Below are 57,155 nucleotides of genomic sequence, written 5' to 3'. Positions count from 1 at the left end.
GAAGTTTTTCTCTGTTTGGATCATTTGTATTCCAACAGGAAAACTGGGCATGAGCCTGACATACCCCGGCGATATCATGCCCCCACCAGCCCGGATGTGTCGCCCTGTTGCCGATGACGTTCAGAACCGCCTGCATGCCACGCTTTCCCTCCCCCCGCGCCTCGCCCCAGGCCGTGCGAGCCGCTGCCTGCGCGAAGTCAGTGATTGGTAATGTCGATGTCATGATTTTTCCCAATTTCGGGGAGCCAGCGCATACACAGTGTCTTGCTGTTGGGGTTGCGGCGCAGGAACTGGAAGGGGGTGGCGGTGCAGGAACCCGACATTGCCAAACAGGTAGTTATCCCACGTTTGGCTGGAAAGAACGGTGCCACCTGCTGCCGCAGCAATGGTGCAAATAATCCCAATGATTACTGATCGTGTTCGCCAACGGCGCAGGTTTTCTTCAGAAAGCCGGTTCTGGTTTTCTTGCGCACCTGTAAGTTTTGCGAGTTGGGTAACGAGATCAAACACCCGCACTTCCAGACGGCTTATTCCGGCTGTGGTCGCCACAGTGCGCGCATTCTCTTCTGCCCGCATCGTCGCAAGGTCCTTGCTGATACCGTCCAGCTTTCCATCCGTCGCGTCCTGCCGACGCTCAACGGCAGCGAGACGAATTTCATGACCGCCAATAATTTCGCGCAGATCACCATCAGTCGCGACACTTATGCCGCTCTGTTCTTCAGTCATAGGTTTTCCGGATACAAAAAAACCGCCCACACGGCGGTATGTTTTATGCGTATGGGCAGTCAGTTTGTTAGCTGCTATAGCCCCACTGCGCATCAATCCATGCGATGCGCGTTGCCGCGTATTGCATGATATACGCAACTGACCATTTCCCTCCCGCCTGCATTGCGGCAGGAGCGCCAGTCGCAATATCGAGCGGCCAGTTTACAATATCCTGCACCATTGACGCCGGGTCGATCAGATCAACCTGACGCTTGATCGCTGCATTGATATTCTGTGAGGAAATAATGCTTGCATCCCGCAATTCACGCCAACGTGCCCGTAGTTCCGGCAGGAACACGGTATGCGCCAGATTAAAAAAGCCCGGATCCTGATCTGCTTTACCACCCTTTTTAGTAACCCATCCAATTTGATCCGCATCGGATTGGATGCCAGTCAGGAAGAAAACCAGCCCCCACGTTTCGTCTTCATCATAGGGCCAGAAATACCAGAGACCGCTAGATGCGGTAGCATCCCAGCTGCCGAGTTCAAAGTTATTCTGCATGCTGTCAAACGACCCTGACAGCTCGCAAACCAGCACATAATCCAAGAACGAGATCAGATCCAAATACTGCCTATACGTGGCTCTCGCGTCAGTCGTGCCGTTGTTACATGCCCCCATCCAACCGATAATCCGCTGGCAAGCTGCATTGATATCAGGGGAGGATGTCGAAATATCGTCCTGATCATCGTAGCCGCTGATCGCAGGAGACTGTACGGACCATTCTGTGGAATGGAACGTACCGTCCCATAACCCGTTGGCATGCTGGGGTTGGATCAGGATATGCTGATTATTGCTAGCATCCATCAGGTAGTCATTAACGTCAGCAGGGCTGCGCAGCACGTAAAGGCCCAGAAAATCGCCATTCTGCCAGACTTCAACAGGGAAACCTGCCGTGCAGAAGAGGGCAGACGTATGCGTGCCTAAATCTGTAGCATCCCAATAGCGATAGGCTGACTGAGGGGCCAGAAGACCGGCAGGATAGCTATGCACCTGACGCCAGATATCCGTTGTCAGGCTGTCGCGCACGAGCGTCCTGTCTGTCCCGTAAGCCTTCAGCGTGACGCTGCTCATCGGGAACCAGTCACCAATTTTAACAGACAGCTTATTGCCGGTCACTGCATTGCGCAGCTTCAGCTTCCAGTTATGTTTATCTGCGTTTGCGCTGCTCTGCCCCTGCACCTGCCACGTTCCCGATGCCGAGAACAAAGGAAGGTTCCCGTTGAAAACAGACACCGAAACGGACGGCGTGGTTGCCGGCGTGGGCAGATCGCCCTCAATCAGAATACGCCAAGGCTGTGACGGCGCGGGAACCGTAACGTAATCCCACTGCTCCGCAATATTGTTAACGCCACGCTGTACCAGTCCACCATTATCGGTGTAGCCGGTGGTCGGCGTTGGATAGGATTTAGCCAAAGATCCGTCTCCCGTAATAGCGACTGTCACCATCGAACATAATTTCGGCACAGGTCACTTTGCCGGACCGACTGTCCACAAACGGCATGCCGTCGGGCCAGATAACATTCGCTGGCCATGTGACCACACAGTTGCCATCAGGAGGCTGAATGAGCAGCACACGCATGATCTGAATTTGCCCTTGCTCTCCACCAGAGAGAAACAGAGAGCATGCGACATCCAGCATGATACGATAACCGTTATCGCCAGACCTCGCATAAGACAGGACGCAGGTAGCACCGGGGCTGATAATGGCTGTCATGGGCGTGCCGCTGGTAACGGCGTCTACCAGTTGCGCTCCGGAGAGCGTGTCTCCACGCGCTCCGGTTGCGACCCCCAACGAGAAATCCAGCAGGGTGGACATCAGGAAGCGCTCCCTGATGTCGTTGCGTTAGCCTTAGCTTCCAGAGCAACGATCCGCGATTCTAATGCGCTCTGCTGTTGCGCCTGATACCAGATCAGCAGCGCGTAAATCTGGTCGTAACGTAGCATCAGGCGGTAAACAGCATCACCTTTTTCGTCCGTTTCTTGGGTGCCCGTCCTGGTAGTGACTGCCGTCCCGTCGGCCAGCTTCTCACCTGTGGGGACATCCTTCACCGTGTAAACCGGGCTTTTTGTGATAAGCGCATATTTTGACGGGTCTAACCCCGCCTTAACGATAGCCGCCCACACGTCTTGGGCTGAATAGCCAAAATGTATCCGTGCTTCAGCAGCTCCCTTGGCTGCAATAGCATCGTTCAGTTTGTAACCAATCGTGGCAACACTGGAGATCGCTTTGGCCAGCGTTGCAGCCTCAGCGAAGTTGTCCGCCCCGACCTGCCCCATAAGGGTCTTTTGCGTCATGTCGGATGTAACCTGCACGGCAGTTTTAGAATAAATGTTTGCCCATGCATGATCAGCAGAACCAAGGCTTGCTCCACCGTCTGTGTCAGGGTGGAGAGTGTCAGCATTATAAGCTATCCAAGCCTTACCGTTGTTCGCCCATGTATTAATTGTTACGCCAATAGGAGAACCACCAGATGGAGTTACTGACTGCTGAATACGAATCACCTGACAGGCTGTATCTACTGCTGTAGACCCGTCAGAGTTTAAGACATACCCTCCAAGGTTGATCCAACTATTTCCGCCCACGTTTGGGGGGGTGCAAAACTGGCCATTTTTGTCTAGTTTAGGAACCCCATTCGCCGCCATGAAAGATGTCTGCGGAATGTATGTTGTTCCTAAGTTTGACACGGCAGTTTGGGCGGCTTCTGCGTCATAAGATGCCTTTTCGGCATCTTCTTTTACACCAGAAACGTCAGTCTGCACTGTGATCAGAGCTGATGCAGTGCTCGCAACAGACGTTCCCAATGCTGCAAGTGTCTGGCTAGTTTTTCCTCCATCCGTGGACAGGATGCAAGCAGACAGGTCAAGATTAGCTGGTGCGCCATAAGTCATGAAGAATCACTCCGAAGCGGCGCAAAGAACGCCGACATTATTGATAGTATTGGGGTAGTAGGTGGTGCCGTCCGTCAGGATCACACCTGTCGTGGGATCAACTGACAGACCGGCAGGCAGCGTGGCCGAACCGGCCATATAGACGCCTCCGTTAAGAGTGACGTCTGCAGGAAGCGTGCCGACTGTATCGGCCATCAGCACAGCGCCGCTCTGGTCGATGAAATACGTTCCTGTCGGCAACTGATCCTCAGTGGCCAGCAAGCCCGACGACGTGTTGCCGCTTGTAGATTGTGCGTCTTGCATTGGTTTGTCCGGAAAAAAGAAAAGCCACCCGGAAGGGTGGCTTTGTAAAAACGGACCAAAAGAGAAATTCTCTTTATCCCCGATGTTATCCAGACTTAAGCATGACCACGCGGGCAGGCAATTACAGATCCGTGGTGAAGGAGAACTTGAAAGTTCTGGGCAGGCCTTGCAGCAAATAACCATTAAACGCTGAGGCCCAGTAACGGGTGTTGGCAATATTATCGACGCCAAACCGTAAAGTCAGAGGTTTGTGCGCCACCGCAAACGTATAGCGCGCGCCCAGATCAAACCGGGTCCAGACTGGCAGATGCGCCGTATTAGCCGTGTTCACCCACTGTTTGCCAGTATTTTCGACCCGGCCAACCAGTGTCGCGCCACGCAGGAACGGCAGGTCATATTCCAGATTTCCGTTGATGGTATAATTCGGAATCCCAATAGCCGTATGGCCATTATCCAGCCCCTGTGCCGTACGGCGCAAATCAGCATCAATCAGCGTGGCACCACCGTTAAACCGCAGGCCGGGTAAAATCTGACCATTTACACTTAATTCTGCCCCCCGGTTCCGCTGCAATCCATTTTCCCGGAAAATGAAAGAGCCGTTGTTGCCATACGGTTCGGTGTAAGAATTGGGCTGGGAGATCTGATAAAATGCCAGTGTCGTTGTGAAGCGTCCGGTATCGTATTTAGCACCGACTTCATACTGCACACTTTTGAAAGGTGGGAAAATCTGCCCGAGATTAACCAGATTGGTGCCACTCGCCGTCGGCCCCTGCGATAGCCCTTCAATTCGATTGAAGTAAATAGACGTGCGTCGGGTTGGATGCACCACAAGACCGACAACCGGCGTGATGGCATCCTCACTATAATGCGACGTACGGGAGCCATCCGTATAGGCATTATATCCGTTGATCAGCATATTCTGGTAACGGAAACCAGCTGTGAGCGCGACGCGCCCCTGCCAGAAAGACATCGTATCTGAAAAGAACAAACTATAGAGCTGCGTACGGCTGGTTGGCAGCGGGTTATCCAGATTGCCGCCAGTCCAGTTTTCTGTCGGGGCCGGAACTGCCGCAGTATTATAAAGGTTTGTATCGAAGGAGCTAAGGGCCATGGAATAAGCCGTCCGGCTTTCTTCCCACAAGGCAGACCCACCGGCATTTATTTCATGTTTAACGGGCCCGGTATCAAAATGGGCACGCACGCCGCCGCGTGTGCTTTCATTTGTCTGTGCATAGGGCACATACATAGCCCCGGCTGTGGCGGCTCCGGTCTGGGAATTATTGACCGTCAGAGTGGAGTAATTGCCTTTCTCGTCACTCCCAAGGCCACCAAAAGCACCATAAAGTGTGACATGTTTTGATAAATCATGCTCGATATTAAGCATGCCAAAAATGTAATTCAGATCATTATACGTCCAGCGCTGGCCGTAATTATGAGAAGCATTGGGCACACGCGGCACACCTGTTGCATCTGCACCGAGGAACACCCCCGGACGTCCGCCATTTACGCCCTGATTCTGGTAGTTCATGTCCAGAGAAATGCGTGTTTTGTCATCATGCCAGTCAAAATCTGCGCCCAGCGCGACAGAGTGGCGGCGTTCATGATCAATAGACGTCTGACCAGACAGGCCCGCAACATTCAACCGCAGACCATATGCTTTGTCCTGCCCAAAACGCCGCCCCACATCCAGACTACCGCCGCCAACACCCTGACTGGCGTAATCCCCCGTCACACGGGTAATCGGCGTATTCTGGGCGTGTTTGAACATCAGGTTAATGTTCCCCCCAATAGCCGTCCCACTGGGCGCTGCACCATTCAGGAACGCACTGGCACCATTAAGCACCTGAACCTGATCATACAGCTGGGGAGACAAAAGCTGCCGGGGCGTGATGCCATAAAGACCGTTAATGGCAACGTCATCCCCATACACAGGAAAACCCCGGATAACGAAAATTTCCGAGAAATTGCCATAGCCATAAGTGGTGCGTACGGATGGGTCATTTTCCAGAACCTCGCCCAGCGTCTGGGATTGCTGGTTAAGGATCAGGCTGGAGGTATAACTCCGAATATTGAAGGGTACATCCAGCCCCTTTTTGGTCCCTAATGCGCCAAGCTGCCCACCGCTGATGACCTCCATCTGGTTGCGACGTCGGGCCGTGACCAGCAGACTTTCATCTTTCTGGGACTGTGTCGCGGGCGTCTCCGTTTTTGGAGTCTTTTTAACTGGCGCGACCTTACCCGTTAGCGTTGCCGTTTTCTGTGGCGCAGTTGCCTCCTGTTGTGCAGCAAAGGCACCCCCATTGAAGACCGCAACAGTTGCCAGCAAGAACGCAGTCCGCCCGACACAGTGCAGTGAATGAAGGACCGGCAGGCGATCACGCATCATCATGATTAATCCAAAATTAGAGACTGACCGCGCCTCCATAAGCGCAATTAAGAGACATTCGCAATATTATTTTACGAGTTCCTCTTATGTCCGGGGTTTACAGCCGTCGCGTGACTACTTAGCAACATGAGAATGAGTCGCACAAAAAACCTTGGTATGACGGCACCGTCTGCCCTGTCTGCCTCAAAGAAAAATCAGAAGCGACAGGCTGTTCTTCGGCGGCTTGGTTTGCTGGCTGTTGTCTGTGCGCTCTCTTTTCTGACAGCCCATCTGATCATGCTGGATGCGCAGCGGCTCCCGTTTGAGGACATGCGACTGAAAACCGATCTGGGCGGCATGGTGATTGCGGCTCTTTTCCCTATTCTTGTGCTGGTGGGGTTTGCCGGACGTCGCCACGGGTGGGGACTTATCCTTGGTCTCGTGGCCTGCGGTTCAGCAGTCCTCGCTGGTATTTTTCCGTTCTGATGAGAAAGACGACCCATGCGTGAAACACTTCGGGTGCATATGGGGTGGCTCCATAGCTGGGTAGGCTTTCTGGCCGGATTGCTGCTGGCCTGTATTTTCGCATCCGGCACACTGGCCGTGTTTGATACGGAAATCACCCAATGGATGCAGCCCGAAGTCCCGCTGAGGCAAGGAACGTCCCTCACGCCCACAGCCTTGCAGGCCGCCGCGCAGGCCGTTCAGGCTGAAGAGGAGAACGGGCTTTCCGCGTTCCTCACACTCCCCTCGCAGCGTGACCCCGTTTTGCGTGTTCTGCATTATGATGGGTATGAGTTTGTCGGCACCGCGCTGCATTCGGAAACAGGGGCCGTCTTCCCCGCCCGCGAGACGGCAGCTGGCCAGTTTTTCTATAATTTCCATTTCTCGCTACGGGGTGGAAATCAGCCCGGTGTGCAGATTGTCACTTTTCTGGGGCTTTGCCTGCTGGTGGCTGTCGGCTCCGGGCTTGTCATTCACATCAGGGCACTTTGGCCTGACCTCATTCTGTTCCGCCCTTTTGGAGCACGACCGCGCGCCTGGGTAGACGCCCATCTGATTGCAGGCGTGCTGTTCCTGCCGTTCATTCTGTTCATGGGCTATACTGGCACCGCAATCCATGCGCGGGCGCTACTTCCCGTCGAGCCGTTTTTCCCCTTTCACACAGCAGCCAAGCCCAAGAAGGAAAAGACCGCCCCTAAAGGGCACGTTTTGCAGGCTGGCCCCTTACCTCCGCCGCTTCTCCCCTTGATTGCACAGGCCCGGGATATTTTGGGAAGCCCTGAGGGCAATCTCGTTCTGTTTACGCCGAATGAAGTGCGCATTTTCAAAAGTGATGCGTTCGGCCCGTTTTTGACCAGAGATCATGTCGATTTCAGCCGGAAGGATGGACACGCCCTTCGCTCTGTCACGCAAAGCCCTCCGGCTGTTGCGACCATGCAGCTTGTACGGGGGCTGCACTATGCCAGATATGCCCCCCTCCCTTTGCGCTGGCTGTATTTTCTCTCCGGGCTGGCAGCGACCAGCTTAGCCGCAAGCGGGCTGATTGTGTTTCTCATGAAACGTCGCCGCTCATCGGGTGAACAGTTTTTCTTCCGGCTGGCTGAAGCGCTGACCATGACAACGGTTGTGGGCTTTCCCGCTGCAACCCTCGGGATTTTCTGGGCCAATCGTTGTCTGCCCGTCGCGCTCTCCGGGCGCGCGATGATCGAAATTGATCTCTTCTTTGCTGTATGGGGTCTGTGCGCTGCGCATGCACTGCTTCTCACTTTGACGCGCCATGCTGCCCTGGGCTGGCGTCAGCAACTTGGCCTGTTGGCTGGAGCCGGATGTGGGCTTCCACTGTTAGATCTGATCTCGCGGTCGCATGCGTGGGGACAAGGCGCCAGCATCTTCATGGCGTCGGATACGCTGGCATTTCTCGCAGGCCTGATCGCACTCTGTGCATTACTCAAGTTACGGGAACCTGCTGCATGACCTTCCTGCTTGTACTGGCTTTGTGGAGTGCTGCCTTCTGGTGCCACGAATGTTTGCAGCCCAGAACACGCAATATTTTCCCCCGGCAGACCGGTGCCGTGTCTGTTAACCAGATTATTCGCGCGTTGGCACCCTGCCTTGCGCTGCCCCTCTGCCTGTTTCAGGACCCGGCTTTGGGCATTTTTTACTGGCTCGGTCTCGGCTCGGCTGCGGGACTTGGCACTAGCGTGCTGATGGCTGTGCTAAAACAGAAACGGGGACTTGCCCAAATGAGCAAGCCCCCGTTTTAAAACCTGAGCCGGACACGGGAAACTTCTCGCACCCGACCCCGAATTTTCTCGTTATTTTGTCGCCGGAGCAGGAGCGCCGTGCGTCTGTGTAATGAACTTTGCGACGTTATCATGCAGCTGCGTCAGAGATTTCTCGTTCGCATAGACCATATGGCCGGATTCATACTGCACAATCTGAATATTGTTGCTCAGTTCTCGGGAAATGGGCAGATGCTTCATTTCATAAATCCCCTCGAAATACGGGGTTCCGAGGTCATAATAGCCCTGATTAAGCATCACTTTCAGAGCAGGGTTATGCTTCATGGCGGAGGCCAGATCCGGCAGCACATTGACCGCACCGTGGATCGGGAAATCCGTATTAGGCTGCTTGTGTGAGAAATCCCATTTCATGATAGCATCAGAGAAGAATTTGTATTCCTGATACCCATCGCCAAAGGCGGGGGAATTACCATAATGCAGCGTATTGCGGGCGTAATCGTTAAAAGCCGCAATATAAGCAGAGGACATGGCGGAAGACTGAGGGTCGTAATAGGAGAACTGGGACAGCTTATCCATGGTTGGGCCAGAAAAGCGGCTATCAAGACGACCTGTATCCAGATCTTTATCGCCCAGCAGGGTTTTTTCAAATTCCCCACCATTGATCCGCAGGTCGGCCTTTTTAATGTAGTCTACCGGCAGGCCTGTATAGTCATGCAGCTTCTGGGCTGTGGCATCACGCTGCGCGTCAGAAATGGCGTTACCTTCCTGCAGAGCCGCGGTGTAGTCGGTCAGCGCAAAATGCTCGACTTCTTTCAGAAATGTTTTGAGGTCCTGATGCTCGGCAGGCAGACGTTTGTGATACCACGCGGTGGCGGCATAGCTCGGCAGAGCCAGCACATAGGGCTGATCCATTGACGGGTTCATCGCGACCCCATCAATGTCATTGTCATAATTCATGATCTGCGAAAGCAGAATCACGCCGTTCAGATCGATACCTTTATCGTCAGCCAGCTTGTTCGCCACAATCGCGGAACGCGTTGTGCCGTAGCTTTCCCCAAACAGATATTTGGGAGAGTTGTAACGGCCGAAGCGGGAGAGGAACTGGGCAATGAAGTCGGTAAAGGCACCCGCATCCGGGTCTGTGCCCCAGAACGCCTTTTCCTTATCCTTGCCGATCAGACGGCCATAGCCGGTGCCGGGGGCATCAATAAAGACCAGATCGGACACGTCCAGCAGGCTGTCATTGTTATTCACAATAGCGTAGGGCGCGGCGGGAGTATGGGTATCGTCCGCCGTCACAACGCGTTTCGGGCCAAACGCGCCCATATGCAGCCATACGCTGGAGGAGCCGGGGCCACCATTATAGACAAACGTGATGGGCCTATTTTCCGGGCGCACACCCTTCTTGAAATAAGCAACGTAATAAATGGACGCTGCAGCGTCTGGCTGTTTCTTCTCTTTATCCTTGTCCGCATCGGGCAGTTCGGAATCATCCCAGTCGCCCTTATGGACAATCAGGGTGCCGGACACAGCTTCGTAATCAATATGTGCCCCATGCACGGTGACAGACCCGCTGGAGGTCACGCTCTGCGGTTTACCCAGAAAATCTTCCACGCTGACTTTCTGTTTTGCTGCATCAGCCGCCTGATGGGTGTCTTCCGCCAAAGCACTCGGCTGGACAACCGCATTGGCACCTGCTGCCAGCACAGAAACCGTGGCCAGCAATCCGAACAGTTTCAAACCTGTCTGTTTTTTCCGCACGAGAAATCATCCTGTCAGACTATGTTATAATATAGCCTGAATATCAGGAAGCGTTGCATTCGACCAGTCTGTTTACACTTAGTAACAAACAACCCAACCAAAGTGCCTGACTTACCCGGCCAGCCCGACCCCTGCGGAGGCGAAATAGCGATTAACGGCGGTACACATAGCCCCGGCCACCATGGCCCGGTGCCCGGCCTGCCTCAGCGCAGCTTCATCCATGCGGTTGGACATAAAACCCATTTCAACCAAAACGGACGGGATCTGCGCCGATTTCAGCACCGCAAACGCGGCGTGCCGGTGAGGATGCGACAACAAATTAATGCGAGACTGAAAAGACGCCACAACAGCGCTGGCCATATGAGCAGACCCGCGCCGCGCCTCTTCTGTCACCAGACTGGCCAGAATCTGCTGTACTTCAGGCGATGTGCCTTGCACCAGAGGACCGCCATACCGGTCTGCGCTGTTTTCTGTTTTTGCGAGATCCGCTGTCTGACTGTCTGACGCCCCGTGGGAGTGGGTATACACACTGGCTCCGCGCACACCGGCATTATGCAGGGCATCAGCATGCATAGAGATAAAGAGAGACGCGCCATGCTGCTGGGCCAGTTCCACACGCCCATCCAACGGCACGAAATGATCGCTGGTGCGTGTCATGGCGACACGATAACGGCCTGTAGCCAGAAGCTGCTGACGCAATTCTGTCGCTGCGGCTTCCGCCACATGTTTCTCGTAGGTACCGGTATAGCCAATGGCGCCGGGATCTTTCCCCCCATGACCGGGGTCCAGCATCACCAGCGGCAAAGCAGGCCGGGCTTTCCCCACAATAGCGGGTGCGTGCAGGGTCTGCCCGACAGGATGGCGCGCCGTGCCTGCCGCCTGCGCCTGTGTGCTGAACAAGCCGGTGGTCAGGAGTCCGGCGCCGGTTATCAGAACGCTACGCCGGTTAAGGGAATTCTGTGCGGAAGGGAGAGCATATAATCCGGCTGTGCGGGCGGACCGCTCGGCCATCAGAAAAAAACCGGGTGTTTTTTCGGATTCTGACGTCATGACGAGGCTCACACTTCTCTAATTGGGGCGATCCTGCACACAGATAATGTCGAAACCGTGTCAAGGCCAGAGAGATACAAAACAGTTATACCGAATGGCTTGCGGTTTGTTGCTGTTTGGGTCATGGTCGGCAAGCATGGCTCAAGGCAGGATTGCCCGTCATGCATCCTGTTTCCGCTCCTTTAGGGTTTAAAGGCGCGGCTGGCGTTTAACCGCCGCCCAGCGCAGATGGGAGCAGGAAACATTGGTTGAAGGATACATGACTATCGTCAGGGCCACGATCTTGGAGTGCATGACCAGACCGGAGACAGCATCCTGTTTCCGCGCCTCTGCTGTCACCTCAGCGCCTGGCCTGACATCCGCCTCTCATTTTCTCACACGTACAGACCTATGCCTGTCGGAAGCGTCCCCCTCCCGTGTCCAGCCGTTCAGACGGCTCCACCGGATAGGCCGGCCACCGGCACGCCGGAGTTTTTCTTTTTATGTCAAAGCGTATGCTGATCGATGCGACGCACGCGGAAGAAACGCGCGTTGTCGTTATGGATGGAAACAGACTTGAAGATTACGATGTTGAAGCTGCCTCCAAAAAGCAGCTCAAAGGGAACATCTATCTTGCCCGCGTTGTTCGCGTAGAGCCCAGCCTTCAGGCTGCTTTTGTCGAGTATGGTGGCAACCGCCACGGGTTTCTGGCGTTCAGCGAAATCCACCCTGACTACTATCAGATTCCGGTTGCCGACCGGGAAAAGCTTCTCGCTCTGCAGGCTGAAGAAGAAAACCTGATTGACGCAGGCGAATCCGAGTCCGACGAGGACGAAACCGACGCGCAGGCTTCCGCCGCTGACGATGAGGACACCAGCTCTGACGCTGACGAGTCCGCCAGCGACGACGAAGGCCGCCGTCCCTCCCGCCGGAATGATACGCCTGACTATGTTGGCGGTGAAACCGACACGGGCGAAGAAGCGCTGATCCAGAAGCGCATTGCCCGTTTCCTGCGTAACTACCGCATTCAGGAAGTTATTCGCCGCCGGCAGGTTCTGCTGGTGCAGGTCGTTAAGGAAGAACGTGGCAACAAGGGCGCAGCCCTGACCACGTATGTCTCCCTTGCCGGACGCTACTGTGTGCTGATGCCCAACGCCCTGCGTGGTGGTGGTGTCTCCCGCAAGATTACATCCGTGCCTGACCGCCGCCGCCTGCGCGACATCATCTCCGGCCTCAATCTGCCGCGTGGCATGGCCATGATTGTCCGCACGGCAGGCGCGCAGCGTCCGGGCCCGGAAATTACCCGCGATTGCGAATATCTGCTCCATCTGTGGGACGATATCCGTGACCTGACGATGCAGTCCGTCGCACCGGCTCTGATTTACGAGGAAGCAAGTCTCGTCAAACGTGCCATCCGCGATGTGTACACGCGCGAAGTCAGCGAAATTCTGGTGGATGGCGAGCATGGCTGGAAAGCCGCGCGCGACTTCATGCGCATGCTCATGCCGCAGCACGCGGAAAAAGTCCGGTTGTGGAACAAGGAAAGCCAGCCGCTCTTCACACACTATCATGTGGAAGGGCATCTGGACGCGATGCTCTCCCCGGTCGTGTCTCTGCGCTCCGGTGGTTATCTGGTGATCAACCAGACGGAAGCTCTGGTCGCCATTGACGTGAACTCCGGCAAAGCGACCAGCCAGCGCAATATTGAAGAAACTGCCTTCCGCACCAATCAGGAAGCAGCAGATGAAGTAGCCCGCCAGCTCCGGCTGCGCGATCTGGCCGGGTTAATTGTCATTGACTTTATTGACATGGAATCCCGCCGCCACAACAGCGCGATTGAACGCCGCCTGAAAGATGCGCTGCGCCATGACCGGGCGCGGATCCAGATGGGATCAATCTCCCACTTTGGTCTGCTGGAAATGTCGCGCCAGCGGCTGCGGCCTTCCGTGGCAGAAGCTGCGTTTACGCCCTGCCCACACTGTCAGGGCACCGGTATGGTGCGTGGCATTGAAAGCTCTGCGCTGCATGTGCTGCGTGCGGTGGAAGAAGAAGGCGCACGCCGTCGTGCTTCTGCCATTACCGTGCATGTTGCCGCAGAAATTGCGTTCTATGTGCTGAACAACAAGCGCGACTGGCTGGCTGAAATCGAGCAGCGGCATCAGATGGAAATTCTGTTTGAAGCCGACGCTACGCTGCCTGTGCCGGAAATTCGCATTGAACGCCGCCAGCCGCCCAAGGCGAACCGCAACCATGCGCCTCTGCCACCGGTTGAAAATGCCGTAGTGGACGTCACTCCGGAAGATGCAACGCCGGTTGTGGCACAGGACACGACGCCACGCGCTGAAGTTCCGGCTGCTGCTGCCGAAACCAACACCGGGGAAGAAGAACCCCGTCGTCGCCGTCGTCGTCGTCGCCGTCGTGGCAACGGGAACCGTGAAGAGAACGGGTCAACACAGGACCAGACAGCTGCAACAGCTCAGACGCCAGCGACCGAAGAGCGTGCTCCTGCCGCAACGCCTGCCGAGGCCGAAGGTAATCTGATCCCCGGTCGTCGTCGCACCCGCCATTCCCGCGTGCGTCCGACAGAAACGGAAACACCGGAAATCCGGGTTGCTATTGCGGAAGGTCCGGCTCCGCAGCCGCGCCGCCCGACATGGCAGGGCCCCACCCCGGCGAACCCGTTTGGTGGCAGCCTGGATATTTTCGATCTGATCGAAAACTCCACCATGGAAGCAGCTGAAGCAGAAAAGGCGAAGGCCTCCAAAGCTGCGGCAAAACCGGAACCTGCCAAGGCAGAGCCGGTGGCAGCACCTGCTGTGGCAGAAACGCCGAAAGAGGTGGAAGTTCCAGCAGAAGACACGCCGGCGGCTGAGGCCAAACCAGCCCGCAAGCGCCCGGGTCGTCGTCGCAAAGCGGCTCCTGTAGCGGAAGAAACTCCGGTTGTGGCCGACGCTGAGCAGGCCGCTCCTGCTCAGGCAGACGTCGTGACGGAAGCTGCTCCTGCTGCTGAAGCCGCTGTTGCGGAGGAAGGGGCTCCCAAACCGCGCCGCCGCCGCACTACGCGGAAAAAGGCTGAGGCAACGGCGGACGTTGAAGCGCCTGCTCAGGACGCCGATGCTCCTGCCACCACGGCAGCCGACGCTGCACCGGAAGAAGAACCCAAGCCCCGCACACGCCGCCGCGCAACCACGCGTCGGAAAACTGCGGCAGCAACGGAAGACGCTTCGACCGCAGCACCGCAGGAAGAAACGGCAGAACCGGCTGCGGAAAAACCTGCGCCGCGACGCCGTCGGGCTGCAGCCAAAAGCACGACGGCAACGAGCAAGAGTGCCCCGGCTGAAGCTCAGGGCACCAGCGCTGAAAAGGAACCTGCCAAAGAGGACGCACCGGATGCGTCCATCGTGCAGCCGATCGTCATTGATGACGAAAAGCCTGCCCCAAAGCGCCGCACGGGGTGGTGGCGCCGCTAAAAAAGCAGGACTGCTAATAATGGGGCGGGTGTTTACACCTGCCCCCTAACTGCTTCCTGCCTCTTTTGGCCTTTGGCCACGTATGGTAGGTAAGGCCTTCGTAAGACAGACCTGCCCGCCCCACCGGAGTTTTCATGACCGTGCCCCAGCCAGATCTTCAGCCCGAGCGTTCTTCCGGAGCGCAGGAGCGGGGCCCTCTGGTTCTGGCTCTGCCTAAAGGGCGGATCCTGAAAGCCGTTACACCGCTTCTTGATAAAGCGGGTATGGCTCCCTCCCCCGATTGTCTGGGCGATGACAGCCGCAAGCTGCGCTTCCCAACTCAGAACCCTAATCTGGATGTTGTGCGCGTCCGCTCGTTTGATGTGGCCACCTTTGTGGCCTCCGGTGGCGCGCATGTCGGCATTTGCGGCGCAGATGTGCTGATGGAATTCGACTACCCGGAAATTTATGCCCCGCTGGATCTGGGCATTGGTGGCTGCCGCGTGTCCGTGGCTCAGCCTGCCAGCCTGCCGCATGACCCGCAGGAATGGGCGCGGTGGTCTGAGGTCCGCGTTGCAACCAAATACCCCGCCATAACCCGTCGCTTTTTTGCTGCACGCGGCATTAACGCCAATATCGTGCATTTGCATGGCGCAATGGAGCTGGCCCCGATGCTGGGCCTTTCCCGCCTGATTGTAGATCTGGTGGATACTGGTTCTACCCTGCGCGCCAACGGCCTGCGGGAAGTGGAAACGATTACCCCCATTACCAGTCGGCTGATTGTAAACCGTACGGCCCTGAAAACCCGTCCGGAAGAAATCGGTGCGATCATCAACGGCTTTCGTAGCGCGATGGAAGCCGCTCCTTCCGCCGCACAAAAGATCAAGGCAGAGCAGTCTTCATGAAACGGTTAGACACACGCGACCCCGGTTTTGAGGCCAGCTTTGCCTCGCTTCTGACAGCCCGTGAAGAGCAGGGGCAGGAAGTTCACAAACCGGTTGCGGAGATTCTGGCCTCTGTGCGCCGGGATGGGGATGCCACCCTGTGCGCACTGACCGAGAAGTTTGATCGCCTGCCGCTTACCCCGGCTCAGCTCGCCTTTACGGCGGATGAAATTGCCAAAGCCTGTACACAGGTCAGCCCGGAGTTGATGGCGGCTCTGGATGTTGCCGCCACACGCATTGAATCCTTCCACAAAGCCCAGATGCCGTCGAACGTCCGTTATACGGATGATGTTGGCATGACGCTGGGCATGCGCTGGATAGCGCTGGATGCCGTTGGGCTGTATGTACCCGGCGGGAAAGCGGCCTACCCCTCCTCCGTGCTGATGAACGCCATCCCCGCCCGTGTGGCTGGCGTGCAGCGGCTGGCCATGTGCGTGCCCACCCCGGATGGCGTGATTAACCCGCTGGTGCTGGCAGCAGCGCATCGGGCCGGTGTGACGGAAATCTACCGGATTGGTGGCGCGCAGGCTGTGGGGGCCATGGCATTTGGCACTCAGACCATCCGCCCGGTGGACCGCATTGTTGGCCCCGGCAACGCCTTTGTGGCGGAAGCCAAACGGCAGGTATTTGGCCATGTGGGCATCGACAGCATTGCCGGTCCGTCCGACGTGGTGGTGATTGCCGATTCGGCCACAGACCCACGCCTGATTGCGCTGGATCTGCTGGCACAGGCCGAGCATGATGAACTGGCTCAGGCGACACTCATCACGCCGGATGCAGCTTTTGCCGACAAAGTGACGGAAGCCGTCGCAACCGAGCTGAAAACCCTGACCCGCACCGCCATTGCCGGCGCAAGCTGGGAGCGGAACGGCGCGGTTCTGGTCGTCAAAGATCTGGAAGAAGCGGTGGCTCTGGCTAACCGTCTGGCCCCGGAACATCTGGAGCTGATGGTGGATGATCCGGAAGCTCTGTTTGCCCATGTACGGCACGCGGGCGCGGTTTTCCTTGGCCGCTTCTGCCCGGAAGCCGTGGGGGATTACGTGGGTGGCCCGAACCATGTTCTGCCGACCTCCCGCACAGCCCGCTTTGCATCCGGCCTGTCTGTTTTTGACTTTATGAAACGGACAACCTTCCTGGCCGGTGGCCCGGATACCCTGCGCCGTATTGGCCCTGCCGGGGTGGCTCTGGCACAGGCCGAAGGGCTGGAAGCCCATGCGCTGAGCATCTCTGCCCGGCTTGATGCGTTAGACCAAACCACGCCTAACGCTTGACCGAACCGGCTCCCTCACCCATATCTGCACATCCAACCATAACGAGGCTTAAAAATGAACGAAGGACGCCATGTCTAAAGAAGACATGATTGAATTCAGCGGCACGGTTACAGAACTGCTGCCCAACGCGATGTTCCGGGTGAAACTCGACAACGAACATATGATTCTGGCCCATACCAGCGGCAAAATGCGCAAGAACCGTATTCGTGTTCTGGCTGGTGACCGGGTGAATGTCGAAATGACACCGTATGACCTGTCCAAAGGTCGTATTACCTTCCGCTTCAAGTAAGACGATGGCAGAATCCGGGCCGGATGGCACGGAGAACGGAGGCCGCCCTCACTTTGTGCTGGCGTCCGCGTCGCCCCGCAGGCTTGACCTTTTGCGTCAGGTCGGGCTGGTGCCAGACCGCGTTCTCCCTGCTGATATTGATGAAACCCCAGCCCGGACAGAACTGCCGCGCCCCTACGTGCGCCGCATGGCCATGGAAAAAGCGAATGTGGTTGCGGCCAGCCTGAGCGAACCCGCTCTGGTGCTGGGAGCAGACACGGTTGTTGCCCTTGGGCGACGTATTCTGCCTAAAGCAGAAAACCGTGAGACCGCGCGCGCCTGTCTGGAACAGCTTTCCGGCCGCCGTCATACGGTGCTGACTGCTCTTTCCGTAGTCCCCTCTGCTGGCTGGCCGGACGGCCATCGGGCCGAACGGGTTGTGGAAACGGCTGTCACGTTCTCCCGCATGACATCTCATCAGATCGAAAGTCTGCTGGACCAGGGTGACTGGCAAGGCAAGGCGGGCGGTTACGCGCTGCAAGGCCATGCTGCGGCCTTTATCCGTTTTGTCTCCGGCAGCGCCTCCGCCGTTATTGGCCTGCCCTTGTTTGAAACGGCCCAGCTTTTGCGTGGCCAGCCGGGCCACTGGCTGGCGTGAGCGTGTATCTGCGCCTCGCCACCTATCCCGGCGAACTGCGCATTGCCGTAACACAAGACGACACCCTGCTTGATTACGCACTCTGGCGTCCGGCAGCGCCTGATGGCGTGGATGATATCTATCTTGGCCGCATCAGTGCGCATGCGCCCGGTATGGGCGGTGCCTTTGTGGATCTCGGAGGGGGCGCAAGCGGCTTCCTGCCCGACCAGAAAGGCTCAGACACCCTCACGGAAGGGCAAACCCTCACCGTGCGCGTGGTGCGCGCTGCGCAGGGTGGCAAAGGGGTTCGGCTGAAGCCGGAAAAAGCCCCTGCGACTCTGCCCGCCAAACCGGGGCTGATCAGCCGAGGCCCCACACCACTGGACCGTCTGGCGGCCCGCTGGTCGGATGCCACGCTTGTTGTCGATTCTCCGGCTGCGGCAGCCTGTATCCCTGTTGCTTTGCGCGCGCGCCGGCAGCAGGAACTTCAGCCGTTCCCGGAAGAGATTGCACACGCCTGCGCTGCGCTGGAAGAACCGCTTGTCAGCCTGCCCGGCGGCATGCAGGCCAGTATTACGCCAACGCCTGCTCTGGTGGCCATTGATATGGATGCGCCGCCAGCTAAAACGGGCTGGCCAAAACAAACAGCACAATTTGCTGCGAACCGGGATGCCCTTCCGGCTCTGATGCGCCAGATTCGCCTGCGCAACCTCTCGGGTGCGATTCTGATTGATCCTGCCGGACTGGCCACACGCAAGCGGCAGGCGCTTCTGGAGCCTGTCAAAGCGGCTCTACAGGATGACCCCCTTCGTCCCCGTTGTCTTGGGATTACCGCACTGGGATTGGTTGAGATGGTGCGCGCGCGGATTCATCCGTCCCTGCCAGAACTGCTCTCCTCCCCGCATGGGCAGGCGCTGGCTGTACTGCGCCACCTTGTCACACAGGAAACGGAGGCAACCGTCCTGCATGGTGGGCTGGGGCTTATTACAGCACTGGAACAGGACCCACAGGCTCTGGCAGACTGCATCTCTCAACGCGGCAAGCCCCTGAGCCTCCGGCTTGACCCTGCCCTGCCTGATTTTTTCTGGACGACACACGCATGAGCAAAAACAGCACCTGCCCCGTCTGTGGCGCACCAACCCAGACCGCCACCCGCCCCTTCTGCTCCCAACGCTGTGCCGATATTGACCTCGGACGCTGGTTTTCCGGGCAGTATCGCATCCCCGGCCCACCGGCTGATGAAGAGAATCTTGAAAAACCTGAGATAAATGACGAAAGGTGACTTGATCTCCCTTTCCTCCTGAGATACATCCTCTCTCACGCCGCAAGGCTGCGGTGCCCAAGTAGCTCAGTTGGTAGAGCATGCGACTGAAAATCGCAGTGTCACTGGTTCGATCCCGGTCTTGGGCACCATTTTTTCCCTAAAAATTTAAAGCTGCTTCTGTGTCGGTTTAGGCCGTTTCAGATTGCGTATGCTGTATTACTCTGACGCACGTGCGGCGCTCAGGCCCTTTTTGCATGCCTCCGTATTGCGTGCACTATCAGCCTGAAAACACACCCTTTTTCCATTTCCCCTCTCCCTGTTTTTCAGGCTTTTGCACTTATCCCCAGATTCTGCGGATGGCTGCGGGGGTAAGCTTGTGGATAAGCAGTACAGGCTGTGTCGATAACCTTTAGACGACCTTCCCTTTGCAGAACCGTCTGAAAAATAAGACTAATGAACTGCCTTTAGCTTTTAGCCCGTGACGTGCGCTCTTTGATGGCGACTGGAGCTGACAGCTGTAAGCGGTGGTAGGCTTTTGGGTGCCCCTTCAGCGCCTTGTTGAAGCTGTTAAAGCCAACAAGGCCGCTGCCTGATCTTTTTTAAGGTCTCTCAGCGATAAATCAGGGTTCTAAACAGACTGACCAGCACCGGCTGCACCACGTACTGGATGCCCAGCAGCACAACCATAGGGCTGAAATCCACGCCCCCCAATGACGGCAGAATCCGGCGCACCGGCTCCAGCACCGGTTCTGTCATCCGGTTAAGGAAAAGCCCCACTTTCCAGACAAGCGGTTTCCGGCTGTCCAGAATGCCAAACAGGCAGAGATTGATGAAAATGCAGGACAGGATCAGGATCCAGCAATAAATCTCTAGCAGGCGCATCAACACTGAAAACAGAACAAACAGCAAGAACACTTCTCCACAACACAGGGGGTAAGAACTGGCTTTACCAGACCTCAGGCCGATACAATACAGCTTGACAGCGTCTTGATAAGCCCTTTAGATCCCAGACTTATACAGGCGGGGCTATAGCTCAGATGGGAGAGCGCCTCGTTCGCAATGAGGAGGTCAGGGGTTCGATTCCCCTTAGCTCCACCACCCGCCTTTATACTTCTCTGATTTCATTCATTAAATCTCTTAGGCATGTAAGCTTGTTCCAAAAGTTTACAGACCTCGTGTTTTGCGTCCGGCAGGAGCACCTGCCATTCACACGCAACACCTCCCCTCCATGAGGTCAGACGCCTATAGTCTAACGAGACAGAAACCTGAGGAGGATTATCTGATGAAAATTAGTGCACGTAACCAGATTGCCGGTAAGATTGTTGCCATTCAGCCGGGGGCCACAACCTCTCATATCAGTCTGGAGCTGCCGGGCGGGACTGTGATGATGGCCTCCATCACCAATGAAGCCGTGGCAGATCTGGGGCTGAAAATTGGCCAGCAGGCCACAGCACTAATCAAGGCCTCTGATGTGATGATTGGCGTTGAATAACGTATGAGCATTTTCCGGCATCTACCGGCGGCATGCTTTTTCAAGGCATGCCGCTTTTTTTGCCCTGTTAGTGCTCTTTTAAAATCCTGTTCTCAAAATTTCCTGAAAGACCATCCCGGATTGCGCCCACAAGTATACACCAGCGATGCGTCATTTTGACGGGATGCAGCGCGTGATACAGAACACTGCGCGGGGTGCGACACAGGACTTTTACCAATAGAAACAAGATCATATTGAGATTATAAATCGATTTACAGTTTATGCTGTTTTGCTCAATAAAAACGCGGTTTCGCAGAGCAAAATAGGGACGCAGCATACCCTGCTGACCTTGTAACCATGGATGAAGGCAGGAAGGCGTCTGTGTCCACGATTGTTCAAGGTCGCTCAGAACACTGTTACGACACATCCACAGTGCTCCTCCGTGACGGGTGACGCGTAACGTATAGTCATAGTCATCAAAATAGAGAAAAAATCGCGCATCAGGCAGGCCGATACGTTGCACCCATTCTTTATGAAACCATAACCCGCCATATGCTCCCATTTCCATGTCGCGGCATTCCAGTCCGCCCTCCCTCCAGAGTGCGACTCTTTTTTTCTGAAACGGGGCCTGAACAGAAAAACCGAAAAAGGAATTGGGCTGAATGGCGTTGGGTTTGTTGTTTTCAACAAGCTTAACGTACGTTCGCTTATCCTGACGAAAGCTGGCCAGACAGCAGGAAGGCTTCTCCCCCATCAGCCGCCATGTACGGGCAAGAGCTTTGAGGGCTTCAGGATCAGGCACTGTATCATCATCCAGAGTCCAGATATGCCGGGTCTGCATTCTTTGAGCAGCCGCGGCGATACCTGCGGCAAACCCTTCCGCCGATCCTCCATTGCACTCCAGCCGAACAGTCGTCACACGCTCTGCACCCCACGAGGCGGCAATGGTTTTCAGGTTTTCTGCAACAGCGGGCTCTGTTCCGTTATCCACCAGAACCACATGCCCGACGCCCGTCTGAAACGCCGCCCGCAGAACCTGGTCAACAAAGGCAAGACGATTGCCATATGTCACAACCACAGCACAGGTGCCGTCGAGAATCTCCTGTTCTGGGATGGTCTCTGAATATGTCACACTTTTTCCATCGGGGCTGATAGGGCACGCATTAAGCTAATGCTTTTGTTAGACGAGGCATCTCATACCTAAAAGGCACTGAATTCTTGATGAACTTTCAGACATCTCCTGACAGAAGTCCGGGAAGTGCCAGAATACGACGTCGGCATCGCATCAGATCTGTATCGGCCTGACGCACCACGGGCTTCCAGCGCAAATCCTGCTCTGTCAGATCCGGGTTGGCACGGCGGATCGCCCCCGAGCGGAACAGCGTGTGGTGCCAGTGCATGAAGTCGGCCCCACTTCCCAAAATCCCGCGCCTGATAAGCCAGTAGCGAAGAGAACGAAGCCCCACAGCATCTACTCCCTGCTGCAATCGGGACATGAGCGTCTGGCGTGGCGGTAACGGAAACAGCCAGACCGGCGCACAGCTGCGCCAGACCTCTGCCAGCATAGACGCACTATCGGCAGTCACCACAAATCGATTCCCGGTTTTCAGAAAGCTGTGGAACACATCTCTATCCGGCCTGAAGAGATGCAGAACCGCCCCGCATGTTTCCGCCTGTTCCTGCATCCATACCACAGCGTCTGTCGGGGTGCGGGGACTTGTTATGATGTGCAGAGGTTCTTGATTGGCTTTTGCCAGTGTGCGAGCAAACGTGAACAACTGGCGCGTTTCCGCAAGCCCCATGCGGAACTGACGGGTCGGCCCCCCATACACCACAATGGTGCCCGCATGCCTCTGACACTGTGTGTTCGCGGGTTCTGGCGTGAGCGCTGCCCCGTTAAACGGCCACGCGACTCTCAGAACATTCGGAGCCGGCGGATAATCATCCTGCGGGAGTGGAATAATCAGATCCAGATCCTTGACGGGAACATGGCTTGGTCGGCCAATATGCACCACCAACGGCCTTACGCGGCAGGATGCCCGTAAGGCACACGCCGCCTGCACTGCATTCCCGAAAGACAGGATAAGGCGCAGCCCCGTCGTCTCTGGCCACCGGGCTGGTGGCGAAAAAGCCGGACCAAGCGGCACGGTCCGGAAGGGCAGCCCTAACGCCTGCGCCAGCGTCTGACACTGCGCCTGTTCTCCAAGCCGCCCTGTATCCAGTATCCAGACGGGTTCGGATAAAACTGATCGGCTCAGGTCACACCTCCCGCTTTTGCGCTCTGCCCCCCGAACAGATCTCAGGCTTCGGGTTTGCCCTCAAAGGATTTATTGCGGTTCATAATAAGGTAAGGGCCGAGACGTGTCAGCAGAATGGCCAGTTCGCTTAAGAGGGTTGCAAATCCCGCACCTGTCATCCCCCACGCGCTGGCCAGCACATAGAGTAACGGGAGGGAGAAACACATTGTCACCATGCGGCCGATCAGAATCTGGTGCGCCTTGTTCAGAGACACCAGAAGCGGCTCAAGCGGTACGTCCCACAGGTCCAGAATAGCGGTCACCGTCATCAGCAACAACAGTGTGCGGGTGCCTGTCCACGGGACTGTCAGCAACAGATGCAGCAGCCACGGCCCGACAAACGTCGCCACCCCCAGCACCAGAGCGGAAAAAATAGCCAGTGCCTGCAAAATGCGATTGGTAACCTGACGGATTGAAGCCCAATCCCGTTTGTCCCGCAATGCCACCAGTTCTGGATACAGAGCCGGGGTGAGCATTTGCGCGGGGCGCGCCATGCCATCCGAAATCTGCCAGGTCACATTATAAATGGCGGCGTTTTCCGGCCCTAAAACCGCGCCAACAATCAGCACCGTCAGGCGGGAACCCAGACGACCAAGTGCCTGATCCAGACTGGTGGAGAAGGTAAAGCGCCAGATTCCCTTAATGGGGCTAAGCCATGGCACATTGACCAGCCGGAATCCTTTCAGCTTGTCCGAGCGAGCCATAACCCAGAGAGCCAGTCCATAATCCAGCACAAATGCGACGGCCGTGGAGCAGTACCAAAGCAGCAAAAAGTCCGGTAGAGTCCAGTGCAGGAAAAACCCTGTCACGCACCCAATGAATTTGACCACCGAGCTTGCTGTATCCGCCAGAACCGCCAGCTCGTACCGGTTAGCCAGCCGCAGGACGCCCATGGCGCAGCCCGTGTTCATAAACAGAATGACCGTCATGTACCACAGGGGGATATGCCCATAGGCGGCCGCCCAGCCGGAAAGATGCGCCAGCCAGATGCTGGAAAAAAGCGCTACAGCCAGCCCCATGAGCGCGCCGAGCGCATCCAGCATGGTGCAATGACGGAAAAGGGTCTGGAACGGTTTTTTCTCGGCGGCTTTGTAAAGAGAGGTGCCGTATTGCAGCAAAGGCTGCCAGGCCTGAAAGCGTGTCGCCACAGCGCAGGACATGACGAAGGAGCTCATCAGCAGCAGGACGCCGTAATCTTCCAGCCCCAGCGTGCGGACAGCCAGAGCGGTACTGGCCAGCGCAAGCACAGCCATCGCGCCTCTGCCCGTCAGCAAATAACCCGTGTTCCGAAACACCCGTCTGAATAACGCCTTGATCTGACTATTCATCAGCCTTCACGCTTCCTTCTCCCGCCTGAAATAGCCTGCGCACGGCACGTCATGCCGGGCCGTGTTTAGAAGCCATGCGACGGAAATAGCAAATCGTCGGCTTTTGGCGTGCGGGGCATTCTGGAAGGATAGCTGTTCACACTCCCGTGAAAAGAATGAAAAAGACCTCATATTTCTGTGTGCAGGGTTGCACCCATCGGGCTTTTGCTCACACTCGTTTCTGCGCGGCCAGCCTCCCTCTGGACCTTTCCAGAACAGGAGGCCGCCTGATACATGACCCATTAACGGAGAGTTCTCATGGCCTGGACCACACCGAAAATCACCGAAATCCCGCTCGGCGCTGAAATCAACAGCTACGTTTGCGGCCAGAAGAAATAAGCCTTTCTGCCGCCAGCGCGACCTGCACCAGGTTCGCACTGGCGGCATTTTTGTTTTAAAAGCCGCGTATGCTTGATCTTCTTGTTCTAGGCGCTGCCGCAGGTGGCGGCTTTCCTCAGTGGAACTCCAACGCGCCCGGTTGCCAGCGCGCCCGCGCCGGAGACCCAAACGCCCCGGCCCGCACACAGGCGTCCCTCGCCGTCAGCGGGGATGGTGAGCACTGGTTTATCCTCAATGCCTCGCCCGATCTCCGCACGCAGATCAACCAGACCCCTGCCCTGCACCCCAAAAACGGCCTGCGCTCCACACCTATTGCCGGCGTAGTGCTGACCAGCGGTGAGATTGACGCCATTACCGGCCTGCTGACAATGCGGGAACGGCAGGCTTACGGGCTCTATGCCACCGCCTCTGTTCTTGCTCAGTTGGACGCCAACCCAATTTTTGATGCGCTGGACCGGACATTGGTGCCGCGCCAGACCATGGTGCTTGACGAGCCCCTTTCTCTGATGCCGGGCAATCTGCGCATCACGCCGTTTTCTGTCCCCGGCAAAGTGCCACTTTATGCCGAGCGCGGGGAAAACCCGGCTGAGATCATGAATAACGGGGAAACCATCGGTCTGGACATGACAGATGGCCAGCATCGTGCCCTCTTCATCCCCGGCTGTGCCATGATGACGGACGACCTGCGTGACCGCCTGAACGGGGCCGATGTCGTGTTTTTTGACGGCACACTCTGGACGGATGATGAGATGGTCCGGGCCGGACTTGGCGCCAAGACAGGCCGCCGTATGGGCCATATGTCCATTGCAGATGAACCAGATGGTACGATTGCCGCCTTCCGCCCGCTGAATGTGGGCCGCAAAGTGCTGATCCACATCAACAATTCCAATCCCATTCTGTTAGCCGACACGCCTGAACGCAGGCAGGTTGAAGAGGCAGGCTGGGATGTCGCCTATGATGGCATGAGGATAACATTATGACAGACCGGCTGCTTTCCCCCGACGAACTGGAAGCTGCCTTACGGGCTATTGGTGCGGAGCGGTACCACAACCTGCACCCCTTCCACCGTGCCTTGCATGATGGAAAACTGAACAAGGGGCAGGTGCAGGCCTGGGCTCTGAACCGCTATTATTATCAGGCCAGCATTCCCGCCAAGGACGCCACCCTCCTTGCTCGCCTGCCTACGGCAGAGCTGCGGCGGGAATGGCGGCGGCGGCTGATTGACCATGACGGCACGGAACCCGGCACAGGCGGTGTTGCCCGCTGGCTGAAGCTGACCGATGGTCTGGGGCTGGACCGCGCCTATGTGGAGTCTCTGGACGGCCTGCTGCCCGGCACGCGCTTTGCGGTGGAAGCCTATGTGCATTTTGTGCGGGACCGCTCCATTCTGGAGGCCATTGCGTCCTCTCTGACTGAGCTGTTCTCTCCCACCATCATCAGTGAACGTGTGTCCGGCATGCTGCGGAACTATGCGTTTATCACAGAAGAAACGCTGGCCTATTTCGCCCCGCGCCTGACACAGGCTCCGCAGGACTCCGCCTTTGCTCTGGCTTATGTGAAAGAACATGCCCGCACGGTGGCCGAACAACAGGCGGTGCTTGGTGCGCTCAAGTTCAAATGTGGCGTGCTGTGGTCCATGCTGGATGCGCTGGATTATGCGTATGTCACCCCCGCCCGTATTCCGCCGGGGGCCTTCCGCCCGGCTGAGGATGCAGCATGACAACTGCCACTCTTCTGGCGGAAACCTGTGTGCCACGCTTTGCTCGCGGCACCCGGCTGCAATATGACCGCGTGCGGGAGCAGTGGTTTGTGCAGGCCCCGGAACGCGCCTTTCTGGCCGATGCCGTGGCAGCAGAAATTTTGCAACTGGTGAACGGAAAGCGTTCTGTGGCAAAAATTATTGACCAGCTTGCAGAAAAATTTTCTGCCCCGCGGGATGTCATTGCACAGGATGTTTTGAACATGACTCAGGAACTGGCCGACAAGCAGGTTCTGCTGCTGGCATGACCAGTTCTGCCATAACCAAAGCTCCGCCCCCTATGAGTTTGCTGGCCGAACTTACGCATCGCTGCCCGCTGCAATGCCCGTATTGCTCCAACCCGCTCCGGCTAGACCCGCGTGCGGGCGAACTGGATACGGCAACATGGATGCGTGTGCTGGATGAAGCAGCCGCCATGGGCGTGTTGCAGGTGCATTTTTCCGGGGGTGAACCCATGGCCCGGCCTGATCTGGCTGATCTGGTCCGGCATGCGGTGTCTCTGGGACTTTATACCAATCTGATTACCTCCGGCGTGCTGCTGAACCGTGACAGCCTGAAGATGCTTTCTGACGCCGGGCTGGACCATATCCAGCTCTCTTTTCAGGATGCTGACGCGCAGGAAGGCGAGCGGATTGGCGGCATGGCGGGGGCTCAGGCCAAAAAGCTGGAAGCGGCGCGCCTGATTGTGGAAGACGGTCTGCCGTTAACACTGAATTTTGTGATCCATCGGCAAAATGCGGAACGGGTTCCCGCCATGCTGGATCTGGCCGAGCAGCTGGGTGCCCGCCGGGTGGAAATTGCGCATACGCAGTATTATGGCTGGGGCCTGCTCAATCGGGATGCTCTGCTGCCGGACCGCGCGCAATTAGAAGCGACGGAACAGGCTGTGGCCGCCGCTCGCACGCGGTTTGGTAATAGGCTTGCGATTGATTTTGTCACACCCGATTATTACGCCGAACGCCCCAAACCCTGCATGGGCGGCTGGGGGCAGCGTTTCCTCAATATTTCGCCCTCCGGCAAGGTGCTGCCGTGCCATGCTGCAGAAAGTATTCCGGGGCTGACTTTCCCGTCCGTTGCAGAAGAGTCGCTGGAGGCTATATGGCAGGACTCGCCGCTGTTCAACCTATATCGCGGCACGGACTGGATGCCCCAACCGTGCCAGAGTTGCGCTTTTAAAGAGGATGACTGGGGCGGCTGCCGCTGTCAGGCTCTGGCACTGGCAGGACAGGCCGACGCGACAGACCCGGTCTGCCACCGCGCCCCGGCGCATGACCGGATTGAGCAGGCCATCGCAGAGCGCCCCGAAACGCCGCCTGCATTCCGTTACCGCCGCTACAGTAATACGATTTAACGGGCGTTTTTCTCCGTAGTCTGGCGACAGCCTCACTCATGTAACCAGCCCGCGCATATTGGCTGTCGCATTCTCCCAAGGCATGGATTTTCTATGTAATAGGCAGAAGCAGACTGTATAGTTTGAGGTGTTTTTTACACCGCGAGGCGGCTTTTTATGCATAAACCCGGCTTTTTCTGGCTTTTGGCGACCTGTTGTCTGGTTCCTCTGGCACCCGCAAACGCCCAGACGCCCCAGCCTGAAGATATAGAAGTGCATGCCGCCCGCCCCGTGACCGTCCAGAGCTATCAGGCCGTCGCACGGGTCTTCCGGCGCTTTAACGCACTCCCTGAACAGGACCGGGCCAATCTGTCTTTGCATGTGCTGGGCAGGCTCCAGCCAGACGACGCACCGCTGAAAGCCTCCGGGCTGCATCTGCAAACCAAAAACGGCCCTATTCCGCTATTCAATGCGGACAATGATGAACTGACTGTGCCGCTGACAAAGGCCTTGTGGGAAGAAAACCCGCCTTTGATGGCCAATCTGACATCCGGTGCCTTTATCGGCTTCACCTTCCAGATTGCCGTCGCCCCGCCCCAGCCGGACCAATTTACTGATGCCGAAGCGCGTCACTGGCTACGGCAGCTCAATAACTGCATGGAAGATGTGGTGGGGGTAATTGTGGCCTTCATGCTGCCGGATGCGCATCGGCTGATTGTCTCAGTCGCACCGCATAGCCGACTGGAAGCCTTCAGAAATGATCAGACGCAGGTTTTACTGGATAATCAGAGCGATGCCCCACAAGAGTTTGTCTTCAGACCGCAGGACTACCCGCGTGATACGCTCTTCCGCAGCACCAAAGCGTTCAGCAAGATTTTAGTGAAAATTCCACTTGATCCCCATGCAAGCATGAAGCGGAAATCTTGAGAATTTCCGCATAATTCTCGTAAAGATCGTCCGAAAAAAGCTGAAAGACCTGCAAAGGCAGGATAGCGGACAGGAACCCTGAATATCCTGCCCGCAAAACCTTAATCAGTGCCGGTTGGCGCGCACCAGACCTGAGACAAACTGCCACCCGCGCCCGACATCACGAATGACGCGCGCAATGGCCGGAGCCGTGGTGGGACGCAGCAGGCGCGGGTCATAGCCTGCAAAGCGCCGATCATCTTCTTCCAGACACAGATCCATGAATTCCGGCAGATTCAGATCAACATTGGCAATGTCTTTTGCACCGGTGACCGTGAAGTTGTTGTCCTGCGTATGGACCTCGCCCTTATCATCCACAGAGGTGGCAAGGCTCATGCGTTCATAAGCAAGGAAGGCCCAGACCGCCCAGACTTTCATCTCAAAGAACGGACGACGCCACCAGGGCATGACGGCCCGATACCAGGCCAGCCAGTTGGCAAACAGCAGAATGTGACGACATTCTTCCTGCATAACCGGCTCGAACGTATCAATCAGTTCTGGCGGGAAGAAGCCGGAACGCTGAGCCAGCTCAAACAGGCCAAACGCAAAGAAGCTATCTACGCACTCAGAAAACCCGGTAACGAGATAGGCCCATTCAACATCTTTTGGCTCAATATACGGCGGTTCAGGCGCCATCTTGATGCCATAGGCCTCAACCAGCTTGGACAGAACTTCCTTATGCCGGTTTTCTTCCCACGCGTTGCGGGAAATGGCGTCCTTGATATCCGGATCTGTTACCAGACGCGCATAGGCTGCCATACGCAGGCGGGCCTTACCCTCAGTCTGCACGGCAATATCCCAGATCGGCAGGGACGTGATGCGATGCAGCGTTTCCGGGTCCAGCTTCGGCCAGTTAATGACAGAAGGCCGATACGGATTGAAGGTTTCGCGGAACATGGCCGCAATTGCCTTCTTATGCGCATCAGACCCCGGCTTCAGCGGCCCTTTGACAGGACTGAACCAATGGCGGGCCTTATAGTCAGCCTCAACCACGGCCTCATTACTGGGCGGCGGGGGCAGATCATCCACACTGTCTGGCAGGCGGGAATAGATATCGCTGAGAGAACCCATGGCAGGAACCCGTTTACTGGGGGCGCTACGCCACCCGCCCCTGCCAAAACAGAAGCGGGCCACGCAGGACCCGGGACAACAAACTGACTTCTCTCCCTCAGCAGAAGGAGAGAAGCGCGGGTCTTCCGTTTAGTGAATGTCGGAAAGCTTCGAAATGATCTTTGTCACTAGACCATAGTCAATTGCTTCTTTGGCGGACATCCAGTGGTTGCGGTCTGTGTCCTTGACGATTTTTTCATACGTCTGGCCGGTTTCCCGGGCGAACAGGCGGTTCAGACGCTCACGCATCTTGATGATTTCGCGGGCTTCAATGTCGATATCCGTTGCCGGACCACGCACACCGCCCATCGGCTGATGCAGCAGGAAACGCGTGTTAGGCAGGCAGAAACGACGGTCTTTCTGGCCCGCTGCAAAAATCAGCGCACCGGCAGATGCCACCCAGCCCGTGCCGATCATGTTGACCGGCGCCACCGAATCGACAAAGCGGATCATGTCATGGATGGTGTCACCACTTTCCACATGCCCGCCCGGTGAGTTCACATACACATCAATCGGCTTGTCCGACTCACCGGCCAGTGCGAGCAGGCGCGCTGTAACGTCCCGCGCTACCTTGTCGTTAATCCCGCCAAAAATCAGCACTTTGCGCTGTTTGAACAGCTTGTTCTCCAGCTCCCCTTCCGGGGCAGCCGGGGTTTTGGCGTCTTCTTTTTCCGGTGCGTCCGGGGACTCCGGGTTATCATCATCCAGCCGGATAGGATCGCAGGGGGAAATGCCCGTCATGCCAGTCTCCGCATGTTCTGTGTCTCTGTTCATGTCTCTTATCCTGCTCTGCCTGCGCGCGCCTGCCAAGGGGCAATCATGCGGGGGTGATCCCCTATCTCGCCACAACGGCCCGAAGAGGGTAGAGTGCCCCCTGTTTTTCACCCTGCCAGCGGAGCAACCATCACGTCATGCAGCAAGCGTGCCCAGAACAGGACCGGCCTTTCCGGCACCGTGTTTACATGGCTTTTCAGTCCGGCAGCCCGTTTCGGTCCGGGTTACTGGTCGCAACAGGCGTGCTGTGCCTGACAGGATGCAGCCATAAAGACCCCGTCGATACGACGTTTGAGTGGATGCAGCATATGCGGGGCGGGGTGATTGCCGCACAGCGACCGCCGCCGCCCGGTATTTATGACCCTTACCCGCATGTAGGACTGACTCCTACCACAACGCCGGAGGTTCCCTCCCCTCAGGCGCGGTCTCTGATCACGCAGCAGCTGATCCGTGATCGTAACCTGATGTACCGCACGGTAGCCGCCAACGGCACGCTGATGCCTGAGATCCCGCCGCCACCCGGCGCGGCTGCATCAACTGCGTCCAAAACCAGCACAACACCACAGGCCGCGAATGGTGCTGCTCAGCCTGCCACCCTCCCCGAGGGCACGGCCGGGGCCATTATGGATGCAGCAGATGCACCACCCCAGCAGGCCGCTGCCGCAGCGGCTTCTGCCGGCAAAAGCGGTCAGGCCGCGCTGCCATCTGCCGAATCCTCTAAATCGGGCAACCTTCCGGGCACTGGGAAAAAGACAGAGACCGGCAAGCAGGACGCCGAAGTAGCCATGCCGGAAATCGGGATGCCGGAGGTGAAATCTACCGCGCAGACACCTCCCACCCCGGCCAGCGCCATTCCGCAGATTCCGGCGGGGCCGCCCGCACCGCCGTCCTTCCCCGGCTTTAATGTTCCTTCAGACGCCTATCTGCCTGATGCCGTTCGGCCCAATTATGATCTGTCCGACGCCAAGGGCACGGCAATTCATTGCGTTCCGCAATCTGACCAGATTTCCTCCGGGCAGGATGACACGTTTGCAAAGCTGGTTGCCAAAACACCGCACGGGCCATTCTATGTGCGGGGCTTTGGGTCTGCGGCGTCCCTTGACGCGCAGGATCAGGCTGACGCAGTGCAGCTTGGCCTTCTCCGCGCCCAGAACATTGCCAAAAAGCTGATCAGCCTGAACGTGCCTGCCTCCGCCATTCATATCCGCGGGGACGCATTTGGCATGGGCGCGCGCATTGCCACGACGCCCTGACACGCCCCTCTCCGCCATACCGGTGGGATAATCTCATAGGTGATAACAGATTATCCCATTGGAGCGGTTGCCTGTTCCGTTTCTGCCATTACTATGTTTTTCCCCCGTAATCGTGCGGGGTCTGACCCCTTTCCCACTAAGGGCATTTGAAGTCCATGACCGAAGAATTCCATCGCATCCGCCGCCTGCCGCCTTATGTTTTTGCCTCTGTCAATCAGGCCAAAGCGGCAGCCCGAGCGCGGGGCGAGGATATTATTGACCTCGGCATGGGCAACCCGGACAGCCCCACGCCGCCGCATATTGTGCAGAAGCTGGTTGAAACTGTGCAAAACCCACGGGCGCACGGCTATTCCGTCAGTAAAGGTATTCCGGGCCTGCGTAAGGCTCTTGCCGGATATTACGAGCGCCGCTTTAACGTGAAGCTCAATCCGGATACGGAAGTCATCGCGACACTCGGCTCCAAGGAAGGGCTGGCCAATCTGGCCTCCGCCATTACCAGCCCCGGTGACACCATTCTGGTGCCTAACCCGTCCTACCCCATTCATCAGTTCGGCTTTATTATTGCTGGCGCCTCTGTGCGCTCTATTCCTGCTACGCCGGATGACACCATGCTGCGGGCGCTGGAGCGGGCTGTGCGCCACTCCGTCCCCAAGCCGACGGCGCTGATTGTCAACTTTCCGTCGAACCCCACGGCCTATCTGGCTGATCTGGATTTCTACAAGGAACTGGTGGCATTTGCCCGACGGGAAGAGATTTTCATCCTGTCTGACCTTGCTTATGCGGAAATCTATTTCGGGGATCTCGTGCCGCCGTCCATTCTGGCAGTGCCGGGTGCCAAGGATATTGCGGTCGAGTTCACATCGCTCTCCAAAACCTACTGCATGGCGGGCTGGCGCATGGGGTTTGCAGCAGGCAATGAGCGGCTGATTGCCGCCCTCACCCGCATCAAATCCTATCTGGATTATGGGGCCTTTACGCCAATTCAGGTCGCTGCTGTGGCTGCTCTGAACGGCCCGCAGGACTGCGTGGCTGACATCCGCGCCTTGTATAAGGAACGCCGGGATGTGCTGATCCGCGGCCTGCATGCCGGTGGCTGGGATGTCCCCTCACCGGAAGGCTCCATGTTTGCATGGGCCCCCATCCCCGAACCGTTCCGGGAAATGGGCAGCGTGGACTTCTCAAAACTTCTGCTGAAAGAAGCCGGTGTGGCTGTAGCCCCCGGCCTCGGGTTTGGTGAGCATGGGGAAGGCTATGTGCGCATCGGGCTGGTGGAAAACACCCAGCGCCTGCGTCAGGCCACCCGTGCCATCCGTGGTTTTCTTTCAGCCCATGGCGTAAAAGCGCCTCCTTCTTCTGCCAGCAAGCCGGAGCCTGTTGAATCGTGACGTCCTCTTCCTCCACTTCTCCTCTTCGTCTTGGTCTCGCTGGTCTCGGCACTGTCGGGGCTGGTGTTATCCGGCTGCTGAACACCAATGCGGATCTGGTCACAGCCCGTGCGGGCCGTCCGCTGAAAGTCACCGCCGTCAGCGCCCGCGACCGCACGCGGGACCGCGGGGTCGATCTGTCCGGCATGCGCTGGTACGATAACGCTCCCGATCTGGTCTCCGACCCGGATGTGGATGTGGTGGTCGAACTCATTGGTGGCTCAGAAGGCACGGCCCGCGCCGTGGTGGAAGCCGCCCTTGCTGCCGGAAAACCGGTAGTAACCGCCAACAAGGCTCTCCTTGCCATTCATGGTCCGGCCCTTGCCCGCTTAAGTGCTGAAAAATCAGCGCCGCTGCTGTTTGAAGCCGCCGTTGCGGGTGGCATTCCGGCCATTAAGATGGTGCGTGAAGGACTGGCAGCGGACCGCCTCCTGCGGATTGGCGGTATTCTGAACGGTACCTGCAACTATATTCTGACCGTGATGCGGGAAACCGGGAAGGACTTCGGCACCGTTCTGGCCGATGCCCAGCAACTGGGCTACGCCGAAGCCGATCCCTCCACCGATATTGACGGGCTGGACGCCGCCCACAAGCTGACCATTCTGGCCGGTCTGGCTTTTGGGCAGCCCGTGGCGTTTGACTCCGTGCATGTTGAAGGCATTCGCCGCATTGGCGCGCTGGACCTCACCTTTGCCCGCACGCTGGGCTATCGCATCAAACTGCTGGGCATGGCCCGCATGGGTGATGACGGACTTGAAGCCCGCGTAACCCCCTGCCTTGTGCCGGAAAACGCCCCCATCGCGCAGGTTGATGGCGTGTTTAACGCCGTGGTGGCGGAGGGCGCTTTTGCTGGCCGCCTGATGATTGAAGGCCGTGGCGCAGGCGCAGGCCCCACCGCCAGCGCCGTGGCAGCTGACCTTATTGATATTGCCCGTGGCCATACCATCCCTGTTTGGGGCGTGCAGGCCACAGATACGCCTCCTTTGCAGGCTAACCCGGTTTCTGCAGGCACTGGTGCGTTCTATCTGCGTTTACTCGTGGAAGACCGTCCCGGTGTGATTGCGGACATCACGGCTGTTTTGCGTGATTGCGGCGTTTCTCTCCGCAGCATGTTGCAGCACACACCGGAGCAGAATGATGCCGATCCTTATGTGCCGCTGGTACTGGTGACGCATCAGACATATGAAGCAGCAATGCAGGATGCTGTCGCACGGATTGACGGTCTGGATGTGGTGACGGATACGCCGGTGATGATCCGGATTGAAACGGACTGAGCGTCTTATAAAAAGCCCAGCCCTGGCCTTAAACAGAGAGGATTATCTCTAGAATGTCTGACGCGATTGAGCCGATTCCGAGTTTTGTGGTTTCTGACCGCAATCTGGCCCTTGAACTGGTCCGTGTAACAGAAGCCGCTGCTCTGGCCTCTGCCCACTGGACAGGCCGTGGCAAGAAGAACGACGCTGACGGTGCGGCTGTTGAAGCCATGCGCACGGCGTTTGATACCGTGGCCATTGATGGCACCGTCGTGATCGGCGAAGGCGAGATGGACGAAGCACCGATGCTCTATATCGGTGAAAAAGTCGGCTCCGGTGGCCCGGCTATGGATATTGCCGTGGACCCGCTGGAAGGCACCAATCTGTGCGCCAAGGACATGCCCAACGCGATTACCGTTGTCGCACTGGCCGAAAAAGGCAACTTCCTGCACGCACCCGATGTGTACATGGACAAGATTGTCGTCGGCCCCGGCCTGCCCGAAGGCGTGGTGGACCTTGATTCCTCCATTGAAAACAATCTGCGCAATCTGGCCAAAGCCAAGGGCAAGGCTGTGCGTGACCTCGTGCTCTGCACGCTGGACCGTGAACGGCATGAAGAACTGATTGCCAAAGCGCGGGAAGCCGGCGCTCGCGTCCGTCTGCTGACCGACGGGGATGTTGCCGGGGCGATTGCCGCGTGTCTGGATACCAGTCAGGTGGATATTTACGCAGGCTCTGGCGGCGCGCCGGAAGGCGTTCTGGCTGCTGCGGCAATCCGCTGCGTCAATGGCCAGATGCAAAGCCGTCTGCTGTTTGAAGATGACAGCCAGCGTGAACGTGCCCAGAAAATGAACCCCGGCAAGAACCCGGACCGCAAGCTCGGCCTGCATGATCTGGCTGCGGGCTCCGTTTTGTTCTCCGCCACGGGTGTGACCTCCGGCACGCTGCTGAAAGGCATCCATCAGTATCCGAACCATGCCGTTACGCATTCTCTGGTCATGCGTTCCAAGTCCGGCACGGTGCGGTTTATTGAGGGCTATCACAACTTCAAAACCAAAACCTGGACTCCGCAATAAGGCGCTCATACACCAGAATGACCGGTTTATTGACTGAGACACTGGAGACATTGCCCCCCATGCCAGAGGCCCGTGCGGCCCTTGGCGTGGAAAGCAGCCTGACAGGCCGCCGCTGGGTGTGGCGGGACGGGGCGGAAGACCCCGCCCTGCTCCGCATGGGGGCGGCCATTGCCCAGCGGGCAGGCCTTCCGGAAATTGTCGGGCGGCTTTTAGCCCTGCGCGGCATTCCTCTGGAACAGGCCGCCCATTTTCTCGACCCGAAACTCCGCGCCCTGCTTCCTAACCCATCCAGCTTGCAGGATATGGATAAAGCCGCGGCCCGTATGGCGCAGGCTGTCCAGCAGGGTGAGACCATCGGGATTTTCGGGGATTATGACGTGGATGGGGCATGTGCATCCGCCATCCTCGCCTCATTTTTTGAAGAACTTGGCTGCACCGTTCACACCCATATTCCAGACCGCATGACGGAGGGCTACGGCCCGAATGTCCCCGCTCTGGAAGGGCTTGTGGCGCAAGGCGCGTCGCTGCTTATCTGCGTGGACTGTGGCACAGCTGCCGGGTCTGTGCTGGGAGAACTGGCTGGTAAGGCTGACCTGATTGTTCTCGACCACCATAAATCAGAAGACGCCCTCCCCCCGATTTTAGCGACGGTGAACCCGAACCGACCAGACTGCACGTCCGGCCTCGGGCATGTCTGCGCCGCAGCACTCGCGTTTCTGGCCGCCGTTGCCACCAGCCGGGACCTCCGCACCGCCGGATGGTTTCATGATGCGCAACCCGCACCGGACCTGATGCGTCAGCTTGATCTGGTTGCCCTTGCGACGGTGTGTGACGTCATGCCGCTGCATGGGCTGAACCGTGCCTTTGTGACACAGGGCCTGAAAATTATGGCCCGTCGGCAGCGCACAGGCCTCAACGCGCTGATGGAAATTGCCGGTGTCACTAAAGCGCCGGATGCCTTTACCTGTGGGTTTGCACTTGGGCCGCGCATTAACGCGGGCGGACGTATTGCCGAAGCCGGGCTGGGACTGACCCTGCTACGCAGTACGGACGCACACGATGCCCGCACCATGGCCGAACGTCTGGACGCGGTAAATCGCCGACGCCAGGGTGTGGAGGCTGAAATTCTGGACCGCGCCATCGCACAAGCAGCCGAACAGCGGGAAGCGGGCCACCCGGTTATTCTGCTGACAGGCAAAGACTGGCACCCCGGCGTGGTCGGCATTGTGGCTGGCCGCATCAAGGAACAATTCAATCGGCCTGCCCTCGTGGGTGCGGAACAGGAAGATGGCTCGATTAAAGGCTCCGGGCGCTCTGTACCGGGGCTGGATCTGGGCACAGTCATCATTGCAGCGCGGCAGGCTGGTGTGCTGACCAGCGGTGGTGGTCACGCCATGGCCGCCGGCTTTTCTCTACCTGTGGAAAATATTGAACGCTTCCACACGTTTCTGGATGAACGACTGGCTGATGCCGCGGTCCTGCCAAATACAGTGGATGTTGCGCTGGATGTTGCCTTGTCCGTCTCGGGTGCCACGGTTGAGCTGGCAGAAAATCTTGCCATGCTGGCCCCATTTGGCGCGGGCAATGCTGAGCCGCTCATTGCGGTTTCTAATGCACAGATTATCCGCTCAGACCGCATTGGGCGGGATGGCAACACCCTCCGCCTGCTGTTAAAGGGGCAGGATGGTGGCCGCCTGAAAGCGCTGCTGTTCCGCGCAAATGATAATCCTCTGGCCATTGGTCTGGAAGACAGCACACGCCCTCCGGTTCATCTGGCAGGCTATCTGCGTTCGGAAACATGGAACGGGCGGACGGATGCGACCTTCTTCATTCAGGATGCTGCCCGCGCCTGACCAGCGAGCTTCCCGCCTGATGTTTTTTTTTCAGGTGCGCTGATATTTTTCCGTCAGGCACCAGTGCAGATGGTTCCGCACTGCGGGCCATTCTGCAGCGGTCACGCTATAGACGCAGGTGTCACGCAATGAGCCGTCTGGCATCCGCTGGTGGCAGCGCAAAATACCATCCAGTCTGGCCCCAAGGCGTTCAATAGCCCGGCGGCTCCGCTGGTTGAGGAAATGCGTGCGGAATTCGACAGCCAGACAGCCCAGTGTTTCAAACGCGTAAGCAAGCAGAAGCATCTTGGCTTCCGTATTGACGGGCGTTCTCTGCACACAGGCAGCATACCATGTGGACCCAATTTCCACGCGCGGTCCGGCCTTATCGATATTCATGAACGTCGTCATACCAACAATGCGGTTATCCGGCAGACTGACAACCGTGTAAGGCAGCATGGTGCCCTGCTGTTGCAGAGCCAGCCGCCGTTCAACCTCAGCCCGCATGGCCTCAGGTTTAGGCACCGAAGTGCACCAGACTTTCCATTGCTCTCCATCTTGCACAGCACTCTGCAAGCCTTCCACATGGGTGAGGGCCAACGGTACAAGCCGGACATGCTGACCGGTCAGAACAACCGGCGCGTCGGGGAAAGGATGGTGTGTCGTCATAAGAACTCAGGAGGGCCTTAGCCCTCCTTTGCTGCTCCACGACGCGCTTCGACTTCTTTCTTCATCGCGGCCTGAACTTTTTCAAAAGCCCGGACTTCAATCTGGCGCACGCGTTCGCGCGAGATACCATACTGATGCGCCAGATCTTCCAGCGTAGACGGCTCATCCGTCAGGCGACGTTCCGTAAAGATGTGCCGCTCACGCTCATTCAGCGTGCTCATGGCATTGGCCAGCAGAGCCTTACGGCCAGAAAGCTCTTCGTTTTCCGCGTAGGTTTCTTCCTGATTGACCTGATCATCCACCAGACGATCCTGCCACTCATTATCCTGATCAGCGCGCATCGGGGCGTTCAGGCTGTGGTCCGGTGCGGCCATGCGGCGGTTCATGCTCACCACATCCTGCTCGGACACACCCAGCGTAGTGGCAATCTTGTTGACCTGTTCAGGCTGAAGATCCCCGTCATCAATCGCCTGCATCTGTCCTTTCAGACGGCGCAGGTTGAAGAACAGTTTCTTCTGGGCAGCGGTCGTGCCCATTTTAACCAGAGACCAGCTATGCAGGATGTATTCCTGAATGGCCGCGCGGATCCACCACATGGCGTACGTTGCCAGACGGAAGCCTTTGTCCGGGTCAAACCGGCGCACGGCCTGCATCATGCCGATATTGCCCTCACTGATGAGTTCATTCACCGGCAGGCCATACCCGCGGTACCCCATGGCAATTTTTGCGACCAGCCGCAGGTGAGAGGTCACCAGTTTGTGCGCGGCCTTTACATCGCCCTTGTCTTTCCACAAATGGGAAAGACGGAGTTCTTCTTCCGGGGTGAGAAGGGGATATTTACGGATGTCCTGAAGGTATCTTGAAAGATTATTTTCAGGACCAACATTGATGACAGATGAGACCATCGACTGAGCACTCCTCTTAACTGGAAAGCTCCCTGCAGCGCCTCAGGTTCCGTGAAAATCTGATGGGCATTGCGTAGAGTTAGGCAAGTTTCCGGTTAACAAGCGGATAAAAGTTTATGTCCTCTTCCATCGCCCCCCGAATGGGCAGCGCGAAGGAAAAAACACCCGGTCCGACGGCCATATGGACATGTCGGAAAGGACGTTGACGGTGCGCCGGAATTATATTTCTGTCAAGAAAATCCCCGCAAACCCGCAGTTTGCTTAGGGCATAACTGTTTTCTGTCTCTCAGGCGCAGAGGCAGACTCGGAACGGGGTGAAAAGGACTGGCGTAGTTTTTGTGACGCATGAGGTGCCGGAAAGTTCCCGCCCGGTCTTTCAACGCATAGCCGGTTTGATAAATCTCAGACGATCACGGCTTTCTTTGGATTCAGCCCCAGCGCCTCACCCAGAGCCAGCATATCTTCCGGCATCGGAGCCTCAAACAGCATCTGCTCGCCGGTGCGCGGGTGTGTGAAGCCCAGTCGGGCCGCATGCAGGGCCTGCCGGGGGAAATCCAGCGCTGCTGCCCGCGCTGTGGCGGACAGGGCTTTGGCTGCTGCCGGAATGCGCCGCAGATAAACGGGGTCCCCCATCAGCGGGTGACCATTGGCCGAAAAATGTACCCGGATCTGATGCGTGCGACCTGTGGCCAGACGGCATTGCACCAGTGCTGCCCCCATCTCAAAAGCCTGCAAAGTGCGGTAGCGGGTAAGCGCCCATTTGCCACCATGGGTGACAATGGTCATGCGCTTGCGGTCGCGCTTATCGCGGCCGATATCCCCCTCATACTCCCCTTCCGCGGGCTGCGGACAGCCCCAGCAAAAGGCCAGATAGGCACGGTCTATTCGTCGGGCAGCAAAATCGGCTGAAAGCGCGAGATGCGCCTGCTCCGTTTTGGCCGCAACCATCAGGCCGGAGGTGTCCTTATCCAGCCGATGCACAATGCCGGGCCGCCGCTCCCCGCCAATACCTTTCAGGCTTTCCCCACAATGGGCAATCAGACCATTCACCAGTGTGCCCGTCTCATTCCCCGGTGCAGGATGCACCACAAGGCCGGCGGGTTTGTTGAGCACAATCAGGTCCGCATCTTCATACAGCACATCAAATTCCACGCGCTCACCTTGCGGCACAGCCGGTGTGGCGGGGGGAATTGTCAGAACGTAGGTCATGCCTGCCCGCACGCTCTCTGAGGGTTCTGTAATGGGAGCAGCATTGCCGGTCAGATGCCCTTCTTCAATCAGCGCTTTAACGCGCGAGCGCGACAATGTGCCGGACTGTGCAGCCACAAAGCGATCCACACGGTCCCCGGCATGCTCGGCGGCAGCACTAAAAACCAGAGAGGTGCCAGAAGAACTTCCGGCAGGCGTTGAGCCGGGCTGAGGCGTGCCGGTTTGCGTCAAAACTGTTCCACTTCTTTCAGGCGGGGCGGAGAGCGCGAGTAAAAGCCTTTTATCCTCTGCGGCGTCAAGAACGCGCAACACGGCAGCCCCATGCTGTGCGGATGGTTTTATCATAGCGCAACGAATGCTAGGCAGATGACATGACAGCCCTCCGCCCCTCCGGCTCCTCTCAGCCTTCCGGCACGCCGTCTCTGGCGCAGATCAGAGCTGCCTATCAGGCTTTGCTGGCCCGTCGGCTGAGCATTCTGGCCGTTCTGGGCGGGGCTATCCTTCTTTCTGTGCTGCTGGATTTTTCTCTGGGGCCTGCCGGGCTTTCCCCCGCACAGCTGATCCATACGCTCCTGCATCCTTCCACCGTGCCAGCAAGCCAGCGGATTATTGTCTGGCAGATCCGCCTGCCTTACGCGCTGATGGCGGTCTGCGTGGGGGCTGCCCTCGGGCTTTCCGGTGCTGAGATGCAAACCATTCTGGCCAATCCGCTGGCCAGCCCGTTTACGCTGGGCGTCTCGGCAGCGGCAGCCTTCGGAGCGTCGCTTGCTCTTGTGCTCGGGCTGCACCTTCCGGGCCTGCCCGATTCCTGGCTGATTGCTGGCAACGCGTTTGTCTGCGCCATTGGCTCGGTCTTTCTGCTCGATCTGGTCGGGCATCTGCGCCATGCGCGTACCAGCACAGTCGTGCTGTTTGGTATTGCGCTGGTCTTCACGTTTCAGGCGCTGGTGTCCCTCATGCAGTTTATGGCCAGTGAGGACGCGTTGCAGGATCTGGTGTTCTGGACCATGGGCAGCCTGACGCGCACCACATGGCCCAAGCTTGGCTTGCTCGCGGCTATGGGCGCACTTGTCGTGCCATTCTCTTTCCGGGCGGCATGGAGCCTGACAACCCTGCGCATGGGGGAAGAACGCGCTGCCAGTCTGGGTGTGAATGTGCCCCGCGTGCGCCGGGGAGCACTACTGCGAGTTAGCCTGCTTTCTGCTCTTGCCGTTTCATTCGTTGGCATTATCGGATTTGTGGGGCTGGTCGCACCCCATATTGCCCGGAGACTCCTGGGGGAAGATCATCGCTTTTATCTGCCGGGTAGCATGCTGGCGGGGGCGCTGATTCTCTCGCTGTCCTCTGTCACAGCCCGCATGCTGATCCCCGGCGTTATTATCCCCACCGGGATTGTCACGGCACTGGTCGGTATCCCCTTTTTCCTCAGCATCGTGCTGCGGCAGCGCGGTTTGTCATGACGTCGCGCCCCCTCCCCTCAGCCGGCCTGAGTGCCACACATGTCACAGTGCAATATGGCCGACGCACCGTGTTGCAGGACGTCACAGCTGGTCCCTTTATGCCCGGCACGGTCTGCGCGCTGCTGGGGCCAAATGGCAGCGGTAAATCCACTCTGATGCGCGCCATGGCAGGGCTGGTGCCCTCCTCCGCCTGTGTCACGCTGAATGGTACCGAGCTTTCCCGTATGAGCCTGACAGACCGCACAGCGCGCTGCCTGTATCTGCCACAAGCCCTCCCGGCTGCGGTGCATCTGCCGGTGCTGGAAGCGCTGATCGCTGCTCGCCAGACTGCTGGCCGTGCCCGCGCTTTTTCAGCCTCTGGCGGGCTGGAAGAAGATGCCATTCAGTCCGCGCTGGAAAGCCTCACTTTATTCGGCATTCCACAGCTTGCCATGCAGGCCATGGACGAACTCTCTGGCGGCCAGCGACAACTGGTCGGGCTGGCGCAGGCGCTCAGCCGCAAACCGCAAGCCCTGCTGCTGGATGAACCACTCAGCGCGCTGGACCTCCACCACCAGTTTGCCGTGATGGATATTCTGCGTCGGGAAAGTGTGGCCCATCAGCTTGTCACCGTGCTGGTGCTGCATGATCTGAACATTGCGCTGAACATGACGGACTTTGTAACAGTGCTGCACGACGGACAAATGGTTGCCTCCGGGCCACCGACCGCTGTGTTAACCCCGGAGCTGCTGCGGGATGTTTATCGCGTCCACGCCCGCGTAGAAGAAGGCGCGGACGGCAAAAAATTTGTCAGCGTGGACGGGATTGCGTGAGCCTCTTGGCTCAGGTTCCGCAAAACGTATAACGCACCCGTTCACTGGCTTGTGCCGGACGAGCATAGCCTTCTTTGCCCGGCTGATCGTCATAGGGACGAGTGCAGACTGCGAGCAGGTCTTCAAACTGCGCAAAATCACTATCTTCCACCGCCGCCTTAATCATGGCTTCAACCAGATGGTTGCGAGGGATAAAGGCGGGGTTCACCTGCTTCATGGCCGCAACACGCGTTGAAACGGAGTTGTCACTCTCCTGCGCCAAACGCTGCCGCCAGCGCTCCATCCATGGTCTAAACCCGGCGAGGGGTTCAGGCACATTCTTTCCGCTTATCGCGCCCTCAGAACTCAGGGCGCGGAAGGTTTGCGTAAAGTCCGCCTCTTCCGCCTGCATCGTCTCCAGCAAGCTGCGCAGCAGGCCGGTATCCTCCGGGTGTACCTTGGTCAGCCCGAGCTTGGCCCGCAAGCCTGCCAGATAGGTTTCCTGAAAACGGCCTTCAAACCTCCCCAGCGCCTGTTGCGCAACGGGAACCGCCTGCTCTTCATCATCAGCCAGTAACGGCAGCAGCGCCTCAGCAAGGCGGGTCAGATTCCACAGGGCCATGCTGGGCTGGTTGCCGTAAGCATACCGGCCGCGCTCATCAATAAAGCTGAACACCGTGGCCGTGTCATACTGCTCCATGAAGGCACAGGGGCCGTAATCAATCGTCTCGCCAGAGATGGCCATGTTGTCGGTATTCATCACGCCGTGGATGAAGCCTTTGAGCATCCACTGCGCCACCAGATCGGCCTGTGCGGCAATCACCTGTTCCAGCAACGCCAGATAGGGAGCCGGAGCCTGTGCGGCAGCGGGATAATGGCGGGCGATGGCGTAGTCAGCCAGCAGCCGCAGGCCAGCGATATCCTGACGCGCGGCAAAAAACTGGAACGTCCCTACCCGGATATGGCTGGCAGCCACCCGGGTTATCACAGCACCCGGCAGAGGGGTTTCGCGCATCACCTGCTCGCCGGTCGCCACAGCGGCCAGTGCGCGGGTGGTGGGGATCCCCATCGCGGCCATGGCCTCGCTCACCACATATTCCCGCAGCACCGGCCCAAGCGCGGCCCGGCCATCACCCCGGCGCGAATAGGCGGTGCGACCGGAGCCTTTCAGCTGGATTTCGCGCACGTGCCCGCTAGCATCCGTCACATCGCCCAGCAGCAACGCCCGGCCATCCCCCAGCTGCGGCACAAAATGCCCGAACTGGTGCCCGGCATAGGCCAGTGCCAACGGCTGCACCCCCGGCGGCATATGAGAGCCGGAAAGCATGGCAACCCCGTCCGGCCCGGACAGCCAGACAGGGTCCAGCCCCAGAGATTTGGCCAGCGGGACATTCAGTTTGATCAGTTGAGGCGCGGCAACCGGAGAGAGAGCAGCGGAGGCGTAAAAATGGTCAGGCAACTGGCTGTAGGTTTGCCGCAGGGAAAAGGAGGTCATGCAAAGGCCCTTCATGGTCACAGCCAGTGGGGAGAGGTCCGGGTCCGGCGCGCAGGAAACAGCCAGACCGCAAGCGTAGAGCTGATATGGGGACGATGGCCCTGCTCTGGCAACACACTTATGATCATGTTATTTAACCGCCACCATCGCAACAAACCCTGTCAATGCAGGCAGAGACGCACTGCACAGCAGGCCGCGGAGACGCCAGACGTTATGAGCACCCCTACCAAGACCGCTTTCCAGATTACGCCAAAAGCCGACCGGGTCTCCCCGGAAGAGCGGGCCGCCCTGCTTGCCAACCCCGGTTTTGGCCGCGTCTTTTCCGAACATATGGCCGTTGTGACCTATACGGAAGGCAAAGGCTGGCACACGCCGCAGATCCTGCCGCGCGGGCCGCTGACGCTGGACCCGGCTGCCTCTGTCCTGCATTACGCGCAGGAAATTTTTGAAGGCATGAAGGCGTACCGCGCCCCTAACGGTGAGGCCCTGCTGTTCCGCCCGGATGCCAACGCCCGCCGCTTCCGCCATTCTGCTGAACGCATGGCAATGGCGCAGGTGCCGGAAGAGCTGTTTCTGGATGCGGTGACGCAGCTTGTTACCATCGACAAGGACTGGATTCCGGCTGCCGACGTTGGCACGCTGTATATCCGCCCCTTCATGATTGCGACGGAAGCGGCTCTGGGTGTGAAGCCTGCTGCGGAATTCAAATTTCTGGTTATTGCCTGCGCCGCCGGGGAATATTTCTCCAAGGATGCCGGCCCGGTGAGCGTGTGGGTGGAAGAACGCACGGTACGTGCTTCCCGCGGTGGCACGGGTGAAGCCAAATGCGGTGGCAACTATGCCGCCAGCCTCACGGCCCAGATGGAAGCCAAAGAGAATGGCTGCCATCAGGTGCTGTTCCTGGATGCGGTTGAGCGCAAATGGATTGAGGAAATGGGCGGCATGAACATCGTGATGGTGTTTGATGATGGCACCATCCTCACGCCTCCGCTGGAAGGCACCATTCTGCGCGGCATCACGCGGGATTCCCTGCTGACACTGGCGCGGGACAAAGGCCTGACGGTGCGTGAAGAACCCTATGCGATTGACCAGCTTTACGCCGATGCCAAATCCGGCCACCTGAAAGAAGTCTTTGCCTGTGGCACGGCTGCTGTTGTGACCCCCATCGGCACGCTGAAAAGCGCTGAAGGCACATGCGTAATCAACGAAGGCAAAACTGGTGAAGTCACTACGGCGCTGCGTAAAGCCCTGTGTGACATTCAGTATGGTCGTGCGAATGATGCCCATAACTGGGTAAAGCGGGTTTCCTGAATTTCCGCTTCTTAGTTGCGCGTTTTTTAATCCCGCCCGGTACGTTTTGTCCGGGCGGGATTTTTTATAGAGTCATATCCCTGTCCAGATTTTGCCACATAGAGCGAGCAGCCTTTTAACAAGTCCAGAAACTCCCACTCACGGGACATCGTGAGGATGCCATGCAACTTGTTAGTGCAATCAACAGGTTTGGCTGGGGCCAGCGAGACGACTCGCCCTTAGATACGTCACTCCATGACTGGCTTTCACGTCAGCTGGATGCCCCTGATACAGCTGTATTCAGAAATGTTCGTTCCTGTTCAGAGGGCCTGATCGCGTTGCGGGAGCAGCGCCGTGCCAAAATGCAGGGCGACCCGTTGGTCACCCCGATTTTTCAGGCAGACGTCGCCGCCCAGCTGGATAACCTGCTTCTTACCGAACAACCTTTCCGTGAGCGGCTGGCATGGTTCTGGCTCAACCATTTTACAGTCAGCCTGCGTCAGGGCAGCACAAAGGCCGTCCTTGGCACGTATATGCGCGAAGCAATCCGCCCGCACGTTACGGGCCGCTTTTCGGATATGCTTCTGGCCGTCATGCGCCACCCGGCCATGTTGATGTATCTGGATAATACGTCTTCCATTGGCCCCAACAGCCCCGCCGGGCGCAAAAGCCATCACGGCCTGAACGAGAACCTGGCCCGGGAATGTCTGGAACTGCATACAGTCTCACCTGCCGCAGGATACAGCCAGACGGACGTCACATCTTTCGCCGCGATCCTGACAGGCTGGAGTATCGACATGAAGGCCGAACAGCCCGGCTTCGTCTTTCGGGAAAAAGCGCATGAACCGGGTGAAAAAACCGTCATGGGTCAAACATTTCCCGAAGGCGAGGATGGCGGCGTACAGGCTCTGCATTTTCTGGGCACTCATCCGGCAACGTACCGCCATATCGCCACGCAGATGGTCGGACATTTTATTTCCGACACGCCCGCGCCGCAGGATGTCAGCCATATTGCGTCCGTCCTTCAGAACAGTGATGGAGACCTGCGGGCAGCATCCCTTGCCCTTGCAACTCTGCACGACACAAACCGCACAGGCAGCAAGTTCCGCACCCCCATGGACTATGCCACTGCTGTCATGCGCGCACTCTCGTTAGGCGGAAAGCCCAGTCAGCCTGACGATCCACACTCCCCGGCCCACGTGCTTTACGCAGCTTTTTCCTCCCTCGGCCAACCCTTATGGAAAGCCCCCTTACCCAATGGCTGGAGTGACTCTGCGGCAGAGTGGAGCGCGCCAGCAGACATGCTGGCCCGTACGGACTGGGCCTGGAGACTAGCCGCGCACGTCCAGACCGGAGACCCGATGGAGATTGCCCATATCGCCCTGGGCCCGGCACTGCGTCCGCAAACAGAACTTGCCATGCATCACGCCGGCTCCCGTCAGGACGCGCTGACGCTGCTTTTTTCTTCACCCGAATTCCAGAGGCGTTGACCCATGATGATCCATCGTCGCACTGCCCTGCTAGGTCTGGCTGCAAGCTGGACACTCGGGCGTTCCTCTCTTGCTTTTGCCGGTCCTGCCGGCGGCCCGGACGACCCACGCCTTGTGGTTATTCTTCTTCGCGGCGCACTGGATGGCCTCTCGGCTGTCACACCGTATGGAGATGCTGACCTCAAAACACATCGGCGGGACCTTGTTCTTCCTGAACCCGGGCAGGAGGGCGGCCTTCTGGATCTTGGGGGCTTTTATGGGCTGCATCCTTCTCTTCAGACACTTCACGCCCTTTATCGGGAAGAACAGATGCTGCCTGTCCACGCCGTAGCCGGGCATTATCGCAGCCGGTCCCATTTTGAAGCACAGGATTATCTGGAAAGCGGTGCGGATAACCGCCTGAACAGCGGCTGGCTGAACCGCGCTGTTGCAAGTCTTCAGGGCAAGACAAACCGGCCTGATGGATACGGGCTGGCCATGGGGCTGACCATCCCTCTTTTGCTACGTGGATCGGCCCGGGTTGGAAGTTATGCGCCCGCAGGCAGCCAGCACCCTGGTGAAGATCTTTATCATCAGATTTCAGCTCTGAACGCTTCCGACCCCGTTACAGGCCCTGCTTTCAAAAACGCTCTGAAAGCACGAGGCTTTTCGGATGCCGCCATGACAGGGATGCAAACATCCTCCATATCCGGAAAACCCCACAAGCCCGATGCGTTCACTCAGCTTTCCACAGCCGCAGGGCAAATGCTGTCTACCCTCCATGGCCCGCGAATTGCCGCCCTTGAGATTGGGGGATGGGATACGCATGCGGCCCAGCTTGGCCGTTTAGGAAGCCCTCTCGCCCAGCTGGATCGCGGGATTGAGGCTTTGCGTCAAAGTCTGGGAGAGAACTGGAAACACACGGTTGTCCTCGCCATGACAGAATTTGGCAGAACCGTACGGATGAACGGAACAGGGGGCACGGACCACGGCACGGGCACGGTCACCTTCCTTGCCGGAGGAGCCGTCGCGGGAGGAAAAGTAGGAGGAACATGGCCGGGCTTACGCCCCAGCCAGCTTTTTGAAAACAGGGACCTCGCTCCCACAACAGACCTGCGTGCCGTTGCGGCAGGTGTTCTCTGCGATCATCTCCACCTGCCCCCACAGGCCCTTGCAACGGTGTTCCCCGGACCGAGGACAGACCCCATGAAAGGCCTGATAACCTCCGCCTGAAGGCGTTTCTTTCAGCCGACTAAATCCAAATTTGTTCCGTGCATGACGCTCAGGCAGACGCTGGAGAAAACTTTTCATAAACCACTACCTTGCAATGAATGGTTCTGGTTTGTATTGAATAGCTATCGACAGCCACCAGCGAGTCGTCTGCTTCTGCCAAACGCAGGCAGCAGGCCCCTCGGAACAGGAAAAACCGTGGAACCCAACCTTGTTCAGTTCAAGAAAGGCGTGCTGGAGCTGTGTGTGCTTGCCCTTCTCTCCCGGGCAGATTCATACGGTTATGACATTGCCAGCCGCTTGTCTGAGGCCATTGATATGGGGGAAGGCACCATCTATCCGCTCATGCGGCGGATGCAGAAAGATGGTCTTGTCTCAACCTATTTTGTGGAATCATCCTCCGGCCCACCCCGCAAATATTATGCGCTGACAGAGCATGGTCGCCAGAGCCTGAACAGCCAGCGGACGGCATGGACCACCTTTACAAAAGCCGTCCACGCCATTCTGGGTTCTGATGATGCTGCGCCCGCTTCCTCAGCCGAACCCTCTCCCCCCCAAACCACTCTGACGGTGCAGAAAACCGTAAGGAACACAAAGGCATGAACAGCAGACAGATGTTCCTGGACCAGTTGCGCGCAGGATTGAAAGGCCTGCCGCGTTCTGTTGTTGAGGATATTCTTGCCGAATATACCGCGCATTTTGACGAAGGTCGTGCCGCTGGTCGTTCTGACGGTGAGATTGCCGCAGCACTGGGTGACCCTGCCCGGCTGGCGCGGGAGGTGCGGGCCGAAACGGGTGTGCGCCGGTGGGAAGATGAACGCAGCCTGAGCAACGCGCTGGGCGCAATTGTGGGCATCCTCGGGCTGGCCGCACTCGACCTGCTGGTGGTGTTGCCTGTGCTGATGACGGTGGGCTCCGTGGACCTCGCGTTCTTTATTGTCGGGGTCTGTCTCTGTCTGGCAGGCAGCCTGATGCTGCCCTTTGCGTTGTTCAACATCTTGCCGGGCTTTGATGGAGACTGGCTTCAGGGCCTGCTGATCAGCCTTGGCATGGCCAGCGGCGGCGCTTCGATTGTGGCGGTGTGCGCACTGTTTACCATCGGGGTCCTTAATCTGCTCATCCGTTATGGCCGCGCCCATTACCGCCTGATTGCAAAAGCCAATCCTTCCTGATCCGCCTGTCCTTCAAGGAATTTCATCATGATCCGTGGCATCACAATGATCGCTCTGGGTGGCGCAGCCCTTTCTGCTCTTTGCTTTGGTACGGCAGCATCCCGCGGGCCAGTCATCTTCCCGGCCACAAAATGGACCGTTGACTGGACGGACACCGGGACCGCAGGCCCAATCCAGACCCGCACGCTGGACTGGCAGGGCAGCAATGCCCTCACCCTTAATCTGCCCGCACGCGTTATCTATAAGCAGGGAGACAAACCCGGCATAACCATCAGTGGGTCGGAAAGGCTGGTCGAGCGTGTCACCCTGAAAGACAACGTGCTGGATATGGCAGAAAACAAAGGCCACCATGTCCATTGGCGGAACAGTTCCCTCACCGTCACCATCACGGCTCCGGCCCTGAACAGCATCACGCTGAACGGCTTTGGCTCTCTGGATCTACAGGATTATCAGCAGCCGCATCTGGACCTCACCATCAATGGGGCCGCCAGCGTGAAAGCCCATGGCCATACGGACAGCCTCAAACTGGTTATTGATGGCGCGGCCTCTGTTAATTTGTCTGACATGACCCTCTCTGACCTCGATCTCTCCATGGACGGTGCCGGGTCTGTCAAAGCGGGTCCTACGGGACAGGTGAAAGTGTCTATTGATGGAGCGGGGTCCGTGAAACTCACCAATACGCCCCGCTCTCTGACACAGCATGTCGATGGGATTGGCTCTGTCTCGCTCCCACATGACGCAGCCAAGCCTGCCCCCGCAACTGCTCCGCAGCCCGATAAGAACAGCGACAGTGGGGAAAATGAGGATTTGTCCTTCTGAGCACAGAAGACTTATTGCACCGCAGCAGGCTGGCACCGTGTGTCAGCCTGCTTTTTTTATGGGATGTGCGCTCAGACGGACTTTGAGAGCAGGTTGATGACCAGCACCCCGGCCATGATGAGCGCGATACCCGCAAGCGCTGGCAGATCCAGAGACTGTTTGAAAACAGTTGCCCCGATGAGAGACACCAGCACAATGCCCACCCCAGACCAGATGGCATAAACCACCCCAACCGGAATGGTCTTGATGGGGAGAGACAGGAAATAGAATGCAACCCCGTACCCCAGCAAGCTGATGATGCCGGGCAGACGTTTTTCAAAACCATGAGACGCAGTCAGGCAGGAGGTTGCAAACACCTCGGCAATAATGGCCACTGCCAGATACAGATAGGGTTTACCGGGCACGCGTAACCTCACCAGACAGACAAAGATAAAAATAAAGACGCAGAATGCGCCGTGCGAACCCTGCCAGACAGCAGGGAAAACAGGCAAGAGCATGGCCTGAAAGGAATACGCTTCTCACGCCGTGTTCAGCTTCCTGTCAGGTTCAGGCTCTATGCAGGAGTTCCTCCTCACCTGGCTTGTGCCATGCCAGGGGGAGAAACCATGTTCAGACCAGGGTGTATGGTAGTTGATGAAGCCCTCTCGCTATTGCTTAGTTTTGCTGATGGCACTCAGCACTCCTTATCCAGCCTATGCTCAGAGTGTTTCTTCCTCACTCAGTGCGGACACATCCCCTCGTGAACGCCTCTCCTTCCCAGACGCCCTCGCCATGGCATGGGCGCAGGACCCGCTCCGCTCGGAACTAGGCACTAACCGCCGCTCTGCCGAAGCCCGGGCCAGAGCCGCCGGAAGCTGGTTTGCAGGTGGCCCTTCCCTTTCCGGCTCCTATTTTGATGACCACGCTATAGGCTCCAACCTTGGCTACACCACTTATGAGGGTGGGGTGAGTGTGCCGCTCTGGCTGCCGGGGCAAGGCAACGCCACCCGCAAACTTGCACGGGCGGATGCCGAGGCCGCCGCTGAACGCAGCAGTGCTGAGCATATGGCCCTTGCCGTTCGCCTTCTGGATGCGTCTGCCGCCGCCTTGCTGGCCCGCAAGCGCGTCGCCACCACACTGGCGCTGTCCAGTGCGGCAGCACGGCTGAGCGCGAACGTGGCCCGCGCAGCCCACACGGGGGAGATGACTCAGGCCGACCAGCAGATGGCGGAAGCCGCACTCGCCTCAGCCCAGACCGATGCCGCCATGGCGCAGGAAGACGCTCAGACGGCCACTGCCGGGCTGGTCGCTTTGCTGGGTTCCCCGGTTGTGCCGGACCTTCTGGCCTTTTCTGCACCACAAAGTGCTGAGCAGAAGCTTGTAGCCAACACGGTGGAAGAGAATGACCCGCGTGTGCGGACAGCGCAGAAAGAGACTGCCGCTGCTCGTGCTGATCTGGTTCTGGCCCGGCGCTCCTTCATGCCCAATCCGGAAATTGGCGTTGGGGCGATTCATGAAAAACAATATGGCAGCCCGTGGGATAACCGCGTGGGTGTGAACTTCACCATGCCTCTGCCCAGTGCCGTGCATAATGCGCCCTTGCTGGCCGAAGCCCGGAACCGCGTGGCGGCGGCAGAAACACAGGAGACACTGGCGCGGCGCATGGTGCGGCAGGAACTGGTACAAATCCGCGCGCGTCTGGCCTCAGCCTCTGCGGCGCTCAAAAGTGCACAGACCGCCGCGCAACAACTGGACCGCCGCGCGGATCTGATGGAACGCTCATGGAAGTTGCAGGAAAACTCGCTGGATGATGCGCTGCGGGCAAGACAGGCAGCCTATACGGCGGATCTGGTAAGAGATCGGGCCGAAATCCTCTGGCACAGCGCCATTCTGCGCGCCCTGATTGCCGCTGGCGCGATACCCGGCCTTGAGCAAACCCCTTCCTTACGGCCCCGGCAGCCTTCCGCACTGGTTGTGCCTGCAACAGCAGAAACTGACAGCATGAACAACGACGCTCCTCCGCACACCCGGCAACCCGGGGAAGCACTCCGTATTCCGGAGATGGTCTCCTCTCCCCGCAGCAGCGGCGCGCCGATGCCATGAGCAGGCAGCATCTTCAGTCCTCACGCACCAATGCCTCTGCCAACAGAACGTCTCTGTTTTATAACCGCTCATTTTTTCAAAAATCGAAATTTTCACACATGAAATCTCTTGCCGCAGTTCTGTTTGGCTTAACGCTTGTTCCCATGACGGCTCTGGCAGAAAGCACACCGCTACCGCCTCTCACACTCTCTGCTGAGGCTATTCGGAACGAGGGGATTCACGTCGCTCCTGTCACGCAAGGCACGCTGGCGCATATGCTGCCCGCTATGGCCCGTGTGCTGCCGGACACAACGCGCACTGTTACCATTCATACGGCAGGCGATGGGAAAGTGCTTTCTGTGCTTGTGTTGCCCGGGCAGGCCGTAAAAGCAGGGCAGCCTTTGCTGACGTATCAGAATCATACGCTGCATCTGGCCCGCCTGCAGAATGCTCAGACACGGGCCGCCCTTGCCGCCGCCAGCGCAGACCGCGCCAATGCGGCCGCTGCCTATGACCGGGCACGCGCGCTGGCGGGAACGACTGTCTCTGTTGGAGAAATGCGTCGACGGCTGGCTGTGCTGAAAGAAACACAGAATGCCGTCGCGACTCATGAGGCAGAACTGGGTGTTCTGTCCCACCGCCTGCAGGAAGAATACACCTCCCCGACGGAAACACATGGTTCGGATGAAACCTCGACCATCATTTCCCCCATGGACGGGACCGTAACGCAGGTTGAGACTGCGGTGGCTGCGGATGTCACCCCGCCTGTGCCGCTCCTGACAGTCAGTGACACCGCCCATGTCTGGGTTGTGTCTGACGTGCCGCCACAGGATGCGCAACGCGTTGTGCCGGGGGGCAGACAGGAGACGTTTTTTGCATCTTCTGAGGACACACCACAGTCCCCTCCTCTGCTTTCGACCATTGAAACCATTGATACCGCGACCGACCCGACAAATGGGCTGGTACGTGTGCTCAGCCGCGTTGCCAATCCTGCCGGGCAGTTACGACCCGGCACGATGCTGAACAGCCTTTTGCAAACCACCCAGACGGGCTCTGGCCTTATTGTGCCCGCGCAGGCTGTTCAGACTCTTGGAGAGCAGACAGTCGTCTTTGTACAAACTGCACCAGACCATTTTCAGCCGACCCCTGTGCGGATTGGCATGGAGGAAAACGATAAAACCCTTGTACTGTCAGGCCTGAAAAAGGGCGATCAGGTTGTCAGCGATGGCAGTCTGGCACTGAAAGCCATGGTGCTTCTGCCCGGCATGGATGCGGATTAAGCCCGTGCGGACATTTTTTGAAAAACTTAATCAGGCCCGCTTTCTGCTGCTGGCCTTTCTGGTGCTGCTCATGGCGGGGGGCTGTGTTGTGCTGTCCGGCCTGCCGGTGGAGGCTGTGCCCGATATCTCGCCCCAGCAGGTGCTGGTCTCTGCCGTAGCCCCCGGTCTGGCGACGGAAGAAGTTGAAAAACTGATTACCTTTCCAGTGGAAAGCAGCATGGCCGGCATTCCGGGCGTTAAGGATTTACGCTCAGTCTCCCGCTCCGGGGTCTCGGTTGTTTATGTCCAGTTTGAGGATAGCTCCGACATCAATCTGGACCGCACCCGTGTGAACGAACGCATGGCGCAAGCCCGCACACTGCTGAGCATGCCCGGTGTCACCCTGAACATGGGGCCACTAACTACCGGCATGGGGGAAATTTTCCAGTTCCAGCTCAAAGGCCACGGTCTGTCGCTAATGGAGCTCAACCGCCTCATGAACTGGACCGTGGCCCCGCAGCTCAAGCTGGTGCCCGGGGTAGCGGAGGTCAATATTGGCGGCGGCGCAGAAGAAACATGGGAGGTCACGCTCGACCCGGCCCGCCTGCTCGCCTATGGCCTCTCCGTAGGCGATGTGTATCGGGCCATAGATGCCAGCAATGCAGCAGCAGGCGGCGGCTGGATTGAGCACCATGCGGAACAGCAGGTGGTGGCCGGGCGCGGACTTTTACGTTCCCTCAAGGATTTTGGGGCAGTTACCGTCAAAACCGGGCCGGGCGGCACCGCCATTCGGCTGCGGGACCTTGGCCGCATCAGCACCGGGCCGCGCACCCGACTGGGAGCCGTAACCCGCGACGGAAAAGGGGAAATCGTCACCGGCGTGGTGATGATGGAAAAAGGGGCAAGTTCTGATGCCACGCTGGCAGGCATCCGGGCCGCTTTGCCTGCCATTACGCAATCCCTCCCGGCAGGCGTCACACTGGCCCCGTATTATAATCGCGCCATGCTCACCAACCGGACCATTGCAACAGTACGCGAAAATCTGCTGATTGGTGCAGCACTTGTTGTGGCCGTTCTGCTGGCAGTCATTGGCAATCTGCGCGCATCGCTCCTGATTGCGTCCGTTATTCCATTCGCGCTGGTCTGCGCCATGACGGGTATGCGGGTATTTGGCATTTCCGCCAACCTGCTCAGTCTGGGTGCCATTGATTTCGGCATGATTGTGGATAGCTCTCTGGTGGTCGTGGAGCATGTGCTCAGCCGCCGGTTAAAGGAACCTGATCTACCTTTCGGCACGCTGGTCCGCTCCTCCGCAGAACAGATTGTCCGGCCTGTCAGTTTTGCCATTCTGGTCATCATCATGGTCTACCTGCCCGTGCTCACGCTGGAGGGTATTGAGGGCCGGATGTTCCGCCCCATGGCGCAAACCGTCATCATGGCGCTGGCAGCCTCCCTGCTTTACTGTCTGGTATGGATCCCCATCCTGTGCGTCTCCGTGCTTCGCACTACAACGGTGCCGCATGAAACCCGGCTGATGGCATGGTTGCGCAGGCATTATCTGCCGTTGTTTTCACGCTGTGCGCGCAGGCCACGGCTGCTTGTTGGCGGTAGCCTTGGCGTGTGCCTGCTGGCTGCCGGACTGGCCATGACGTTAGGCAGCGAATTTGTGCCCCAACTGGAAGAAGGCGCGCTGACACTCACTGCCACGCGCCTGCCCAGTACCGCGCTGCAAACCGTTCTGGCGTCCGTCCGGCAACAGGAACGGCTGATCAAAAGTTTTCCGGAAGTGGAAACAGTTATCAGCAATACCGGCACCGGCGCAATCCCGACGGACCCGATGGGACAGAACGAAACCGACAGCTTTATCTTGCTCAAGGAACCCCGTACCGGACGCTCGCAGGCAGAGCTGGTCGCCGCCATGAACAAGACCCTTCAGGAGAACCTGCCTGACGCCCTCTATTCCTGGAGCCAGCCGGTGCAGATGCGGATGGATGATCTGCTCTCCGGCGTGCGCACCCAGATTGCAGTGTCCGTTTATGGGGATGACCTGCCAACCCTCAGCCGCCTTGGGGGGCAGGTTGTCAAAGCCCTTAACAGCGTGCGGGGTGCTGCCGATGTGATGGCCCCGGATGATGGCACAATTCCGTTCCTGCATATCGACGTGAACCGGGAAAATGCAGGCCGCCTGAATGTGCGTGTGCAGGATATTCTGGATATGGTGGAAGCCATAGGCGGCCATATCGGACGGCCCGCAACCGCTGATAATGCCATTATTGCCACGCAGGCCCACCTTGACCCATCACAGACACACACCCTTGCCGCGATTGGTGACCTGCACGTGCCGCAGGCGGACGGACGCGGGACAGTCCTGCTCTCTCAGGTGGCTGATATTCGACAACAGGACGGCCCCCCGCGCATTAGCCGGGACGGCATCCGTCGGCGCGTGGTTATTCAGGCCAATGTGCGCGGACGAGATCTGGCCTCCTACGTGGCCGAGGCCCAGAAAGCCGTGCAACGCACCGTTACCCTCCCGCATGGCTATACCATGCGCTGGGATGGGCAATTCCGAAACCTTCAGTCTGCGTCAAAACGGCTGGCCATTGTTGTACCCGTCGCCCTCACTCTGATCTTCCTGTTACTGGTTGCAGCCCTTGGCACGGTGCGGCTGGCGCTTCTGGTGTTCTGCAATCTGCCACTGGCGGCCTCTGGCGGGATTTTTGCGCTGGTATTGCGCGGGCTTCCCTTCAGCATTTCTGCAGGTATCGGGTTTATTGCGCTGTTTGGTGTGGCAGTGCTGAATGGTGTGGTGCTGGTCAGCACCGCCGAGCAGATCCGCCGCCGGGGTGTGGATGCCGTGCGCGCCGGATTTACCGCCGCCAGAGAACGCTTCCGCCCCGTTATGGCAACGGCTCTGGTGGCCAGTCTGGGCTTTTTCCCCATGGCATTTTCCGCCTCTGCCGGGGCGGAAGTAGAGCGTCCGCTGGCCAGCGTGGTCATTGGTGGGCTGGTGACGTCTACCCTGCTGACATTGTTTGTTTTGCCTCTGCTCTATGCGCGTTTTATGAAACAGAAGACCCGCCCGAAAGAGGACACTGAGCCCGCATGCGTATCCTGATTATGGAAGATGAACCCCATCTGGGTGCCGCCGTGCAGGAACGGGTGCGGCAGGCGGGACATACGGTGGACTGGTTCACCACGCTGGAAGATGGCCGCGCCGCTCTGGCCACTGTGCAGTATGATGTGCTGCTGCTGGACCTTGGCCTACCCGATGGCAGCGGCCGCACGTTGCTGCGGGAAATCCGCCAGACCAGTTCCCCTCTGGCCGTACTGATTACCACAGCGGAAGATCAGGTCAGTGACCGCATTGCCGGACTTTCCGACGGTGCAGATGATTATCTGGCCAAGCCCTATGATCTGGATGAACTGGTGGCCCGGATTGCCGCCGTGGGCCGCCGCTATCGTCCGCTGATCGATAACCGGTTAAAAGTCGGCGATATCGACATTGATCTGGAACGCTCCCGCCTGACACGGGATGGACAGGTGATTGACCTGACAGCACGGGAATGGGCGCTGGTAGAACTGCTGGCCCGCCGGCCGGGTGCAATCTGCTCGCGTGAGCGGATAGAGGATGCGCTTTATACTCTGGAAGAAGAAGTTGGCAGTAATACCATAGAAGTTTTTGTCAGCCGGGTACGCAAAAAACTGGGGGCGGACATTATCCGCACCGTGCGCGGGCGTGGCTATTGCCTTGAGCAGCCCGCAGCCCCATGACCGCGCCCCCGGACAAACCTGTACGTCCCTGGCGGCTGGCGACACGGCTGATCCGTGGCGTAACGGGGGTCGTCATTGGCTGTCTGGCCATTGTCACTTTAATGACAGCCGG

56 protein-coding genes, 2 tRNA genes and 1 pseudogene (2 of these 59 running past the window's edge) are annotated in these 57,155 nt (G+C 58.1%); 38 read left to right on the top strand and 21 right to left on the bottom strand.

All coding sequences use genetic code 11. The annotated features are described in order from the left end of the window. A protein-coding gene (locus HK23_RS03930; RefSeq protein ID WP_256940063.1) for a cell wall hydrolase crosses the window boundary here: on the bottom strand, positions 1–115 show its start. It extends 212 nt beyond the left edge of the window; only the first 115 of its 327 coding nucleotides appear in the window; it begins with the start codon at positions 113–115; its stop codon lies beyond the left edge, outside the window. Between HK23_RS03930 and HK23_RS14710 the strand changes: the two genes are divergently transcribed. Further along, positions 50–211 carry a hypothetical protein gene (locus tag HK23_RS14710; protein ID WP_256940064.1) on the top strand — a complete coding sequence of 54 codons (162 nt, stop codon included), beginning with the start codon at positions 50–52 and terminating at the stop codon, positions 209–211. The genes HK23_RS03930 and HK23_RS14710 overlap by 66 nt on opposite strands. 8 nt (positions 212–219) lie before the next feature. On the opposite strand, the gene HK23_RS03925 is transcribed toward HK23_RS14710, so the two are convergent. The 6 genes from HK23_RS03925 to HK23_RS03900 form a co-directional block, all read right to left on the bottom strand. After that, on the bottom strand, positions 220–726 hold the full coding sequence (locus tag HK23_RS03925) for a hypothetical protein (RefSeq protein WP_086652938.1): 507 nt from the start codon (positions 724–726) through the stop codon (positions 220–222). A gap of 67 nt (positions 727–793) precedes the next feature. Further along, positions 794–2,179: a CotH kinase family protein gene (locus HK23_RS03920; RefSeq protein ID WP_256940054.1), complete on the bottom strand. Its 1,386-nt coding sequence runs from the start codon at positions 2,177–2,179 to the stop codon at positions 794–796. Then, positions 2,172–2,582: a hypothetical protein gene (locus HK23_RS03915; protein ID WP_086652937.1), complete on the bottom strand. Its 411-nt coding sequence runs from the start codon at positions 2,580–2,582 to the stop codon at positions 2,172–2,174. The genes HK23_RS03920 and HK23_RS03915 overlap by 8 nt, the downstream gene beginning before the upstream one ends. Beyond that, complete coding sequence (locus tag HK23_RS14205; protein WP_143217472.1) at positions 2,582–3,655, bottom strand: tail fiber domain-containing protein; 1,074 nt, start codon at positions 3,653–3,655, stop codon at positions 2,582–2,584. Before HK23_RS14205 ends, HK23_RS03915 begins: the two co-directional genes overlap by 1 nt. Positions 3,656–3,661: 6 nt before the next feature. Next, the gene (locus HK23_RS03905; protein ID WP_143217471.1) at positions 3,662–3,958 is read right to left on the bottom strand and encodes a hypothetical protein; all 297 of its coding nucleotides are present in this window, start codon (positions 3,956–3,958) and stop codon (positions 3,662–3,664) included. Between the two features lie 121 nt (positions 3,959–4,079). After that, positions 4,080–6,344, bottom strand: coding sequence for a TonB-dependent receptor (locus HK23_RS03900; protein ID WP_373270306.1), 2,265 nt, complete (start codon positions 6,342–6,344; stop codon positions 4,080–4,082). Between the two features lie 132 nt (positions 6,345–6,476). Here HK23_RS03900 and HK23_RS03895 point away from each other — a divergent pair, with 132 nt between their 5' ends. The 3 genes from HK23_RS03895 to HK23_RS03885 are packed head-to-tail and all read left to right on the top strand — an operon-like array spanning position 6,477 to position 8,590. Continuing rightward, a complete protein-coding gene (locus HK23_RS03895; protein ID WP_143217470.1) occupies positions 6,477–6,809 on the top strand; it encodes a hypothetical protein in 333 nt (110 codons plus the stop codon). Between the two features lie 15 nt (positions 6,810–6,824). After that, positions 6,825–8,300, top strand: a complete 1,476-nt coding sequence (locus HK23_RS03890) for a PepSY-associated TM helix domain-containing protein (RefSeq protein ID WP_086652933.1) — start codon at positions 6,825–6,827, stop codon at positions 8,298–8,300. Beyond that, positions 8,297–8,590, top strand: coding sequence for a hypothetical protein (locus tag HK23_RS03885; RefSeq protein WP_086652932.1), 294 nt, complete (start codon positions 8,297–8,299; stop codon positions 8,588–8,590). The genes HK23_RS03890 and HK23_RS03885 overlap by 4 nt, the downstream gene beginning before the upstream one ends. Before the next feature lie 51 nt (positions 8,591–8,641). Here HK23_RS03885 and HK23_RS03880 read toward each other — a convergent pair whose 3' ends face one another. After that, on the bottom strand, positions 8,642–10,330 hold the full coding sequence (locus HK23_RS03880; protein ID WP_373270303.1) for a S10 family peptidase: 1,689 nt from the start codon (positions 10,328–10,330) through the stop codon (positions 8,642–8,644). A 111-nt stretch (positions 10,331–10,441) separates the two neighbouring features. Beyond that, positions 10,442–11,341, bottom strand: a complete 900-nt coding sequence (locus HK23_RS03875) for an N-acetylmuramoyl-L-alanine amidase family protein (RefSeq protein ID WP_086652979.1) — start codon at positions 11,339–11,341, stop codon at positions 10,442–10,444. Between the two features lie 521 nt (positions 11,342–11,862). Here HK23_RS03875 and HK23_RS03870 point away from each other — a divergent pair. The 8 genes from HK23_RS03870 to HK23_RS03835 all read left to right on the top strand — a co-directional run bounded on the left by HK23_RS03870 (position 11,863) and on the right by HK23_RS03835 (position 19,341). Continuing rightward, complete coding sequence (locus HK23_RS03870; RefSeq protein ID WP_086652931.1) at positions 11,863–14,829, top strand: Rne/Rng family ribonuclease; 2,967 nt, start codon at positions 11,863–11,865, stop codon at positions 14,827–14,829. A 134-nt stretch (positions 14,830–14,963) separates the two neighbouring features. Next, on the top strand, positions 14,964–15,713 hold the full coding sequence (hisG, locus tag HK23_RS03865; RefSeq protein ID WP_086652930.1) for an ATP phosphoribosyltransferase: 750 nt from the start codon (positions 14,964–14,966) through the stop codon (positions 15,711–15,713). Further along, a complete protein-coding gene (gene hisD, locus HK23_RS03860) occupies positions 15,710–17,023 on the top strand; it encodes a histidinol dehydrogenase (protein ID WP_086652929.1) in 1,314 nt (437 codons plus the stop codon). The genes hisG and hisD overlap by 4 nt, the downstream gene beginning before the upstream one ends. Before the next feature lie 70 nt (positions 17,024–17,093). Further along, on the top strand, positions 17,094–17,312 hold the full coding sequence (infA, locus tag HK23_RS03855; protein WP_003622234.1) for a translation initiation factor IF-1: 219 nt from the start codon (positions 17,094–17,096) through the stop codon (positions 17,310–17,312). Positions 17,313–17,316: 4 nt separating this feature from the next. Then, the gene (locus HK23_RS03850; RefSeq protein WP_086652928.1) at positions 17,317–17,949 is read left to right on the top strand and encodes a Maf family protein; all 633 of its coding nucleotides are present in this window, start codon (positions 17,317–17,319) and stop codon (positions 17,947–17,949) included. After that, positions 17,946–19,031 (top strand): ribonuclease E/G, encoded by a 1,086-nt coding sequence (locus HK23_RS03845; protein ID WP_086652927.1) that lies wholly within the window; start codon positions 17,946–17,948, stop codon positions 19,029–19,031. The genes HK23_RS03850 and HK23_RS03845 overlap by 4 nt, the downstream gene beginning before the upstream one ends. After that, positions 19,028–19,210, top strand: a complete 183-nt coding sequence (locus HK23_RS03840; protein ID WP_063908433.1) for a DNA gyrase inhibitor YacG — start codon at positions 19,028–19,030, stop codon at positions 19,208–19,210. The genes HK23_RS03845 and HK23_RS03840 overlap by 4 nt, the downstream gene beginning before the upstream one ends. Positions 19,211–19,265: 55 nt before the next feature. Beyond that, positions 19,266–19,341 (top strand) — tRNA-Phe (locus tag HK23_RS03835). Between the two features lie 460 nt (positions 19,342–19,801). Here HK23_RS03835 and HK23_RS03830 read toward each other — a convergent pair. Next, positions 19,802–20,107, bottom strand: a complete 306-nt coding sequence (locus HK23_RS03830) for a YggT family protein (protein ID WP_231558350.1) — start codon at positions 20,105–20,107, stop codon at positions 19,802–19,804. Positions 20,108–20,214: 107 nt separating this feature from the next. On the opposite strand from HK23_RS03830, the gene HK23_RS03825 reads away from it, so the two are divergent. Both HK23_RS03825 and HK23_RS03820 read left to right on the top strand, forming a co-directional pair. Continuing rightward, positions 20,215–20,290 (top strand) — tRNA-Ala (locus HK23_RS03825). A gap of 184 nt (positions 20,291–20,474) precedes the next feature. Then, positions 20,475–20,684 (top strand): TOBE domain-containing protein, encoded by a 210-nt coding sequence (locus HK23_RS03820; protein ID WP_061490382.1) that lies wholly within the window; start codon positions 20,475–20,477, stop codon positions 20,682–20,684. 67 nt (positions 20,685–20,751) lie between these two features. On the opposite strand, the gene HK23_RS03815 is transcribed toward HK23_RS03820, so the two are convergent. The 4 genes and pseudogenes from HK23_RS03815 to HK23_RS03805 all read right to left on the bottom strand — a co-directional run bounded on the left by HK23_RS03815 (position 20,752) and on the right by HK23_RS03805 (position 24,291). Beyond that, positions 20,752–21,465, bottom strand: coding sequence for a glycosyltransferase family protein (locus tag HK23_RS03815; RefSeq protein WP_475638728.1), 714 nt, complete (start codon positions 21,463–21,465; stop codon positions 20,752–20,754). A gap of 15 nt (positions 21,466–21,480) precedes the next feature. Further along, positions 21,481–21,735: pseudogene (locus HK23_RS14935) on the bottom strand (glycosyltransferase); the annotation flags it as partial. 157 nt (positions 21,736–21,892) lie between these two features. Further along, positions 21,893–22,885, bottom strand: coding sequence for a mitochondrial fission ELM1 family protein (locus HK23_RS03810; RefSeq protein WP_256940060.1), 993 nt, complete (start codon positions 22,883–22,885; stop codon positions 21,893–21,895). Between the two features lie 77 nt (positions 22,886–22,962). After that, positions 22,963–24,291 (bottom strand): lipopolysaccharide biosynthesis protein, encoded by a 1,329-nt coding sequence (locus HK23_RS03805; protein WP_063907216.1) that lies wholly within the window; start codon positions 24,289–24,291, stop codon positions 22,963–22,965. Between the two features lie 294 nt (positions 24,292–24,585). On the opposite strand from HK23_RS03805, the gene pqqA reads away from it, so the two are divergent. The 6 genes from pqqA (at position 24,586) to HK23_RS03775 (ending at position 28,682) form a co-directional block, all read left to right on the top strand. After that, positions 24,586–24,666: a pyrroloquinoline quinone precursor peptide PqqA gene (gene pqqA, locus HK23_RS03800; RefSeq protein WP_043550231.1), complete on the top strand. Its 81-nt coding sequence runs from the start codon at positions 24,586–24,588 to the stop codon at positions 24,664–24,666. 68 nt (positions 24,667–24,734) lie between these two features. Further along, positions 24,735–25,646, top strand: a complete 912-nt coding sequence (gene pqqB, locus HK23_RS03795) for a pyrroloquinoline quinone biosynthesis protein PqqB (RefSeq protein ID WP_086652924.1) — start codon at positions 24,735–24,737, stop codon at positions 25,644–25,646. Continuing rightward, complete coding sequence (gene pqqC, locus HK23_RS03790; protein WP_063907218.1) at positions 25,643–26,386, top strand: pyrroloquinoline-quinone synthase PqqC; 744 nt, start codon at positions 25,643–25,645, stop codon at positions 26,384–26,386. Before pqqB ends, pqqC begins: the two co-directional genes overlap by 4 nt. Then, positions 26,383–26,673, top strand: a complete 291-nt coding sequence (pqqD, locus tag HK23_RS03785; protein ID WP_063907219.1) for a pyrroloquinoline quinone biosynthesis peptide chaperone PqqD — start codon at positions 26,383–26,385, stop codon at positions 26,671–26,673. The genes pqqC and pqqD overlap by 4 nt, the downstream gene beginning before the upstream one ends. A gap of 11 nt (positions 26,674–26,684) precedes the next feature. Beyond that, positions 26,685–27,776, top strand: a complete 1,092-nt coding sequence (gene pqqE, locus HK23_RS03780) for a pyrroloquinoline quinone biosynthesis protein PqqE (RefSeq protein WP_373270305.1) — start codon at positions 26,685–26,687, stop codon at positions 27,774–27,776. A gap of 156 nt (positions 27,777–27,932) precedes the next feature. Continuing rightward, a complete protein-coding gene (locus HK23_RS03775) occupies positions 27,933–28,682 on the top strand; it encodes a DUF2987 domain-containing protein (RefSeq protein WP_086652922.1) in 750 nt (249 codons plus the stop codon). A 105-nt stretch (positions 28,683–28,787) separates the two neighbouring features. On the opposite strand, the gene HK23_RS03770 is transcribed toward HK23_RS03775, so the two are convergent. Both HK23_RS03770 and HK23_RS03765 read right to left on the bottom strand, forming a co-directional pair. Beyond that, on the bottom strand, positions 28,788–29,792 hold the full coding sequence (locus HK23_RS03770; protein ID WP_086652921.1) for a ferritin-like domain-containing protein: 1,005 nt from the start codon (positions 29,790–29,792) through the stop codon (positions 28,788–28,790). A 129-nt stretch (positions 29,793–29,921) separates the two neighbouring features. Further along, positions 29,922–30,605: an ATP-dependent Clp protease proteolytic subunit gene (locus tag HK23_RS03765; protein WP_179193783.1), complete on the bottom strand. Its 684-nt coding sequence runs from the start codon at positions 30,603–30,605 to the stop codon at positions 29,922–29,924. Positions 30,606–30,793: 188 nt separating this feature from the next. Between HK23_RS03765 and HK23_RS03760 the strand changes: the two genes are divergently transcribed. The 5 genes from HK23_RS03760 (at position 30,794) to recJ (ending at position 37,464) form a co-directional block, all read left to right on the top strand. Then, a complete protein-coding gene (locus HK23_RS03760) occupies positions 30,794–31,858 on the top strand; it encodes a hypothetical protein (RefSeq protein WP_086652920.1) in 1,065 nt (354 codons plus the stop codon). 155 nt (positions 31,859–32,013) lie between these two features. After that, positions 32,014–33,243: an LL-diaminopimelate aminotransferase gene (locus HK23_RS03755; protein WP_063907223.1), complete on the top strand. Its 1,230-nt coding sequence runs from the start codon at positions 32,014–32,016 to the stop codon at positions 33,241–33,243. Further along, entirely contained in the window at positions 33,240–34,556 is a 1,317-nt protein-coding gene (locus HK23_RS03750; protein ID WP_086652919.1) for a homoserine dehydrogenase, read from the top strand. The genes HK23_RS03755 and HK23_RS03750 overlap by 4 nt, the downstream gene beginning before the upstream one ends. 53 nt (positions 34,557–34,609) lie before the next feature. Continuing rightward, complete coding sequence (gene glpX, locus HK23_RS03745; protein WP_062141743.1) at positions 34,610–35,611, top strand: class II fructose-bisphosphatase; 1,002 nt, start codon at positions 34,610–34,612, stop codon at positions 35,609–35,611. A gap of 17 nt (positions 35,612–35,628) precedes the next feature. Next, entirely contained in the window at positions 35,629–37,464 is a 1,836-nt protein-coding gene (gene recJ, locus HK23_RS03740; protein ID WP_256940052.1) for a single-stranded-DNA-specific exonuclease RecJ, read from the top strand. A gap of 30 nt (positions 37,465–37,494) precedes the next feature. Here recJ and HK23_RS03735 read toward each other — a convergent pair whose 3' ends face one another. The 3 genes from HK23_RS03735 to HK23_RS03725 form a co-directional block, all read right to left on the bottom strand. Then, a complete protein-coding gene (locus HK23_RS03735; protein ID WP_086652917.1) occupies positions 37,495–38,112 on the bottom strand; it encodes a GNAT family N-acetyltransferase in 618 nt (205 codons plus the stop codon). Between the two features lie 17 nt (positions 38,113–38,129). Then, positions 38,130–39,017: an RNA polymerase sigma factor RpoH gene (gene rpoH / locus HK23_RS03730; protein ID WP_086652916.1), complete on the bottom strand. Its 888-nt coding sequence runs from the start codon at positions 39,015–39,017 to the stop codon at positions 38,130–38,132. Between the two features lie 402 nt (positions 39,018–39,419). Continuing rightward, on the bottom strand, positions 39,420–40,394 hold the full coding sequence (locus HK23_RS03725; RefSeq protein WP_256940059.1) for an RluA family pseudouridine synthase: 975 nt from the start codon (positions 40,392–40,394) through the stop codon (positions 39,420–39,422). Between the two features lie 203 nt (positions 40,395–40,597). On the opposite strand from HK23_RS03725, the gene HK23_RS03720 reads away from it, so the two are divergent. Next, positions 40,598–41,686, top strand: coding sequence for a FecCD family ABC transporter permease (locus HK23_RS03720; protein ID WP_086652914.1), 1,089 nt, complete (start codon positions 40,598–40,600; stop codon positions 41,684–41,686). After that, positions 41,683–42,498, top strand: a complete 816-nt coding sequence (locus HK23_RS03715; RefSeq protein ID WP_086652913.1) for an ABC transporter ATP-binding protein — start codon at positions 41,683–41,685, stop codon at positions 42,496–42,498. The genes HK23_RS03720 and HK23_RS03715 overlap by 4 nt, the downstream gene beginning before the upstream one ends. Before the next feature lie 10 nt (positions 42,499–42,508). Here HK23_RS03715 and HK23_RS03710 read toward each other — a convergent pair whose 3' ends face one another. Beyond that, positions 42,509–43,972, bottom strand: a complete 1,464-nt coding sequence (locus tag HK23_RS03710; RefSeq protein WP_086652912.1) for a protein adenylyltransferase SelO — start codon at positions 43,970–43,972, stop codon at positions 42,509–42,511. A 213-nt stretch (positions 43,973–44,185) separates the two neighbouring features. On the opposite strand from HK23_RS03710, the gene HK23_RS03705 reads away from it, so the two are divergent. The 6 genes from HK23_RS03705 to HK23_RS03680 all read left to right on the top strand — a co-directional run bounded on the left by HK23_RS03705 (position 44,186) and on the right by HK23_RS03680 (position 49,952). Then, positions 44,186–45,283 (top strand): branched-chain amino acid aminotransferase, encoded by a 1,098-nt coding sequence (locus HK23_RS03705; RefSeq protein ID WP_063907230.1) that lies wholly within the window; start codon positions 44,186–44,188, stop codon positions 45,281–45,283. A 161-nt stretch (positions 45,284–45,444) separates the two neighbouring features. After that, complete coding sequence (locus tag HK23_RS03700) at positions 45,445–46,752, top strand: DUF1800 domain-containing protein (RefSeq protein WP_086652911.1); 1,308 nt, start codon at positions 45,445–45,447, stop codon at positions 46,750–46,752. A gap of 3 nt (positions 46,753–46,755) precedes the next feature. After that, positions 46,756–47,964 carry a DUF1501 domain-containing protein gene (locus HK23_RS03695; protein WP_086652910.1) on the top strand — a complete coding sequence of 403 codons (1,209 nt, stop codon included), beginning with the start codon at positions 46,756–46,758 and terminating at the stop codon, positions 47,962–47,964. A gap of 195 nt (positions 47,965–48,159) precedes the next feature. Beyond that, on the top strand, positions 48,160–48,564 hold the full coding sequence (locus HK23_RS03690; protein WP_086652909.1) for a PadR family transcriptional regulator: 405 nt from the start codon (positions 48,160–48,162) through the stop codon (positions 48,562–48,564). Then, positions 48,561–49,133: a DUF1700 domain-containing protein gene (locus tag HK23_RS03685; RefSeq protein ID WP_063907232.1), complete on the top strand. Its 573-nt coding sequence runs from the start codon at positions 48,561–48,563 to the stop codon at positions 49,131–49,133. The genes HK23_RS03690 and HK23_RS03685 overlap by 4 nt, the downstream gene beginning before the upstream one ends. Positions 49,134–49,160: 27 nt before the next feature. Beyond that, entirely contained in the window at positions 49,161–49,952 is a 792-nt protein-coding gene (locus HK23_RS03680) for a GIN domain-containing protein (protein WP_086652908.1), read from the top strand. A 71-nt stretch (positions 49,953–50,023) separates the two neighbouring features. Here the strand turns inward: HK23_RS03680 and HK23_RS03675 are convergent, their stop codons facing one another. Further along, positions 50,024–50,356, bottom strand: a complete 333-nt coding sequence (locus HK23_RS03675) for a DMT family transporter (protein WP_086652978.1) — start codon at positions 50,354–50,356, stop codon at positions 50,024–50,026. Between the two features lie 229 nt (positions 50,357–50,585). Here HK23_RS03675 and HK23_RS03670 point away from each other — a divergent pair, with 229 nt between their 5' ends. The 5 genes from HK23_RS03670 to HK23_RS03650 form a co-directional block, all read left to right on the top strand. After that, complete coding sequence (locus HK23_RS03670; protein ID WP_086652907.1) at positions 50,586–52,034, top strand: TolC family protein; 1,449 nt, start codon at positions 50,586–50,588, stop codon at positions 52,032–52,034. Between the two features lie 98 nt (positions 52,035–52,132). Then, on the top strand, positions 52,133–53,293 hold the full coding sequence (locus HK23_RS03665) for an efflux RND transporter periplasmic adaptor subunit (protein WP_179193780.1): 1,161 nt from the start codon (positions 52,133–52,135) through the stop codon (positions 53,291–53,293). Continuing rightward, positions 53,283–56,387, top strand: a complete 3,105-nt coding sequence (locus HK23_RS03660) for an efflux RND transporter permease subunit (RefSeq protein ID WP_086652905.1) — start codon at positions 53,283–53,285, stop codon at positions 56,385–56,387. The genes HK23_RS03665 and HK23_RS03660 overlap by 11 nt, the downstream gene beginning before the upstream one ends. Beyond that, positions 56,375–57,043, top strand: a complete 669-nt coding sequence (locus HK23_RS03655; RefSeq protein ID WP_086652904.1) for a response regulator — start codon at positions 56,375–56,377, stop codon at positions 57,041–57,043. Before HK23_RS03660 ends, HK23_RS03655 begins: the two co-directional genes overlap by 13 nt. Continuing rightward, positions 57,040–57,155: the 5' portion of a sensor histidine kinase gene (locus HK23_RS03650; RefSeq protein WP_086652903.1), read on the top strand. Its footprint extends 1,369 nt past the window's final position; 116 of the gene's 1,485 nt are visible here — the first part of the coding sequence; it begins with the start codon at positions 57,040–57,042; its stop codon lies off the right edge, out of view. Before HK23_RS03655 ends, HK23_RS03650 begins: the two co-directional genes overlap by 4 nt.

It is taken from the genome of Acetobacter malorum (assembly GCF_002153605.1).
GTDB classification, from domain to species: domain Bacteria; phylum Pseudomonadota; class Alphaproteobacteria; order Acetobacterales; family Acetobacteraceae; genus Acetobacter; species Acetobacter malorum_A.
Note: the sequence above shows the minus strand (reverse complement) of the source record. Positions and strands in the feature narration are given on the sequence as shown.

Bases quoted from the DNA above. Each gene is read 5' to 3' on its own strand.
- HK23_RS14710 (WP_256940064.1), top strand. From the start codon at position 50: ATGAGCCTGACATACCCCGGCGATATCATGCCCCCACCAGCCCGGATG.
- HK23_RS03925 (WP_086652938.1), bottom strand. From the start codon at position 726: ATGACTGAAGAACAGAGCGGCATAAGTGTCGCGACTGATGGTGATCTG.
- HK23_RS03915 (WP_086652937.1), bottom strand. From the start codon at position 2,582: ATGTCCACCCTGCTGGATTTCTCGTTGGGGGTCGCAACCGGAGCGCGT.
- HK23_RS14205 (WP_143217472.1), bottom strand. From the start codon at position 3,655: ATGACTTATGGCGCACCAGCTAATCTTGACCTGTCTGCTTGCATCCTG.
- HK23_RS03905 (WP_143217471.1), bottom strand. From the start codon at position 3,958: ATGCAAGACGCACAATCTACAAGCGGCAACACGTCGTCGGGCTTGCTG.
- HK23_RS03900 (WP_373270306.1), bottom strand. From the start codon at position 6,344: ATGATGCGTGATCGCCTGCCGGTCCTTCATTCACTGCACTGTGTCGGG.
- HK23_RS03895 (WP_143217470.1), top strand. From the start codon at position 6,477: ATGAGTCGCACAAAAAACCTTGGTATGACGGCACCGTCTGCCCTGTCT.
- HK23_RS03890 (WP_086652933.1), top strand. From the start codon at position 6,825: ATGCGTGAAACACTTCGGGTGCATATGGGGTGGCTCCATAGCTGGGTA.
- HK23_RS03885 (WP_086652932.1), top strand. From the start codon at position 8,297: ATGACCTTCCTGCTTGTACTGGCTTTGTGGAGTGCTGCCTTCTGGTGC.
- HK23_RS03875 (WP_086652979.1), bottom strand. From the start codon at position 11,341: ATGGCCGAGCGGTCCGCCCGCACAGCCGGATTATATGCTCTCCCTTCC.
- HK23_RS03870 (WP_086652931.1), top strand. From the start codon at position 11,863: ATGTCAAAGCGTATGCTGATCGATGCGACGCACGCGGAAGAAACGCGC.
- hisG (WP_086652930.1), top strand. From the start codon at position 14,964: ATGACCGTGCCCCAGCCAGATCTTCAGCCCGAGCGTTCTTCCGGAGCG.
- hisD (WP_086652929.1), top strand. From the start codon at position 15,710: ATGAAACGGTTAGACACACGCGACCCCGGTTTTGAGGCCAGCTTTGCC.
- infA (WP_003622234.1), top strand. From the start codon at position 17,094: ATGTCTAAAGAAGACATGATTGAATTCAGCGGCACGGTTACAGAACTG.
- HK23_RS03850 (WP_086652928.1), top strand. From the start codon at position 17,317: ATGGCAGAATCCGGGCCGGATGGCACGGAGAACGGAGGCCGCCCTCAC.
- HK23_RS03840 (WP_063908433.1), top strand. From the start codon at position 19,028: ATGAGCAAAAACAGCACCTGCCCCGTCTGTGGCGCACCAACCCAGACC.
- HK23_RS03820 (WP_061490382.1), top strand. From the start codon at position 20,475: ATGAAAATTAGTGCACGTAACCAGATTGCCGGTAAGATTGTTGCCATT.
- pqqA (WP_043550231.1), top strand. From the start codon at position 24,586: ATGGCCTGGACCACACCGAAAATCACCGAAATCCCGCTCGGCGCTGAA.
- pqqB (WP_086652924.1), top strand. From the start codon at position 24,735: ATGCTTGATCTTCTTGTTCTAGGCGCTGCCGCAGGTGGCGGCTTTCCT.
- pqqC (WP_063907218.1), top strand. From the start codon at position 25,643: ATGACAGACCGGCTGCTTTCCCCCGACGAACTGGAAGCTGCCTTACGG.
- pqqD (WP_063907219.1), top strand. From the start codon at position 26,383: ATGACAACTGCCACTCTTCTGGCGGAAACCTGTGTGCCACGCTTTGCT.
- HK23_RS03775 (WP_086652922.1), top strand. From the start codon at position 27,933: ATGCATAAACCCGGCTTTTTCTGGCTTTTGGCGACCTGTTGTCTGGTT.
- HK23_RS03770 (WP_086652921.1), bottom strand. From the start codon at position 29,792: ATGGGTTCTCTCAGCGATATCTATTCCCGCCTGCCAGACAGTGTGGAT.
- HK23_RS03765 (WP_179193783.1), bottom strand. From the start codon at position 30,605: ATGAACAGAGACACAGAACATGCGGAGACTGGCATGACGGGCATTTCC.
- HK23_RS03760 (WP_086652920.1), top strand. From the start codon at position 30,794: ATGGCTTTTCAGTCCGGCAGCCCGTTTCGGTCCGGGTTACTGGTCGCA.
- HK23_RS03755 (WP_063907223.1), top strand. From the start codon at position 32,014: ATGACCGAAGAATTCCATCGCATCCGCCGCCTGCCGCCTTATGTTTTT.
- glpX (WP_062141743.1), top strand. From the start codon at position 34,610: ATGTCTGACGCGATTGAGCCGATTCCGAGTTTTGTGGTTTCTGACCGC.
- recJ (WP_256940052.1), top strand. From the start codon at position 35,629: ATGACCGGTTTATTGACTGAGACACTGGAGACATTGCCCCCCATGCCA.
- HK23_RS03735 (WP_086652917.1), bottom strand. From the start codon at position 38,112: ATGACGACACACCATCCTTTCCCCGACGCGCCGGTTGTTCTGACCGGT.
- rpoH (WP_086652916.1), bottom strand. From the start codon at position 39,017: ATGGTCTCATCTGTCATCAATGTTGGTCCTGAAAATAATCTTTCAAGA.
- HK23_RS03720 (WP_086652914.1), top strand. From the start codon at position 40,598: ATGACAGCCCTCCGCCCCTCCGGCTCCTCTCAGCCTTCCGGCACGCCG.
- HK23_RS03715 (WP_086652913.1), top strand. From the start codon at position 41,683: ATGACGTCGCGCCCCCTCCCCTCAGCCGGCCTGAGTGCCACACATGTC.
- HK23_RS03710 (WP_086652912.1), bottom strand. From the start codon at position 43,972: ATGACCTCCTTTTCCCTGCGGCAAACCTACAGCCAGTTGCCTGACCAT.
- HK23_RS03705 (WP_063907230.1), top strand. From the start codon at position 44,186: ATGAGCACCCCTACCAAGACCGCTTTCCAGATTACGCCAAAAGCCGAC.
- HK23_RS03700 (WP_086652911.1), top strand. From the start codon at position 45,445: ATGCAACTTGTTAGTGCAATCAACAGGTTTGGCTGGGGCCAGCGAGAC.
- HK23_RS03695 (WP_086652910.1), top strand. From the start codon at position 46,756: ATGATGATCCATCGTCGCACTGCCCTGCTAGGTCTGGCTGCAAGCTGG.
- HK23_RS03685 (WP_063907232.1), top strand. From the start codon at position 48,561: ATGAACAGCAGACAGATGTTCCTGGACCAGTTGCGCGCAGGATTGAAA.
- HK23_RS03680 (WP_086652908.1), top strand. From the start codon at position 49,161: ATGATCCGTGGCATCACAATGATCGCTCTGGGTGGCGCAGCCCTTTCT.
- HK23_RS03670 (WP_086652907.1), top strand. From the start codon at position 50,586: ATGAAGCCCTCTCGCTATTGCTTAGTTTTGCTGATGGCACTCAGCACT.
- HK23_RS03665 (WP_179193780.1), top strand. From the start codon at position 52,133: ATGAAATCTCTTGCCGCAGTTCTGTTTGGCTTAACGCTTGTTCCCATG.
- HK23_RS03660 (WP_086652905.1), top strand. From the start codon at position 53,283: ATGCGGATTAAGCCCGTGCGGACATTTTTTGAAAAACTTAATCAGGCC.
- HK23_RS03655 (WP_086652904.1), top strand. From the start codon at position 56,375: ATGCGTATCCTGATTATGGAAGATGAACCCCATCTGGGTGCCGCCGTG.